This is a genomic window from Neptunomonas sp. ABH4_499, assembly GCF_056160565.1.
In genome coordinates, this window is sequence record NZ_JBSWXK010000001.1 from 1 (window position 1) to 57671 (window position 57671).

The following is a 57671-nucleotide window of genomic DNA, read 5'->3' on the forward strand; positions in this document are numbered from 1 at the left end:
TGTATTTGATCGGGTTATTGGAAAGAAGAGAAATGAACGCACAGAGCCTGAGTTTGGTCCGTGCGTAAAGGGTGTTTTTCAGGGACGACTACTCTATTTTTTTGGCGAATCTAGAGTACCACCAACAGGAAGTTGATCTCTTGTCACCGTTCAACCATAAGTGATGCACTTATTATCTAAATTTTCGGGTCTATAATTTTGAACTACTATGTCCCTTTTAAAAGTAATGATAAAGATTCCCCAACTATAATGCTGCATAAGAACTCAAGAAACATTGATCTAGATGATATAGGTAATCTAAATACCACCGTATTTATTCAAGACGCATTCCCTGAAATAAAAAACAGGCATATTGAGCCTACTGACTTAATGGATCATGTTAACCAATTAGTTATAAATAAAATTCTGTTAGACTATTTTATAGAAAAAGAAGCGAATATCGGTTATGAATCTGCTTGCTTCATAACCAAGGATGATACTTATTATGAAGATTATTGGATCATAGAACCCAAAACAGAAAGAGAAATTATTTCTTTAGAAAAATCAGAATTCACCGTTGATATTATAGATGAGAAATACCCATTTCTAAATGACTACGACTTCACAAAAATAATAAAATCAGATATAAATCTTCAAGATCCTATTTTCACATGCAAATACTTGAATGTAATCTGTATCAATCAAGAAACACTTGAGTTCATTCAAAAAAACAAACTAAAAGGCTTATCATTCTTAGAAATAGAAAAGTACGAAACTTGGAAGACAGTAGAACATCACGCAGACCATATAATCATCTAATGAATATGCATTACTTCATCCCAATAAGATGATAAAACCAAAAGCATCCTGTTTTATAAATTCACAATCTTTCTAGAGATTATGATATGAAATACATTGACAGAAAACCACTAATTTTTTCAAAAAAGCTTTCCCTTAACACAAGAATCAGTAAAAGATAACATTTACTTACTGAATACTATTATAATCGGCTCATGAAAAAAATGAAATACTATGCACCTTTTAAGGATATAAAAACAATATACCCCACACTAAAACCCCATAGGCTTTCAAAAAGTATTGAGAAATACGATATTGAGAACCTTGGCTCAACCATATACTTTGAAGACGGGTTCAAGGATAGATATAACGAGAAAAAATTACCAAGCGACATGATGTTTAATAAAACCGGACTTGTAGTAAACGATTTATTTTATGACTTCCTAACAAGATCAGAAATAGCAATAAATTCAGAAAAAGCTTGTTTTATTGACAAAGAAAACATTTACCACGAAGGTTATTGGTTAGTTGAACCTAAAAATGAAAATAGCGTAATCTCCTTAGAAAATTCAATTTATGAAGAGTCCGAATTTGATGAAGACTTCCCGAACATAAAGACCTATGAATTCAGTAAAATTGTATTAAACACCGAAAAAATACATGATTCTTTTTTCTGGGACCCGCTAATTGAAAATATAATAATTGATGATGAAATATTAAACTTCATAAAAGATCATAAATTAAGAGGATTGAGCTTTCTTGAGTTAGAAAAATACGACATTATAAAAACAATCAATAAAAACAAAGACCATATAACAATCGAATAATTAAGAACTTTCATAAATTCAAAAAAAGATATAACAGGCAAAACTATTAATTCATTACAACAATACACGCAAATTCAGATAATAAGTGCACCACTGATGGTTAAACGCTTACAAAAGATCAATGGCCTGGCTTTAGGCGGCGCTCGTACTTTGCGAGATAAAAAGAACCTTACTCGGCCTTGGATTGAAGTGCTTCAAATAGCGAACGCGCAAGTTTGGTTAAGTCGCTGCCGGCTTGCATCGCCCCTAAAAGGCCTACTATCCCAAAATCATTATTTCTAATAATCTTGACCAACTCATGGATATTCATACCCTTGAGAACTAGATTTTTGAGTGTTTTAAGCTCTGGATGCCCCTCTAAAAGATCATCCAGTTTATTACCCAGCTTATCTAGGCTTAGCGTATCGGCCGATAATAAGTCACTGCTTCGTTCAATGATGGCTGAATCAATTCCGTTTTCAGCCATTGTATTCAACGTCGATTGCCGCTCTGCCAACATGGCTTTTTCTTTGATAACAAACTCACTCAACTTGGCAACCGCCGCAGGACTCGGCGTTGGGGAAGCAGATACATCTTCCATCATTGCACTGGCCATCGCCACGGCAGAGCTAGAGCCACCATTCGAAGGTAAGTACTGAGCTAACAAGGCTTCCGCAGACAGTCCAGAAGTATCACTGAGTTCGGCTTCATTAAAAACCGCACCGCTCATGGACACTCCTGTCACAGGTAATATCATTCCGACCGTATTGGCTAGAGAGCCTGCGCTACCAAAGTTATTAGGGTGAACTTGCCCCTTATAAGGTGCTCTGGAAGTCATCCGCTTATCCTCTGTCCAACTGTCGGATCGTCATTGTGGCTACATCAAGGTTTGAGATCATATTAATGCGCTTGACCACGGTCACGGTAAGCGCTTGCATGTCGATAGCAATCGTATCGGTTACCATCTCTTTCTTGAGAACAGGCCCAGACTCCGTTTCTACCTCGCATAAGAGTGCATCATTTGGAAAATGAAAGCGGATATGCGGGACCTCCTTATGGAGGTTAATCAAATTGACGACTTCGCCTCCCTTTGGGTATGGGATCTGTTGATCAGCTGGTGCGCAATTCCAAAATGCATAATCATGATCCAAAGGCGGCTTTGGCCAGCGATGACTTCGCCATTCATTGTCGTAAGTACCCGCTAAATCCACCCTAGGCTCCCAGATTTTCATAACGGGCGTCAGTGAAACGGCCGGATAATCCACTTGGCCGTCATAAGGGTTTTGGTACGCTTCAATCTGTGGCGCTGAATAAGACTCTGGTTTGGCGTTCTTTAACCATTCTTGATCGGCAAAACCTTTACCTATGGTGTTTCGCGGATCAATTTCGTGGATTTCGTAATTATCATCATCGTCTGGCTCTTCAGGCCAGGTGTTCTCGCCACCGAAGGCATTGGCATAATTAAGCTCAACCGCCCTAACAGGCGAAGGGTCTTCCAAGCGGTATTCCCCGCCCGGCTGACGTATCCATCGTCGTGGGCCTGTTACCTGAACGATTTTTTTCCAATCACCAAAAGCGACTCCGACAGGCCAGCGATCAAGAGCCGCACCCTCTGGCGCGAACGCAATGGCATTGGTTAAAAATAGATCGCATTTGGGTTTAAAAGCGCAAAAATCACTTTCATAGATCAGCGGTGTTTCGTTTGGCTCACCTTCAAACTGATCCGATGTCGTCAGCGGTTGTTGCTCTGAATGGATATTCAAACGGCCCTTGTCATCCGTTTGAGTCATATCGTAGGTAATTTTCAAAGCGATCACATGAAACACATTGCCATCGGGGTCAACGGTTTGAAAATATTGTGATGCAAAAGGGGTGGTGTTCTCTACCGCTGGCACACGCGCCTTCGGTAGAGGGTTGGATAATACAGTATCTGGACGATTCATCGGATGTAAGATCAGTTAATATCGACGCGTTTTGCCTCAAGCTGGATGTGTTTTTCACCCGTAATGCTGAGCTTAACGCCATTCACAAAAATATTACCTTCACTGTCGAGTTTGATCAGCGATTTACCACAGCTGATCTCGATGGTTTCGCCTACATTAATTTTTAAACTCTTACCAACATTCAACGTATCGGATTCACCGATGGTGGTTTTACGAGTAACACCCACCGTATTTTCTTGTGCAGCACCGATCGTATTGGTTTCGTTGACACCAACCGTGTGTACACGCACCATACCGACGGTTTTAATTTCTGCAACACCCGTAGTGTGCATTCGGTTATTACGGATTAAGATTTTTTCATTGTTATCGACGGTTTCGGTGCGGTTGTTGTGCACAAACACCGTTTCATCATGATCAATTTCTTTAACTCGATCGTGTCCGACCCAATGGGACTCATCGTTTTCTACTTCGATGCGCTGATCTTTCTCTGCGTGTAACCAAACTTCTTCTTGCCCTTTTTTGTCTTCAAAGCGCAATGCGTTGGCGTTCGCAGCGGTTCCACCCTTAGAGGAGCGCGTCAATATACCACTTTGGGTTTTATTGGCGGGTAGCTCATACGGCGGCATCTGTTCAGCATTGTAAACACGGCCCGTAATGATCGGTCTGTCTGGGTCACCATCGATAAAGTCAACGATCACTTCTTGCCCGATGCGTGGCAAGAAGATGTTACCCCAGTTTTTCCCAGCCCAGGAGTGCGTGACACGTACCCAGCAGGAACTGTTTTCATCGTAACCACCGTAACGGTCCCAAGGGAACTGCACTTTTACTCGACCGTATTCGTCCGTGTAGATCTCTTCGCCTTCAGGACCAACAACAACCGCATTCTGCGGGCCTTGCATACGAGGCCAGCCAGTGACTTGGGGTGGTCGGTAAATGGTTTCGGACGAGATACAGCGGAAGGTATTGCTGTATTCTTTCTCTTGTTCATCATCGATGGTGTAAGAGTAATCCTGCGCTTTGTGCGCAACAGCCAGTAAGACGTACTCGCCCATTTCACTTGGAGTATCGTCGTGGCGGTCGAGTACAAAAGTATGGCCTGCACTCATGGAGCGACAGCCACTTTCACCGGATACCACATCGTACGCGGCTTCGTCGGACTCAACACGCAAACGCGTCAGCTGTTCGCCAAACGATTTATCTTCGTAGCGGCCAGGATAAACAAAACGTTCAAACTTTCCGACACCAGGCACGACCATGTTTGCTGACGCACTGGCCTGAAGCCGATGGCTCGGTTTTTTAAAGTCGTAATCGCGTTTCGCGTATTTACCGGTCATAAATTGGTAGTTGTGGTACCAATTATGGATGGTGCTCTCGATAAGGGAGCCGGCCGAATAGCTAACACTGCCTTCAAAGCACTCAGAATAACCACCGATGTGGTCACTGATAATTAAGGTATGCTTGCCGTTCTCGTGGGCAAAATAGAAGTAGACCCCCTCCTCTTCGAACAGCCGAGAGAGGAAGTTATAGTCACTTTCTTTGTATTGAACACAGTATTCACGAGATGGGTGCTGACCGACCAATTTAAACTGATAATCGGTAAACCCATTTTCATCAAAGATCTCTTTCGCGATCTCTTGGATGGTTTTGAATTGAAAAATTCGGCAATCGGTTGTCTGGGTTAAAAACCAGAACCAAGGCACAACAGTCGCCGTATAGCGGCGTAAGTTTTGTAGTTGACGCCCATCTTGTCGAAAACTGCGCACATATCCGTTTAAGTAACGGTATTGTTCGGGTAAAAACAGGGAATCATCGTCGGTCGACGCGATTTTAAGCGTGACGTTTTGCCCAACAATATCACTTGGGGAGATATCCGATTGGGTTGAGTACGCTTCAATTTCGATTTCGTACAATGAAGAGATTGCCTCTTCACCATCTAGCCGCGTCAATAAAAGAACATCTTCTCCTAATGGAGTGTCAATCGCTAACAGACGGCTATCTTGAGTAAAATCGACCATAGACTTCCTTGTTTACAATGGGTAACAGTCCTTTTGTTACCGATCAGAACGCAAAACGGCAGCAACCGAAGTTGCTGCCGGACAGTATCGATTACAGACGGATACCTGTAGCGATGTCGTAACCAGCAGGTACGCTGCCTTCTGGCTGGTGCTGCTCGTTCCAAGTAGTGTACTTCATTTCTACTTTAGTGAAGTTCAGGGACAGAGCTTCAACAGGACGGTCACCGTTGCTCATTACGCTGTAAGAGCTGATCAGAGTGTTAGTCAGCGTGTACTCCATGTAGGTTTCGATACCTTGTGGAGTAGTCTGAACCAAGTGGATTTTAGCCGTTTTACCTTGGCCTACGCATGATTCTGCGAAGAACAGAGGAGACGTTTTGTCCATCTTAGTTGTCAGAGTGATTTCGCCAACCACTGGAGTAGTCGATTCACGGTCCTTCCCTTGACCTGGCTTTGTGCTCAGGCTACGAGTAACGTTCCACTCCATTGAGTCACATTCAACCCAGTTTTCGTGACCAGCTGCCGTTACATCACCATCGATACCATCGATTTTCAGATAAATTGCCATGAGATTAAATTTCCTTATGTAGACAAAATTACATCGAGCCTAAGCTCGTCGATTAACTGACCTATGGACTGCCCTTAGGTCAGTGCATTCCCTATCAATGCAAGGTGTCGTTTGCCATGGACTACATCACCACAGGCAAGGAAAAAAAGGCGCTCGAGTTCCACACGATGTGTGAAAGCTAATGGAAGACATCCTTTTCTTACCATTGTCTGGGTTGGCTAAGACGAGTGCTATAATAGGTGAATTCGCTTAGCGAAAAAATCAGAAAAAGTCCTATTTTTTCAATTATTTCTCTTTAAAGAGATTTCCGATCAATCCGCCCTCTGCTCCGCAATCTTTACCGGACGTACAGCTACCACTGTTGATCAAATACTTGTCGAACCAAGAGATCTCTTTACGGTTGAACTGATGATCTTTGTTGTCCGAAATGTTGACGTGGCTAATAAAATAAGCCCCCGCTTGATTCCAGAACATGCGACCACGTTCAAATTCAAACTGCCCCGGTTGATCTCGTTTTTCACAACGGGTCCACCAATTGATTCGGATTTCACCATTTCGTTCCCGAATCTTCCCTGAATCTAGGGTATGGGATGAGCATTCGGCTTCCAACTGCGTGGTTAAAATGGTGTTCATTAACTCGCGAGACTGGCTACGGTCAAACGCGGTTAACACCGGCGGCATATATTCGGTTTGATACGTTTGAAGGCGCATCAAGTAATCGGTTGCTTCAACATTGCTTGAAGGTGCAAACAGGACACTGCCACCTTCTAGGGCAGGATTAACGGTGTGATCAATCACCGAGTATTGATCGGGTACCGCAAAGCGGAAGTTTTCACTTCCGGCTTTATTCTGCGCTGCGACTGCACCTGTTGCTACCAACAAACTGACCGACACCAACGCCGCTTTAAGCGTTGGCATCGCCTGCAAAGCATTAGTTTTCATCCTGCTGACCTCTGATCAGGTTAAAACAAAATTGGCTGTGCTCATCGACATCAATTTCGACACGCGATAAGCCTTGCTCATCCCCCATGGATTCGAGGATACGCATCGAGATTTCTGGTAATAAGCTACGATTGATAATATGAATCGCGTTACGCGCGCCTGTATCGACCTCTTTACAGCGGCTAACAATGGTGTCCACCACGGCATCCGAGAATTCGAACTGGGCTTGATATTGATCGGATAGACGCTGACCCACACGCCCCAACTGCAAGCGAACAATGCCTGCCATGACTTCGTCATGAAGCGGTACAAACGGCACTAAGCGTGCGCGGCCTAAGAAAGCGGGTTTAAAGTGCGTCAACAGCTCATCTTTGACCAAGCCTTCAAGTTGCTCTGGCAACGGTGCGGTATCTGGGTCGGCGCACACACGCGAGATGGTCTCTGTGCCGGCATTAGTGGTCATAATGATCAAAGTATTACGGAAATCGATATCACGACCTTCACCGTCTTTCATGCTGCCTTTATCAAATACTTGATAAAACACATCCTGAACACCCGGGTGCGCTTTTTCCATTTCATCCAGCAGGATCACGCTGTAAGGCTTACGACGAACCGCTTCGGTCAATACACCACCTTCACCGTAACCCACGTATCCTGGAGGCGAGCCCATCAGTAACGAGACTTTGTGCTCCTCTTTAAACTCCGACATGTTGATAACAGTCATATTTTGCTCACCGCCGTACAGTAAGTCCGCCAGCGCCAAAGCCGTTTCGGTTTTACCCACACCACTGCTACCGCAGAACATGAAAACACCGATCGGCTGTTTGGGGTCTTTCAATTTCGCACTGGAGATACGAACACTCTGGCTTACCGCTTCAAGCGCATGATCTTGACCGATGATGCGTTTTTTCAACTCATCCTGAACCGTCAGTACTTTTTGAATCTCGCTAGAAACCATGCGACCGGCCGGAATACCGGTCCAAGAGGCAATAACCTCTGCAACAACTTGGCTATCCACATGAGGACGCACTAACGGGGTTTCGCCTTGTAGGTTTTTAAGTTGATCCAACAATTCGTTTAATTGAGACTTATCCCCATCGCTGTTTTCTTCCTGTAGGGCATTTCGTACCTCGAGGATACGCTCAACCAATGCTTTCTCTTCTTGCCAGCGCTCTTGGATTTCTTCTTTAGAGGCGTTCAGCTCCGCGATACGTGTGCGCAGTTGCTCGATATCCGCTTCGTTAGCGCCGTACAGACCCGCTTCGCGCTCTGCACTGCTGAGTTGTTTTTCGTTCTGATCAATCAGCGCTTGCACATCATCTAGCTGACCAGGAATGTTTCGAAGCTCTAGGTTCACACGCGAGCATGCGGTATCAAGAACAGAGACACACACATCCGGAAGTTGACGCCCCGAGATATAACGTTTAGACATCAATACCGCATCGCGAATCGCTTCATCGAGAATCATCACTTGATGGTGCTTTTCAAACGCCGGTGCAATGGTGCGTAACATGCGCATGGCATTTTCAGGGGTAGGCTCTTCAACTTTTACCACTTGGAAACGACGGGTCAGTGCGGCGTCTTTTTCAAAGTACTTTTTGTACTCGGCCCACGTCGTTGCGGCAATCGTACGTAACTCACCCCGTGCCAGCGCAGGCTTTAAAATATTGGCGGCATCACCTTGGCCACCGGAATTACCAGCACCGATCAGCGTGTGTGCTTCATCGATAAACAAAATAATGGGACGGGAGGATTGTTTAACCTCGTCAATCACACCTTTCAGGCGGTTTTCAAACTCACCACGAACCCCAGCACCGGCTTGCAAAAGCGTCAGATCCAAAATGCGGATATCCACTTCTTTAAGCGTATCGGGCACTTCGCCATCCACGATGCGCTGGGCCAAGCCTTCAACCACGGCGGTTTTACCAACACCCGCTTCACCGGTCAGGATCGGGTTGTTTTGTCGGCGACGGCACAGAATATCGATCATCTGACGGATCTCAGTTTCTCGACCCACCACAGGATCTAGCTTACCGTCGCGTGCCGAAGCGGTCAGATCCAATGTGTACGCATCCAACGCCTCTTGCTGGGACGCAGGTGCCGTCATGTTTGGCTCGCCACCTTCTTCTTCCGCTTCTGTGTTGGGTGCCGTTTGTTCTGGCTGCTCCAACTTAATCAGATTAGGGCCATTGCGAACAAAGTCTTGATCTTCAAAATACGACAGCGCACGAAGGTGCGACATCAACTGAAGGTTCATTGATTCTTCTTTGAACAGTGCCACCAGCAAGGCAATACCAGTAACTTGGCTTTCGCCGTATTCAAGGCTGCTTAACAACCAACCTTTGCGGATCAACTCTACCACATTGGGTGAAAATGAAGGTGCACTGCTGTGGCCTTTGTCGAACGACTCAAAGCGCGACAAGATATCACCTTCCAATTGTTCGGTGCTTACCCCGTATTTTTTGAACGCAGAGCGTACACCCGAGCGCTCTTCTTGCATCAGAGCGAGCACAACGTGCTCAAGCTCGATGGCGAAATGGCGTTGTGATACCGCAATAGAGGCGGCTTTTTCGACAGCCTTACGGGCTACCGGCGAGAGTTTTCCAATCAGTGCTCGGGTATTCATTTAACATCCTCTGTTTTACGAATGACGACAGTCCTGTCTTCCGTTTCTTCAATCGATGATTCAGGCAGATCTTCCTTGCGGATATCCGGCTCTGATTCTCGAACGAAGACTTCCATTTGTTCTGCCAGTTCATTGAACTGACGTTTTGCAAATCCAATTTCGTCGATTCTATCGACATGCAGTCGGGTGTAGTAGTTCCCCACATACAAATTCTGCAGTGCTTGACCTAGCTGATTAAATTGCTGGGTAAAGAAACGGCACAATCCATAAACGACTGCAGTGATGATTAAACACGCCAACACGATGAACAAAGCCAGCGCCCATGCAGTACGTACCCACACATCGGTGACGGACTGGGTAGATAGACCCATCACCACATTACCGATCTCTTTGCCGTTAAATTTAATCGACGAGGTCATGTGGTAGATACGATTGCCCGAGTCATCACGCTGAATTTGGAACAGGTTAAAGTTCTCATCCTGCTCAACTGTTTGTAACTCCAAAGGGGGTCGATAGGTTTCACCAACCGTCTCTGGCTTACTGGAGGCTTTGATCACAGACTCATGATCGGTAACGTACAGGTACTGAATCTGATCGTTATTTGACAGTTTTTCAGCTGTTACCGCCAGCGCGAGGTCATCACCTAACAGCAATGGCTCGTCCACCTGATCTTTGGCTTGCTGAACCAGCATACGACCGTAATTACCCAGTACATTGGATAAGCTGCTGGAAAGATCGTTTAAGGTCAGCGCCAGAAGAATAATTAAAACAGCACTTAGTCCTGTTGCAACAATGGCGGTGTAGCGCCAAGTTGATGTGATCTTCTCTGACCATTTTGGGTCACGAGTGGAGAGTTCAACCGACACCGCTTCAAGCTGCTTGGTTAACTCGTGTGCATTGGGGTAACGGAACGAGGGCTTTTTATGCAACAAACGGCGGATCACTTTCTTAACCGCGTGCGGGCATTTGGACGTCGTGAGATCCACTTCTGATTTTTGAATCAGCTCGACCAGATCCCGAATGCTCGAGGCCTCATACGGCAGCGTGCCAAACACCATCTGATAAAAAAGCACGCCTAATGAGTAGAGGTCGCTTCTAAGGTCCGGTTTGTTACCGGCCAATTGCTCTGGCGACATGTAAAAAGGCGTACCAACGATGGTTTCCCCTTCGCCGGCCTCAGTGTGATCGTGAAGATACGCCACACCAAAGTCCGTTAAACGCACATGACCATTCGGCTCAATCAGGACATTACTCGGTTTAATGTCTCGGTGGACAATGTTTTTGCCGTGCGCGTATTCCAGCGCTTGCGACAACTGAGAAATGATGTCGATGATTTGCTCCAGCGAGATGTCTTCTTGCATTCGCATCCAATCATCGAGGCTTTGGCACTCTACGTACTCCATTACGATAAAGGGTACGGCATCCACATCGCCCACATCAAAAATCTGGACGATGTTTTGGTGATTGAGTTTGCCGGTCACATGGACTTCATTGAGGAAAAACTGAAGACGCTCTTTGTCTTCGACGTATTCTGGCTTAAGTACCTTAATGGCCAGGGTGCGTTGCAGCTTAGGGTCATAAGCCTTGTAGACTTGAGACATGGCCCCTTCACCGATCATTTCCTGTATTTCGTATCGTCCAAGTTGATCCATGGTGACTTCCTGTTAGCGGTTTACTTCATACACTGCATCGGTCACATCACCCGATGCGCCGGTGGCAGATAACCATAACCCCTCGCCCAAACGCATCGCCGGATTGCCTTGCCCTTCTGGCAACTGAAACGCGGGCTTATCCTGACCTTTAAGAGCAACTTGTAAGTCGACGCAATAGTCATGACCGATGTAGAGATGAAGGAGTTCTTTGATGGTTTCAAATTTTGGCTGGCCAGGCTGAAGTGCCTGAAACTCAGAGAGTGAGAGAGGTGCGGTACAGATACGAAAACTGCACGATCCTTCGTATACAGAGCTGCCTATCACGAAATCCATTCCTAAAGTGGCGTTCCTTTGCCCTACAGCGTTTCTTTGGCTTGGATCTAAATCGAACCAACGGCCATAAAATGGTTTTAACTCAACCTCACACTCAAGCGCGCGGCTGATGATCTTACGCAATCCATATGCGTTACGAGGACGCTTACTATAGTATCCTGAGAAATAGAGTGCCAGTGATTCTGTATCGGATTTGATACTTTTTTCCTTGGCTACTTGTAATCCCGTATACCCTTTTAACAGGGTCGTGGCTTGGCTTGGCTTTTTCTCATCCCGAGCAACATGGTTTTCATGTTCGATCACTAAGCGGTTTTTCTGCCAAGCCTTGTACAAGAACCCGATGGTACGCGCGTTAAAGCCATCCAATAAACTACGAAGCGCCGAATCTTTGTCTCGGCTTCGGTCACTTAAAAGCTCGGTGTAGTGCAGTGGCAATACTCCCGATGGACCGGTTAAACCAAAGCAAGCAACGTGCAGTTTATGACGCTTTAAGCCGTGTGACTCTAACGGCTCCATTTTGGTACAAGCGCTGGCCGCAAAGGCTAAGTTTTGCACCACCGAAAAATCTACAAACTCGGTGTGCAATGGCATGTCTGCCGCTAAGGGTGACGATGCGCGACCTTCTTCCCTTAGCGAGGAAAGCTCGGTGTGACGCAGTAGCTGGAAAAAATGGGTATCCGGCAAGGTTTGAGGCGTGATCATAACAACACCTGATCACCACTTCTGGGTGGCCACACTTTCAGTGGGTGATCATCATCCCCCAGAATCACACTGACCTGAACATATGCATTAAGATGCGTGTACAGGGCTAAGAATCGCTCCATCACGGTAGCGAACAAGAAAGGGCTACTGCCGGCAAAGCGGGTTTTATCCAAACCCAATTCAATATGTGTCCCACGGCAGAAGAAAGGCATGCCTCGATCATCACTGATGCGCTGCGTGCCGGTAGAGACGCTTCGAATCTCGACCGCATCCACAATGCTGGAGGATTCACGATGGCGCGTCACATTGTACAAAGACAGGATGGTACGTAACGCATCCGTCCCCTCTTGACCGGCGGTCAAAGAAACATAATTCAGGTTTAAGTGTGACATCAACTGCCAATAAACTTGGTCATCAAGCCGTGGGCGAATCACATCGCTGAACGGAATCTCTAACCGGATACCGCTCACCGCGGACGAACCCGAAGTTAACACCATTCGCGGCTGACTTTGTGTTTGGGACAGGCGCTTAGGTAACTGTCCGTTAAAGCACTTAAGGGCGGTTAATGCGATCACTTCGCCCTGCTGCTCTAAGATCTCGTCAACCGACGTTAAGGTAAGGAAGCTTTGGCTTCGTGTGTTACCAAACTCCATCTCCTCACGGCGCGTGTGCCAGCGAGCATTGGATGGGTGATGCCCACGACGTGAAATGCCGAAAAACGGTGAAATGTATTCGATCTCGTCCTGATCCGTCGAGATCGAAACCGATTCAACTGAGTACACTTCCACATAATCTGGATGCCTAGCATCGGCAACCACGGGGTACTCAAAGTCTGTATCGGTAAGACGCGTTGGCTCGGAGTACTGATCGTACAGGTTAATTAACGGCGTTGCGTTGATCACAAAGTGACCTTCATCGACCGTGGCTTCGATGTCCGGAAGGCTTTTGTCAAAGTAGAGATACAACTCTAACTCATGCTGCTGCAGGCGCTGCTTAGCCGCATCGTCTAACATCAGATCAAAGAACAAGAATTTTTCGGGGTACGCAAAATACTCCGTCAGTAATCGATAGCCGATAAAGGATTGATCCGGATAAGGGATCATCCCTTCATCCTCTTCAAAGCCCACACTCTTTATGGCGATAGCGCCTTCCATGAATACGACTTTACGATCTTTCGAGCTGCTCGCCACGCCCACTTTTACCGTGTGGTTATGAATCAATTCGTACAACGAAAAGCCATAATGACGATTGCCTTTCAGGTAAAAACGTATTTTATTTGGTGCGACCTCTTCCCAGGTGACATCGGTGTTTGTCGTGCGCATCGAAATATGAAGGACCGACTCTAGCTCCGAAATCTGCCCTGGGTTAGGTGCATCGGATGGGTAGCTTCGAAGTCTTGCTTTAGACACATGCGCTGGCAAAACCTCGGTATCGTAAACCGTTTGAAAACGACACGAGAATTGATCATCGACATCGGCCTCGACCTGAGCACCCTTCTTAATGGTTGATCTTGTCGTAAGGTCGTCTTCAGGTTTAAAACTGATGATGGAGTAACTGGGTAAAGGTTTTAAATAGTGTGGATAAATAACATCCATGAGCGTTTGACACAGCTCTGGAAACTCATCATCCAGTTTTTTTCGAATGCGGGCATTCAGGAACGCTACCCCTTGCAGGATGCGCTCGACGTGCGGGTCACGCGCTTGGTCGTCACTGATTTGCAAACGCGCCGCGATTTTTGGGTACTCTTCGGCGAACGCCTCGCCACGACGTTTAAGGTAATTCAGCTCTCGTTGGTAAAAATCAATTAATGCGTTTTTCATCGGACATCATGCTGGAAATTAAACATCTTACGGGCAGGTTCAAACGAGGCACTGATCACCACAGGTTCGGCATCAGAAAAGACACGTAGCTTCGCTTCAATGCGAAACGCCAGCTGATTCGGATCATCCTGCTTATCCAGCAAGGTGACTCGAACACCGCTAAGCCGTGGCTCGTTGATCCGAATCGCATCACTGATTTTACGTCGCAACGCATCGCGGCCACTTAAGGCCGAAATGTTGATGTGCGCAAAATCGGTGACACCATAGGTGAGTAACACCTCGTTATCATGATCAATTTGATCAAAGGGCATTCGGCTACGGTGATTCAATAACTGCTCTAAATCCCGCATCACACTCTCTTTATAAGCGCGATAGCGTGCTGACGGAGAATCGTATCGATCCTCCGCACGGGTCGGCTCATCATCCAGAATCATCTGCATGAAGGACGGCTGAAACGAATCGGTATCCACCATCGCCGATTATGCTCAGTTTGGCTGGATACGCTTGAGCGAAGTTAGCTGCAGCACGGGAATTAACTCCTCGCCCACCAGCAAGCATTTTTGGCCAATACCGGACACCAAACCATCAGCCGAGGTTACCCAATCCGTGGTGCGCCCCATTGCCGCCAGCGCGTCCGTTGCAGGTGTGCGGGCGTAGATGGCCGGAATAAACACATGCATTGGTGCCGCATCTTCAGCTTGCGCGGCGTGTTTGATCACAGCGCGTCGATAGACCAAGTCGATGGGTTTTTCGTAAGGCATAAATTCGATGGAATCGATGTTGTGCCATGCCATCCAGCAGTAACCTTGTTTAGCCGTAAAGACCTCGAAAGCGTATGCGGTCAAGTCGTCTGGTTCGGCCAGCTCACCTTCTACGGTTGTCTCATCGGTTAGAGCAACAAACGGGATTTGTGGACGGTTCGCCAGTAATGACTCAACGCCATCCGAATCCAAAGTACCTTCACGCTGAGCTTGGAAAAGTGCAAAGGATGATGCCAACGCAGGCTCATCTTGCTCAAACATCAATGGCATTTCCGATGGGCTTTGGTAGAAAGCGCGACGCTTGATATCTGCTTTGATCATTTCACTGATCACTTTCAGCGTCATAAACGAAGGGAGATCTTCCTTGCAGTTGTGCTCCATCACATCCAACTGTTTCAGTGCTTTCTCTTGCTCACCAGAAAACAGGTACAGTTGCATCAATAAGCTACGAGCATCATCATTATCCGGAAAATCTCGTACAAACACTTTTGAATGATGTAAGGCTGCTTCTAGGTCACCCTCACGAAACAGATCGCTAATTCCTTTTATGTCCATATCTATCCTGCTACACGACTGGAGACCACTTCAGCACTAAACTGAATAGAAGTCTCGATTGATTCAAGTTGAAAATGGGGTTTTAAGTGGACCGTACACATGTACGATCCACTGGTGCCAGCACGCTCATTTACTTGAACGCGGGCTTCACGTAACGGATATTGAGAGAGCAGTATTTCACTGGCCTCGTCCGTTGACATCACGTAATTCATAATCCAAGTTTGCAAAAAGTTGCGGCACTCCTCCGTGGTGGAGAAAGAACCGACACTGTCGCGAACAATCACCTTCATGTAATGCGCAAACCGTGCGGTACACAGCACGTATTGAAGCATTGCAGAGTAACGCGCATTCGCACGCGCTGCACTGGCTTTATACGCCAACGGGCTTTGGATTGACGCGGCACTGTAGAACACGCCCTTAGCACTGTTCACCGAATAACATACCGGGATAAAACCGTGCTCTGAGAGGCTGCGCTCTAGGCTGTCTGCAATCATCACCTCAGCGGCAAATTGCGCGTGACCATCAATCGGGGATGTGTGCACTTTTAGTCCAGGCACCACACCACCACCGAAATAGCGTTTACCGGTAATTTCAGCCAGCCATCCGGTGTTTGAAAAGCAACGAGCCATCACAACACCCATCGCAAACACCGAACCGATCTTTAAGAAGTCACCTCGCCCCTTTACCCCTTCGCGATACACAAACCCATCGGTTCGGAATCGGTTGGGTCGGTATTGGCGGCGAATGTACAAATACGGCAGAGTGAGCCCGATAAAGCGCGCATCTTCAATACTGCGAAGTGATTTCCACTTAATGAACGACTCTTGTTGGTAAGTTCGGTTTAGATCAATACCGGAGTGCAGCTTGGCAAAGTCATCCAAATCCAACAGTGATGGGTCAGCATTAAATAAGAAAGGGCAAAAGCTTGCCGCGGCCACGGAGGCCAAACCACGGACCACACGTAAGTCATCGACACCCGAGGTTTTGGCGGTTAAGGCCACTGGGTAGTCGCACAGCATGGCACCAAAGGGTTCACCACCTGCCATACCAAATTCAGCGTTGTAAACTTTATGGAAGATCTCACTGTGTTCAATATCGATCGCACGGGTAATATCACGGTGCAATTCGCTCCACGTGATATCCAGTAACCGGACTTTGATCTGCTGTGAGAACGCTAACTCATCGAGCAGATATCGACAGCCACTCCAAGTCGCTTCGAGGGATTGAAACAGAGGATGGTGTAAGACTTCATCTACCTGCGCACGCAACTTTGCATCAATCTGACCTATCAGATGATTAAGGCGCGAGATGATCCGAACTTTGCTGATGCCTTTGTCAAAAAAAGACATACCCAGAACGTCGATCAGGTCGGATACCCAAGCGAAATCTTCGACAGATGTGTCAGAATCCGCTGACAACAGATGGGCTTCCATGATGAATCTTCCTTGATACACAATCAGGGTGGCGAAAGCCACCCTGATGATCAGCGGATTATTTACCGCCCATTTGAGGAATACGTGCAACCATACGCATGGATGCCGTTAACTCCTCCATTTGCAGCCAAGGACGCATCCAAGCAACAACATTGTAAGCACCAGGACGGCCCGGTACTTCTGTTACTTGAACTTTACCCGCACGCAGTGGGTACTTGGCTTTCATGTCCTGACCGGAATCTGGGTTGTCGTTCACGTAGTTAAGAATCCAACGATTCAACCACGCTTCAACATCTTCTGCTTCCATGAAGGAACCGATCTTGTCACGACCCATAACTTTCAAGTAATGCGTGAAACGAGAGGTCGCCATCAAGTAAGGCAGACGTGCTGAAATCGCCGCATTAGCGGTCGCTTCAGGCGTACCGTACTTCGCAGGCTTCTGAGTGGTCTGACCACCGAAGAACACCGCGTAGTCTGTGTTTTTGTAGTGACACAGTGGCAAGAAGCCCATTTTAGACAATTCAGCTTCACGACGGTCGGTAATGCCAATCTCGGTTGGGCATTTAAGGTCCATATCGCCATCATCACTGGTGAATACGTGCGTAGGCAGGTTGTCTACACGACCACCCCCTTCAGCACCACGAATCGCAGTACACCAGCCTGTTGCCGAGAAGGATTCGGTCAGGCGCGCACCCATGACATAGGCGGCGTTCATCCAGCAATAGTCATCGTGATCGCCTTCACGTGCGATGCCTTGCTCGTCGATTGGTGCTTCTTCGTAACCAAACTCATCAACTGGGCTGGTTTGTGAACCGTACGGCAAACGCGCCAAGACACGCGGCATGGTCAAAGAAACAAAGCGGGAGTCTTCCGAATCACGGAAACCACGCCATTTTGAGTATTCTTTTGAATCAAAGATTTTTTCCAAATCTTTCGGACGTGACAGTTCAGTCCAGCTTTCCAGACCAAACAGCTCAGCACCGGCTGCTGCAATAAACGGACAGAAAGCCGCTGCAGAAACGTTCGACATTTTAGACAGAAGCTCAATGTCATCCGCTTGGTTAGTGAACTCGTAGTCACCGATAACCGCGCCAAATGGCTCACCACCTGGTGTACCAAACTCTTCTTCGTAGAGCTTTTTGAACATTTCGCTTTGGTCAAACTCAACCGCACGATCCAGATCTTTGAACAGCTCTTTTTTGCTCAGGTTCATCACTTTCAGTTTCAGTGACGAGCTGGTTGCGCTGTTGTCTGTTAGGTACTTAAGACCGCGCCAAGAACCTTCCAGTTTCAGAAACTCTTCTGAGTGCATGACCGCTGACAACTGCTCGGACATCTTACTGTCCAACATAGCGATGGCTTTGTTGATGGTTTTAGCAATGTTACGGTCCCATACAACCGTGCCTTGCATCGCTTCATCCACCAGAGTTTTAAGAAGGTCTTTAGCAACGTCTGATTCGGTCTGCTTCGTGGCACCAATCACCTGGTCCAATAAGCTGGATTCTTCCAGAACAGTCGTTGTGCTGCTGCCTTGCGCAGCTGTCATAGTGTCAGTCATCCTTGATCACCCTTACTCGCTTTTACCCGAATTCAACTCCTGAGAGAGCTGTTCCATGTCGCCTGTGTTTTGCAGAACTTTTTCCAGCAAGCTTTCTAACTCTTCAGAGCGGTCAGCTTTGGTCAACAGATCACGCAATTTATTACGTGTTTCCATTAAGTTACGCAGTGGCTCGATCTGTTCAACAACACGACCTGGCTCAAAGTCATCCATTGAGCGGAATTGCAGATCAACCGGCAAAGACGTTGTGCCGTCTTGCAGCGTGTTGTCGACTTTAAAGCGCAGACCGGGTGCCATTTTTGACATGACTTCATTCAAGTTATCGCTTTCTACCTGAATAAACTTACGGTCTTTAACGCTTTTAAGTGCTTCGCCAGGGTTGTTACCGGTGAAATCACCCATAACACCCATTACGAAAGGCAGCTCTTTAGAAATCACAGCCCCTTCAGTTTCAACATCGTAAGTGATGTGAACACGAGGTTTACGTACACGTTCCAACTTCTTATGAATGCTTTCGGTACCCATAAGTTATCCCCTTTATTTCCCTATTAGTTGCGTTCGACTCTTAGGCGCTTGGTGAAGAGTCTTTTGATAATCCGATCAAGCGGAAGAACTGATTGCGTGTCGCGTCATCATCGAGCAGTTCGCTCATCAGATCGCCTAAACTCATGCGTCCCCAGCGCTCGATTCGCTCCATCTGATACGACAAAGGCGAATGAGGCTCGGTATCACGAAAGAATGCACGCAAACGAGACACCATGATCAGTGCTTCCTCGCGAGAGGATGGGTAGTAAGCTTCCGCACGGAAGTTAGCTACCTTGGCAGGACCTGAAGGCTTCTGCTCTAAACGGACATCACTCTCGTTCGTTTCAGAAAGTTCAGGTTCTTCGCTCTCGGCGGCACTGGCAGGCTCTTCGAGCAAGTGACTAATTTCCATCAGTGTTGCACTGTTAAGGGCCTCCCAAGCCACTGAAAGAACGTTCTTAATGGCCGACGTGGGCGGTGCATCAAAACCACACTCATCGGCTAAGAATTGATCCAAAGATGCAAAAGCATCGGTACAGGTTTGAATTGCTTTGGTTACATTCTGCACCTCTAAGGTCTCAATGCCAACCATCATTTGTTGCCACTGATCCAGTGGTTTAACGCCGTCATTGATGCGCTTTTGACGCTTCGCTTCATCTTGCACTTGAGCAAGATCGCACGATTTAATGAAGTCCCATGCGGAAAACGCTTCGCCATCGCTGTTCACCAGCAAAGGTGCCATACGAATAGGCATAACCAAAGTGCCTTCGCCATTATCACCGTTTAAACCGGTCAGCGGGAACAGCGTTGCATTGATGCCCTCTTCATCGGGCAATGGGTAGATACTGCCCCAGTAGGTCTGAATCATTCGATCCATCAATACAAGGACATCGGCCAAACCATGGAATCCGTTCAGGCGAACAGATGCTTCGGCAAGCCACGCGAGGACTTCGACGTCTTTGGTTTGTTCAGAAAGGATGCTTAGACATTGCTCTTGGACGCCCTTCCATTCGGACGCTAAGGCATACAGCTCTTCAAGCTCAATCACACGACGTTCTTGGGCTCGAATACCGTTTCTAAGGTCCCGAAGCGCGTAGAACGCTTCGGAATAATCTGGATGCTCCCTAACATCAACACCTGCGGGAGACTCTTCAGAGATAGGTGCTAACAGTTGCTCAAATTCCATTTCGCCACTGACTCTTGGCTACCTAAGGCAGCGTTTATTCAATGTTGCTCAGCTTGTCCAAGAGCTGCTTACAGCGTGCTCTGTAGACTTGTGCTTGTCCATGCGAAGGTTCTGCTCGCAAAACCTTATTAAACTCATCAATTGCCAAGTTGAGTTTTTGATCTTGATAGTATTGTAAGCCGCGTTGGTAAGGCTGATCTACCAAAGTGTCGGTTAATTGTGCCAGAATTTTTCGTCCTTGTGGACTTAAATTCGAACTCTTCTTCAGCAATTGGTACGCTTTAACCGATTGTCCAGCATTATACGCATCAATACCAGCTTGATCTGGTAAGAGTTGGACTTCTGGTTTCGGCTCAGGTTCACTTTCCGGTTCTGCGACCGCTTCGTTTGCTTGTTCGGTTGCTTCGGAGGCTTGATTCAAAACCGTTTCTGCATCTTCGGATACACGTTCTTCTTCAGCTGAAGCAGTATTTCCAGATGTATTGATGTCGGCTTGGGTGGCCTCTACTGAAGTTTCAACCTCTTCAGCTTGGGTCGGTTGAGCCGGTGTAACGTTTTGTGTTGCTACCGCTGATTCATCCTCTTCTTGACGTGTTACGGATACGGCAGGTTTAACTTCGGCCGTGGATGTCGCAGATGTCGCTTGGGTTACTTGCACGGCCGGCGTCACTACGGGTTTCGTTGCACGAGCAGGACGAGTCGGAGTAGCGCGTTTTACGGCCTTTTCAGGTGCCGGCACTTTTAAGATTTGGCCTACTTTCAGATCCCCATTAGGTAGATCATTTAGGCGCATTAAAAAAGGATAGTAGTTACCGGTTCCGTAAACTCGATAAGCGATGCGCTGCAGCGTGTCTCGACGCTTCACGGTGTAAACCGCGGCTTCATCATCCAGCATAAAGCCATTTGCCGCAGCAAAGGTTTCAGGGTCACTGGTTAACTGGCTTATAAGCAAAAGCGCCGTATCATTTCCTGGCAGTTGATACAGCAACTGACCAAGCGCAACTTTAGCCGCTGCATAATCTGCACTTTTAAGAATCGCATTTTCTGCTTTTCGGCGAGCGGTGGATGTACGTGTCGAGTCTTGATTCAGGGTTAGAACCCCTACTGACTCAAGACCTTTGTACTCTTCACCTGGTTCACGCAGGGAATCCGCGTCGCTTGCAATCCCAACTTTGCTTAAGCCACCGACCGAGCGATGGTCCACTTGCTGCTGTAATGCACACCCTTGCATCAACACAGCCAAAGATACTACCCCAGAAAACGCTGCATATTTCATTGCTTACTTCCTGTCCACAATTAGCGCGGTCACATTATCGTTGGCTTGTCGCGCTAACGCCATGTTAATCAAATTCGCTACAGCACGTTCTTTGTCTTCGCTGTAGTACATCACTTTGCCCAAATCCAGCTGCTCCAATTTGTTGGAAAGCCCATCACTGCACAATAAAAACGCATCCTCTGGTTGTACCTCCAACCAAAGCACATCGAGCTCGCATTCGCCCGTAACACCCATCGCACGCGTCAGCATATGACTGGCCGGATGCTCCGATTCATTGGCCACAGGCTCGATCAGGCCTTTTTCCAGCAACGCCTCATATTGCGTGTGATCTCGCGTGATTAATTCAAAAGCCGTATCGCGCATACGATAGAGCCTGGAATCACCAGCCCAAATCACAGCGCCACGATTTTGATCAATCACCAGAACCACCACGGTGGTGCCAATTAAGTCATCGCCATAGAAGCTTTCTGACAACCCCCTTAGGGCTTGGTTCGACTCTTGAAGGACATTTTTGATCGCATCAATACGCGCCTCAAAGCTGTCGTACTCTTCATTGAGAAGACCCTCAAGACTCTGGGTCACTAGATGACTGGCTATGCCGCCCTCTTTATGACCACCCATACCATCCGCGACACACCAAAGGCCGATTTGATCCACCACAACAAAGCTGTCTTGGTTTTCATCTCGCACGGTGCCGACATCCGTCTGGCCGTACCCTTTCCATAGCGACTCTGACATGAATACTTAATACTCCGATCGATTTCCTGTCAGTAAGAGGCGGTAATCCTCACTGCCTGGCATTGCTGTAAAGCTACAAAATGGTTGTTTTAGATCATTCAGATCCATAAAACTCCACCACAGAGTCCCCTCAATCTGATCAATCAACTTAGGAAGCCACTGCTCCAAATCGTGTTTCACCCAACGGGTTGGATTCGGTAACACTTGCCCACTGTGAAGCTCAAAAGTTTCGGATACTTCTGCGATGTGGACTTGCAATTGAGGCAGACTCCAACGCTCTTGAAGCGCTTTAATACCGGCGTTTTCCATCAGCTCAAACAGTGAGTGCGCATCTTCAAAGACCCAGCCTAATCGGGTTTGGTGCGCATCAATTTTGTAGGTTAGAAACAGAGGGAAATAACGACCTACCGCATCGACACTTGGCATCATAATCCCAAGGTAAGCTTGTTCACGCTGTTCGGTTGGCGGCAAAACAAAGCGCCATACAGGCGAAACCAGATACGCCTTCAGCCAATTTTGATCCCCCATCCCACCTTTGGTGTGATAGATCGTCGACTGCATCCAATCGTACAGCAGGGAGCTGATGTCGGCCCCTACACCCACGGAGACAAAATCCGCATGTGAGGGCAGCTTGCCGTAAATCCCGATTTCAAGGCCCGCCATTATTCACACCTCACTTGGCGAAGCTCTGCCATCTGGAATGGGTTGTAAACGCTACCTGCACGCAGCTCCATTGTTAAGCTAAATTCGTTTTTCAACGTGAAGGTCAGCTCGTAACGCTCACGATCCAGACGTTTTACTTTGGCTTTGTCGAACAAGCGGAACAACGCCCAGTCGCCTTGCTCTGTGATCGACTCTTGACCTGCGGTGGTAACGATCACCAAACGAGCCAAACCTCGATCGGAGTTACGACCCAAGTCCGGCCAGCGGAAGCGCTTACCGCTTTGCGGGCCATGTGCATACGTTAATTGCTGTCCGTTAACGAATAAGCTCATACGCAAAATCGATTTATCCATGCGCATCGGCTTAAGCTCGAAACTGATCGCTGGATCACTGGAACCTGTGCGATAGAAGGTATCGCGAATGACGCGACCGTTCTCAAGCTGACGCAGAACCCCATCAGAGAAACCTAAGCTCACGTTATTGGCTTCGTTCCATTTCCAAGGACGGCGCGAGGTATCAATGTAATCGACAACCACATCGTTGAAGTAGTTTTCTAAGATACCGCCCGGACCAAAGTACGCCGACACATCATCAAAGGTCGCCTCACGAGCGCTATTGCGGTTAAACGGATAACGGCCTTCGATCATATTTTTACAATGGCGGGCAACTTCGTTATTCCACTGACGCTCCATGTAGTTTTTCGCATCAGAAGCCGTTTGCAACTTCGCTTTGTTGGATACCTTATCCAACAAAGTTGAGATTGGTTTAGGCTGACGCTGAGCAAGCACGTCCATATCTTGAATTACCGACGCCGCACCATTGCCCTTTAACTCATCCATGGCAGTCTGACCGCGGTTCATCGAGTTATTCATGGCGTTCATGTAGACATACAGCTGGTCCAACATACGCAAGGTTTCTTCGATGGGCGGATCGTGCTCATCATCGCCCTCCACCTGAGCATTCAGGTCCGCAAAGTACTCAACCACCGGGTTTGGACGGTTCAGATCAGGAATCGCATTATTATTGGCAACCTGATCAGGAATGGCTTGATTCGGGTTCACCCCTGTAGCTTGGGTGACTTCAGCAGGTACATTTAAACCAGTTTGATCAGCAACGCCGGCCAGCAATGAGAATGCACGGGCGGAGGTATGCTCACTGATGCTTTTAATCAACGCGATGATGGGAGAATCCTTACGCGACAGTTCACGCAGAATCGACAGGGTTTCACGCGGATTGTTCATCTGCGCAAAGTCCAATGATTCAAGATAGCGCTGCCAGGTCACCAGATAGTCATCCAGATACAAGGCTTCAATCTGATCTTGTAGCTGCTCTGCGCTGACGCCAACCGATTCAAGGCCGTATTCCTGCCCCATGACCCACTCATCACTTAGGAAACGCTCGATCATATCGTCACGTTTTTCGATGAAGTACTCTTGGTAGCCCGCTTTGGTAAAGAAGCCACTGAGCTCGCTGGTGATTGGTTGTCCATTGGTAAACTGGAACAAGTAAGCAGCTTCCGAGCCAACACCATCGACCAAACGATACGGTTTCAGATCATCGTTTTGCATACCTTCCTGCTTTAAGCGGAAGTAGAAACGCTTCGCAGGTGGCAAGGTACTTAACAGAGTACGGACACTTTGCACCAACTCTTCATTCGCCCGAAGAGGCGTCTCTTTGGGCATGTAGTCCAACAAAGCCGAGAGGTGATCTTTTAAGTTCTGATACTCATCCTTACGAATATCGCGCGGCAAAGTGCGCTGCCAATCAGACTCAACCCAATGCGTAACGGCGGCTTTATCAAGACGCGCAGGGTCACTCAGCATCAGATAAATGCGCAAGGTATCGTACAGATACTCGGCATCCGCACGTTGCTCATAAAGAGCGGATTCAACTTGCACCAACAGTCGTGGCAAAAAGGTTTTATAAAGAAGACGCCCATACGCATCGCTGGCTTCTTGGCCTAATTTACGGCCTTGGTACATGCCCATCTGCAACCAATGGTGCTGCTCGTCCGTTGCTTGATCCTCATAGCCGGTTGGCAAGGCACGCACAGTATTCAAAGCTTTCATTGGTGCAAATAGATTTTTCTCGTAACGACTGATGTCGGCGACAACCTCTTCGGCGTTTTTCGTCTCACCCGCCACTTCTTGGATCAAATCTTGATTCTGGAAGTAGCTGTACCCCCAATAACCGGACAGTCCCAAGGCAAACAGCCCGACCGCGCCATAAGCCAAAAGATGCAGTATATAGAGACGGCGCTCCTGCTTGATGTTTGTCCCAGCAAGACCGGATTCTTTAAACATCACCTTGGTAAAAAGGTTATGTAAGAAGTAACCCTTACCTTTACCCGAGCGCTGCGATTGAGACTCGGAACGAAGACCAAAACGCGCGCCCAGTGCGTTTACAACGCGATCCAGTGTCGTGCCATCTTGTGTACCACTGGTAAAATAGACGCCGCGCAGAAGCGGTTGCGTTTCAAAGCGCGTCGGCTTAAAGATCTCTTGCAAGAAAGTCGAAACCGGGTCCTGCAATAAACTGAGCGTACGCGGGAACATATAGATGCGATCCCGACGGTTAATGTCAGTCTCCATCTGCAAGCGATCCACTTCGCGCGATTGGATGCGCTCTTGAAGGGTTTTAAACTCCATCAAGAAGTGCGGAACCACATCTTGCTCTTGATTATCATCTTTATAGGGGAAGGTCATACCCCAGACTTGCGCGCGCTCTTCACGACCAAAATCGTCAAAGTACTCGGTAAAGCCCGGCAAAAGGTCAAATTTGGTCAGCGTAACGTAGACCGGAAAACGGATCTGGAAGGTGTCCTGAAACTCTTGAATACGCTGCTTAATAAACTTCGCGTGGGTGATCAAATCCGACTCAGACATCTTCAATAAGCTGTCTACTGGGAAAGTAATGATCAGACCGTTAACCGGCTTACGGCTACGGAATTTTTTCAGCAAACTCAAGAAGCCTTTCCACTCGACCTCATCCAGTTCGCTTTGATTATTTTGCGTGGTATAGCGACCCGCGGTATCCAGTAATACGGCTTCATCGGTAAACCACCAATCACAGTTACGCGTACCGCCGACACCTTTAACGGACGCCCCTACCGAATCCATCAAAGGGAAGTGAAGGTCTGAATTCAGAAGCGCCGTGGTTTTACCCGATCCGGATGGACCGATGATCACATACCATGGCAGAACGTACAGATAACTGCCCTTTCCACCCTCTTTGGTTTTGACCTTTTTCAGAAGCTTTAGAGCTTCTTCAAACTTGTGCTTGAGCTCGCCGACCTCTTCCTTACCAAGGTCTTCTTTTTTGGTGGCTGGCTCTTGCGTGGCCATTTCGGTGGCCATCTGCTCGTTCTTTTTCCGTGACAGCATGTAGCTTTGGAACTTGTACACCAAAGCCATACCGAACATGGCAAAAATCATGGTGCCACGTGTCATCGCAGAACCGAACGGATCACTTCCGCCCATCTGAATGGCGGGCAATACAAACCAAATCAGCAGCGCAATGGTACCCAGCGCAACAAACCCAAGAATCGTTTTAAGCTTTCCTGCTATGGACGACAAAAGACGCATCAGTTACTCCCTCCATTGGTGCGCCAAACAACATTCGACAGCAGTACAATTTCCACACGTCTGTTTTTAGAACGTCCCTGTGCGGTTGCATTGTCTGCGACGGGCTGAGTATCAGCCTTACCCTCTGAGCTGAAACGGCCGAACTCTTGCGTGTGCTGCTCCAGCATCGCTTTTACCTGATCTGCCCGAGCAACCGATAGGTGCCAGTTGGATGGGAATTTCAGAGTATTGATGGGCTGACTGTCCGAGTGCCCTTCTACAAGTACCTTGCCATCCACTTCAAAAAGCGCCAAGGCAACGCGCTTCAAGAGCGAGTCGTAGCGAGTGTTGATGCGGGCTTGGCCGGAGTCGAACAGGCGATCCCCTTGGATAATGATACGAACGTGACCATTACGCTCATCCACAGCAAGTAAGTTTTCATCAATCTCAGGCTTTAGGAAGGTTTTGAGCTTTTCCAGAGCCGACAAATCAACCACTTTTGGACGGTCAAACGTCGTGGTCGCATCCTGACCTAAGACAGCCAATGCTTGATACGGCGGGTTAGAGGCTTGGTTTAAGCTGTACATCAAACCAAAGAACAGCAACGCCATAAGGCCAGCTAACACAGAGGCAAACACCCACAAAGGCATAAATCGACGAAGCTTACGGTTTGCAACCGTTACCCCGTGCCAATGCGGCGATAGCTGACGTGCTGATTCACCACGTTGAGAGCGAATCAAACGGTACAGCCGAGAGCGAACCTCGGTCAGTTTACCAATGCGATCCGGCTCCACCGCGTATCGACCTTCGAACCCCAAGGTTAAACAGACGTACATTAACTCGAGCAGATCGATGTTAGCCGACGGGTCTTTTTCAAGGTTTTCAAGCATGACGAAGAAGTTTTCGCCGCCCCAAGTTTCCTTGTGAAAGTGGCTCAGCAAACTGCGTGTCCGCCAATCACTTTGTCCACCCCAAGGGGTATTTAAGACCACTTCATCCAGCACGGTACATAGGATGTAGCGCCCGATCATCACGGTACGAGAATCAATCCCTGAACTTCGTGCCGTGATTTCATAGGTTTCGATCTCTTCGACAATTTGTTGACGAAGCAATCCAGCGCTTGGGTTTGAATGGGATTTTTTGATGGTCGGAATCAAGGACAGCAGCTTGAAAGCGGCGTTCTCCAACCGGTTAAATCCGGAACTGATAAATTTGTCAGCATCATCAAAGAGCGCCCCCCAATTGGACGGCTCTTTAACATCCGATGCCGGAGCAATGTCTGCTCCAGAGGGTTTACCACCTGGAGTCGGTATAATGACCGTGCGGTCGCCTTTAAAATCCATTTTTGCGAACTTCCATTACTGCAGACAGGTGTTTATTTAATGGCCCACAATTCCAGCTGTATCCCTGGGAACTGACTGCCAATATGCAGAGCCAATCCTTTAGATTGACTGATGACCTGCCACCACTGTCCTTGTGTGTCCAATTCAAAATATACGGCACCGTTGTAATACGGTACTTGACGAGGTGCCACCGGAAGCGGTTCCAGCTTCACGCCTGGCAACTGACGGTTAACCAAGTTATTGATCTGATCAATCGGACCAATTTTCGCCTGCACAGGCAATAAGCGGCGTAGATCCTCACGCGGCATATCGGCCCGAACCGACAAGACAAACAAAGCGCCGGCTTCCACTTCTGGAATGAAGCCCACTCGAATGCCAAAGTTTTTCTCATCCAAGTCAATGCGAACAGCGCTTTGATCCAACATGGTGCTCAGCGGCTGCTGAAGCATGATCTCAAGCGATTCAAAAGTAGCTTGAAGATCATCGTGTTTATACACAGAGCGCTCGTTGATCCGTTTATCAGGATGCGTAAAGGTTGCCAGCTCACCCGCAAACTGCATCAAGGTAAGGTAGGCGGTTTCTGGGTGGATCGATTCTGTGACCAAGTAATGATCCAAGACCGGCTCGTAGCGATTTAACAACTGAAGCATTAAGAAATCAGCCATCTCAACCGACCCGCCGCTTGAAGCGGATTTTAATCGATCCGCCAACGCTTGAGCACGAATGCGTGTTAAGCCATGAATTTCCCGTACGATGCGATTTAAGCCATCGGTGCGAATCAGATTCAGAGAAGGCGGTACAAAGCGATTATCAAGCTCGATGGTTCGGTTTTTAATCACCGACACACGCGCAATCGGAATGGCCGAAAACTGATGGTGGTGCTGACGCTCGGTTAATACCGATACTTTTTTACCGGCCACCTCAAGGTTAGCAAGCGCACTGGAGCCTGCGACCACGTCAGGTACCTCGATGGTGTCGATACGGTAACGCGCATTAGGGTCAGCATGCCCAGCTCGGTCCAATTCTTTAGCACCGGCACGCCACAAAGGCAATCCCAAGTAAACCAAACCACCTTCGTCTTCAACACTTAAGGTAACCGGTTCTGGGATCGGGTCTTCACCCGGCATATCGATTGCTGTGCCATCTGGCAAAATAGCGCGACAACGGCGGATGACAAAATTACCCAATCTAAGCGCCGATTCGTCGATCTCTAGCTCAGATATACCCCAACCATAGGTGTTAAGTTGCTCCTGCTGCTGATGCAGAGCCCCTTCAATGTAACGATCTTGCTGCTGGAAATGCTGAGGACGAATAAACATCCCCTCCAGCCATGCGACTTTGTTATGCCAGCTCATACTGTTTATTCACCATCCGCCAGCAACACTCGACTGGTTAACGCCACGGTCTGCAGCGACATAACCCGTTGAGAGGAGATCATTTTTTTCAAGAAGCCACGCGAGTCACGGACTTGAACGCTCGCTTTCCACTCAGCGTTGTCGATGTCGCGATAAGCGGCAATCACGGCAATGTATTGAGTCTCGGGGTTCAAATCGGTTTTCAGCTCTTCAATCTGACTAGGGCTCATGATGAAAATGCGTGTATCAAGCAAACTCGAGCCCAGAGGCTCTTCGTTATAGAGCGTAAAGAAATCGCTTTGCTCGAACTCCGTGAGTGATTTGAGCTGATAGATGCGAATTTCCAGTGGCGAAGCCACACCGCTGGTGTCCGGGTTAATATCGTGTGCCGCTTCAATCACCATCTCTAACTTGATGGGTTGATCTTCATCTTCGCTGAATGGATTTACCGAGGAGCACCCCGCCAGTACCAACATCAATCCGGCTAACAGTGCTTTGTAAAAACGCGCTCTCATTTTAGATTCCTTAATTGATCCTCGTAGGCTTTACCAAACTCTGCTGAGAATAAGTCTTGGAACTCATCTTCCATCATCGTGCAGATATCTTCGTAGAAGTCTCGATACTCCAACCAATAGTCGGTTTTGCTGCGACCTAAAATCCCCTTCTGGTGACGCGGTCTGCGATCAAACTTCCCTTCAAGATGCTCCGGCTCAAAACGCTTTAACAAATGAGCAAACGCTGCCTGGATACCTGACATCATCGCTAACTGGTGGGCTTGAATGTCTTTAAAGCCCTCTTCAACCGAACGAGACGCCGACATGTAAGCAGACGAGTCAGCAAACATCATAATTTTGAGCGCTTCGGTACCCGATGGTGAGAATTTCAATGGGTTGTTATCGGTTGGGCGAATCATCGTCTGCTGAAGACGAAACTCACTTTTTACCAAGCTACGCGTCGCCAGTGTCTCAACAATCCCTTGCGAGAAATGCTGAATCATTTGACCAAACTCTTTGGCCACGGCCGCTTTGTCACGACCATCCAACAGATTAGCTGGCACTCCCGCTTCTTGAAGCATCAAGTCAAACAGATCCGATGATGCAGGCGTCTGAGTAGACGAGCTTACGGGAGCACTCGAGTGCACAGGCTCTGGAGACACTTCAGGCTGAAGCTGAGCCTGAGGTACTGACTTAACTTCCGCTTTGGGTGCCGACACAACGGCCGCTGCCACCGCAGGAATTACCTTTTCCGAAACCGGTTCAGGAAGATCACCCAGAAGCGCGCCAGTAACATCCATTCTTTGTGGCTTGATCTCTTCTCGGGATTCAATGGGTTGACCCAACGCTAAATCAGCGTTTTCAGAAGATTCAACCTCTTGTGCCATCTCTGGTGCTGTACTGAGCATCTCATCCATTGAGGGAGTTGATGGCTCATCAGCCTGAGGCTCTGTGGGCGCTTCATCAACAGCACTGGATGAGGCTTTCGCATCATCGACGAAGTCTGGATTTAGAAGATCCGCCATGCCAGGCTGAGATTTTGGCGAAGGCGCTTCACTGGCTTCTGTTTTCTGATCCAGTAGGGCGTGTGCAATATCAACAATGGTCGGCTTACGCTCTACTGTCGCTTCATGGGCGGCTTCGGACTCAGCTACAACTGCGTTTTGTGCGATGGCCTCTTGCGCTTGATGAACATCAGCTTCAGGTACGTAAATTTCATCCGGGCTTGGCTGCAACAGCGCTTCTGACTCATCAACGTCTGGTTCTTGCGCTTTCTCAAGCTCGCTTAGGCGGGACATCTCTTGTGCCAAAGCATCAGAGACGGCGCTTGACGCTTCGGTCGACTCAGGCGCTTTTGAAGACGCGCTAGGCGTCGCTACAGAAGCGGCTTCCATGTCCATCCAGTTATCCGGAATGGCATTGGTTGAAGCCGCTGCAGTAGGCTTCACAAACGCTTGATCATTAAGGTCTGCTTCTGGTTCTTCAATAGGCTGTGGTGCCGCCGGTGGTGTGAAATGATCCTTTTCTGGCGACGCCGGTTTTAGAAGCTCACTGATGTCTGCAGGGGAAGCCTTTTCTTCAGCAGCAGGCGTTTTACCCATAAGATCATCAAAACTGACAGGTGCTTCATTTGCACCCATCTCTTTGGCACCCAGAACCGAATCCAGAGGACGCTCAGATTCTTGGTCAGGCGCAATGGTTTGGATAATATCGGCAAACTCTGGCTGATCGTCTTTTTCAGAGTCCGGGGTCAAGAGTGCATCGATATCTTGATCGGAGGCAGCCATCGCCACCGCCGATTTTAGATCCACTCGGAAAACATATTCACCCATCGAAAGTCGATCGGAGTTTTTAAGAATCGCCGTACGACCACGACCAATAGGCTCATCTGCGCCGTTCACATACACACCATTTGTGCTGATGTCGGTCAGATGGTATTCGTTGTTCTTGCGATGGATTACGCAGTGTTTACTTGAAATGTGCAGTTTAGGGTCTGGTAGTACGCACGAATTATCGCCGCCACGCCCTAGAGAAAAGATATCCGAATCAACGCTAACGGCATCAACACCCTGCAATAGGTGCTGACCGTTCATCACGGTAAGCTTCAAGTCCATTTGTACTACGTCCTGTTGTAACGATTCTATCCAAGAATTCAGGGATGCTATAGTAAATCACCTGTGAGGCGATTTAAAGCAAATCATTTACATTCGTCTGCAAATGCAAACATTATCATTTAAACAGCCTTTTAAAACGGCTTTTAAACCAAGCGCTTACACACCTAAATGTAAGCACTTGGTAACACTCATTTCTGATTTTGGATCATTCCAAGCGCATGAGGCGTGGTTTCTTCGTTAATCTGATCACCAAACCATGTAAGAGTTTCGTGTAACGATACCACCTCACCCACAATGATCAATGCTGGTGCTTCCAATTGTGCAATAACTTGCTTCTCGACGATGGTTTCCAGTGTCCCCGTCAGCACCTTCTGATCAGCAGCCGTTCCTTTAGACACAATCGCTATCGGCGTTTCAGGCGGCTTCCCATGCTCCATCAAACCTTCGACTAGAACAGGCATAGTGTGAAGCCCCATATAGAAGACCACGGTCTGATTTGGATGAACCAATTCTGCGAAACGCAGCGCTTCTTTTCGGTTTTTTAATTGCCCAGTGACAAATTTGACCGATTGAGCGTAATTGCGATGCGTTAACGGAATACCCGCATAAGTCGAGCACGCACTGGCCGCCGTAATGCCCGGTACGACCTGGAACGGAATCCCGTGCGCTTTTAGCTCTTCAAGCTCCTCTCCACCGCGACCAAAAATAAACGGATCTCCGCCTTTCAGACGGACAACACGCTTACCTTTTTTGGCGTGCTCAACCAACAGCTGGTTGATTCCCTCTTGAGGGACAGCATGGTTATCGCGGCGTTTACCGACGTAAATCAGATCCGCATCGCGACGACACAAATCTAAGACCTGATCCGACACAAGGTTATCGTAGAAAACCACATCAGCCTGCTGCATCAATCGAAGCGCTTTAAAGGTTAAAAGCTCTGGATCACCGGGCCCTGCGCCAACAAGGTAGACCTCGCCCGAACGATAACCCGTATTCCCCGCCGCAATCTCCTGCTCCAGCTGCTTTTCGGCCTCATCGTAACGCCCTAAAAAGACCTTTTCGGCCACTTGGCCCTCAATGATCCGCTCCCAAAAGCGGCGGCGATCATTTAAACCGGTAAAACGGGCTTTGACTTGATCACGAAAGCGCCCCACCAAAGCACCAAGACGGCTGTAGCCGGTCGGAATGAGCGTTTCTAAGCGAGCCCGCAGCAAGCGCGCCAGCACCGGGGATTCGCCACCGGAGGAGATACCGATCACAATGGGAGAGCGATCAACAATGGCCGGGAAAATAAAGGTACACAAATGCGGCGTATCAACCACATTAATCGGCACCTGACGCGTCGTTGCATCATAATGAATGCGCTCGTGAAGCACATTATCGTCAGTAGCAGCAATGACTAGGCACTTTTCTTCCAAGTGTGATGGATAATAGTCACCAATGATGATCTGATCTTTAGGGCTTGTCAGCATCTGACGCAGTTCGTCTACCACTTCGTGGGATACTACGGTTAGGTTCACGCCTGCACGCTTCAGTAATCGCGCCTTGCGAACCGCTACTTCACCACCACCGACAAGCAACGCCTGCTGTGACTTAAGATCAAAGAAAAGAGGAAGGTAATCCACATGAAGCCCTCAATGAGTGTCATAAGCCTACGATACCACAGATCGTTTAACCCACACTCATCGAAGGCTTATTTGAACACTCAACTACAGATTAGAGTTGTGTATGCAGGCCGCACTCGCGCGTTTCCAGCGCTTTTGTCGGATCAAAGTAATCGTGCTCGTTAGGCAGGTCGAATTCTTTAAGGTACGCCTCAAGATCCGCCTCGCTCCAATCAAACAATGGCGCCACTTTGATGATGCCGTCTTTGCTGCTGGACACGATATCCAGTGACTGACGAAACTCGGTTTGATCCTTACGGATCGCATTCAACCAAAGATCCGGCTTAAGCTCAGACAGCGCACGCTGAAACGGCTCCAGCTTCACTTGACGCGTAAACTCTTCGTGCAAAGGATCATCCACATCAGGAATCCCTTTCATCAGAACATTACGACGCGCAGCCGTTTCACGAGGGATGTACACCTCTACGTTCAGATTTAAACCCTGAATCACTTTTTCAGCAAAGCGGTACGTCGCCGAGGTGTTATAGCCCGAATCCACCCACAGCACTTTAATGTCCGGCTTAACTTGCGCGGCCATGTGCAAGATGACCGCTTCGTATGGACGGAAATTCGTCGTAACCAGTGGGTTTTCCGCATGCTCAATCGCCCAAGCAACGATCTCTTGCGCTGATTTACCCTGTAACTCTGCATTAGCAGCAGCGATATCGATGTTCATTTGACTCTCCTTTGCAGAGCACTCTGCAAATTGGGAACGCCCGCCGCTCAGCGACGGAAGATCGGACGCGGGTCCGCAGCGGTTCCTTGATAATTGACGGTGATCTCTTCAAACGCCTTTAAAGAATCATCACTGAAATTTTCGTCGTTCAGCTCAAAAGCATTAAAGCCACAGCTTTGCATGTAACCTAAGCGGTCTCGACCCACATCACCGACGGCACGAATCTCGCCTTCAAAGCCAGCACGCGCTACTTTGCGAGCAATACTGAAACCACGACCGTCACGGAAAACAGGAAACTCCACCGCAACAACCGCAAGGCTTGGCAACAGTGCAAGCAAGGCGTCTACATCATCGTCACCATTAACCAGCACACCAAGATCACCTTCACGACCCTCAAGATCAGCTTGATTTTCCAGCACGTACGTCAGTGGCAGAATCACATCACCGCTTGCAGGAACAGTCGCATCGCCATTTTCAAGCGCTTCACGGTTTAGGGTTGTAAAGCAATCCTCTGCAACCACAGATCGATTAATGAGCAGGGGCATAAACTCTCTCCTTAAACGGTGCGATACCCAAACGCTGAACAGTGTCAGCAAAGGTTTCTTCTTCTTGGCGATTTTCGACATACACAGACAAGATCGTTTTCAACGTGTTAGAGACATCGTCCGCCGCAACCGCTTTACCCAAGACTTTACCCAGACGCGCATCTTCTTTTGAAGATCCGCCGAGTGTGATTTGGTACCAATCTTCGCCTTTCTTATCGACACCCAAGATACCGATGTCCGCTACGTGGTGGTGACCACAAGCGTTGATACAACCAGACATATTCAGGCGGATATTGCCCAAATCGTACAGATGATCCAGATCATCAAAAGCCGTGTTGATCTGCTCAGCAATGTTGATCGTTTTCGCATTGGCCAGAGCACAGAAGTCGAAACCTGGACAGCAGATCATGTCAGTCAACGTACCTACGTTGGCACGCGCCAATTCGTTATTGGCCAGCACTTGCCACAAGGCGTACAAATCCGCTTGCTTAACATCACCCAACACTAGGTTTTGGTGGTGTGTTGAGCGAATCTCACCAAAGCTGTACTGATCCGCAAGATCAGCCACCAAGTCCATTTGCGCATCGGTAATATCACCAGGCGCTTTCAAAAGCGGCTTCAGTGACACCACAACCGCACGATAACCCGCTACTTTGTGCGCAACCGTGTTGTGTTCAAACCACGCTTTAAAGGCCGCATCGGATGCAAGCTTCTCATCCAGACTGGTATCGTTAGCCGCTTGTGCGTCGTAATCCGGTGAGGTAAAGAAGGATTGAGCACGGGCAAACTCTTCGTTGGTCAGCGTTAAAACGCCATCTTTGCCGTTTTCTTCCCACTCTTTTTCAACCAGAGCGGAGAAAGCCTCAACACCCATGGCATCAACCAAAATCTTGATACGCGCTTTGTATTTGTTGTCACGACGACCGTTCAGGTTGTAGACACGCAAAATGGCATCAAGGTAGGACAGAAGGTGCTCTTTCGGCAGGAACGAGCGCACAACTTTACCGATAAACGGCGTACGGCCCAGACCACCACCGACCAGCACTTCAAAACCGATCTCGCCTGCATCGTTCTTAACGATGTGCAGACCGATGTCGTGTACCTGCGAAGCCGCACGGTCTTCAGGACCGCCGGTGACGGCAATTTTGAACTTACGCGGCAGGTAGGCAAATTCAGGGTGCAAGGTCGACCACTGACGAATGATTTCACAGTAAGGACGCGGGTCTTCAAGCTCTTGAGCATTGATGCCGGCGTATTCGTCCGTTGTGGTATTACGGATACAGTTACCCGATGTTTGAATCGCGTGCATCTGAACTTCAGCAAGCTCTGCCAGAATGTCCGGTACTTCTTCCAGTTTCGGCCAGTTGTACTGAATGTTGGTACGCGTTGTGAAGTGACCGTAACCACGGTCGTACTTGCGCGCAATGTGCGCCAACTTGCGCATCTGAGTTGATGACATCAAACCGTACGGCACGGCCACACGCAACATAGGCGCGTGACGCTGAACGTACAGACCGTTCATCAGACGCAAAGCCAGAAAATCATCATCTGACAGCTCGCCCGCTAAGAAACGTCGTGTCTGATCGCGGAACTGCTCGACTCGTTCCTCAACCAGCTTCTGATCGACTTCGTTATATTGGTACATTATCCACCCATTCAGCAGTCAAACTGCCATTGATTCTTGATAATTAGCGTTAATTTTAATAATTGAATCAGCCTGCCAACACAAAGCGCAGGCCGATTGCGAAAAGGAGTGACCCCATGATTGGCTGCATCACTTTTGGTGACAAACGCGCGCCCAAGTGACTGCCAATAAACACGCCCGGCAATGAACCGATCAACAGATAGGCCAGAAGCGTTAAATCAACACTGCCCATACTGTAATGACCCGCACCTGCAATACCGGTTAACACAACCGCGTGAAAGAGATCCGTACCCACCACAGACTTCATGCTCATGCGCGGATACAAGGTAATCAATAAAGCCGTACCCAGTGCCCCAGCCCCTACCGAGGATAAGGTCACCAGAGCCCCCAGCACCAAGCCCATCGCCCACGTCACAAATGGACGCACTTTACGGGCGGTTGCGACCCAAGGACGCCCCTCCATCGCTAATACCTTGTCACGGATGCGGTTACGTAAAAACACCGCCACCGAGGTGAGAATCAGCGAGAAACCCAGCGTTAAGTTCATCAGATGCTCAATCTGAGAAATATCCGCCAGATTATTAAGATAGGCCAAGGTCAATAAACTGCCCGGGATACTACCGAGCAGCATTAAAATTACAACCCTCCAAGCGACCAACTTTTTGCGAGCGTAGGCTAAAACACCACCGCTTTTCGTAACGGCCGCATAGATCAGATCGGTACTGACCGCGACGATCGGGTTAATACCAAAGCCCACAATCAAGATAGGCGTCATTAGCGCACCGCCACCGATACCGGTAAGACCGACCACAAAACCTACAAAGAGGCCTGCTAAGCTGTACGCTATTTCCATGATTTCTAGACACTCACACTCGATCATCCCGAAGGGGATAAATTCAGCGTGCATCATACCAGCATGCAATATAACTAGAAATAATAGTTTTTCATTTTGTTAGAACCGTTAGAACTAAGCAATAAAGCGCTATAGACTCTCCACTTTTTATAACCTAGAGATATAAACAGATTTCCATTTATTCCTTTTATTGCACATAGCACTTTGACATAATGCGCTGCATTCTGCAGATGCCCTAAGCGTCTGCCACCGATTTGGACGTTACAGACGGTCGCCAAAGACCGCACAACATTTTCGATTAATTTCATAGGCAGAACTGATGAGCGCACTTTCCGAACGCCGGTTAACCCATTTAAAGCAGCTAGAAGCTGAAAGCATTCAGATCATCCGCGAAGTAGCAGCAGAGTTTGAAAACCCTGTCATGCTGTACTCCGTTGGTAAAGATTCTGCCGTTATGCTGCACCTAGCGCGCAAAGCCTTCTTCCCTGGTAAACCACCGTTCCCATTGATGCACGTCGACACCACCTGGAAGTTCAAAGAGATGATCAGCTTCCGTGACAAAATGGCCGACGAAGCGGGCATGGACCTGATTGTGCACATCAACCAAGAAGGTGCTGAAATGGGTGTAGGCCCATTCACACACGGGTCTTCTAAGCACACCGACATCATGAAGACTCAGGCACTGAAGCAGGCGCTGGATAAGTACAAGTTTGACGCCGCTTTTGGTGGTGCGCGTCGTGACGAAGAGAAATCCCGCGCGAAAGAGCGCGTATTCTCGTTCCGTGACCAAAACCACCGTTGGGACCCTAAAAACCAACGTCCAGAACTGTGGAACATCTTTAATACGCGTGTGGATCAAGGTGAAAGCATTCGTGTATTCCCATTGTCTAACTGGACTGAGCTGGACATCTGGCAATACATCTACCTAGAGAGCATCCCAATCGTACCTCTGTACTACGCTGCAGAGCGCCCAGTTGTAGAGCGCGATGGCATGTTGATCATGGTGGATGACGAGCGTATGCCTCTGAAAGAAGGCGAGACGCCAATGATGAAACAAGTGCGCTTCCGTACCTTGGGTTGCTACCCACTGACCGGCGCTGTTGAGTCAGAAGCGGCCACTCTGCCAGAGATCATTCAAGAGATGCTGCTGACCACAACATCAGAGCGTCAAGGCCGCGCGATCGATCACGACTCAGCGGGTTCTATGGAGAAGAAGAAAATGGAAGGGTACTTCTAACCCTTATTTGAACTGCACAAAACACCGTGCCCATTTTCACTGAGTATTAAAGAGATTACTTATTATGAGTCACCAATCTGATCTGATTTCTAGCGATATCCTTGAATATCTAAAGCAACACGAAAACAAAGAACTGCTGCGCTTTTTGACCTGCGGTAGCGTTGACGACGGCAAGTCCACCTTGATCGGCCGTTTGCTGCACGACTCTAAAATGATCTATGAAGATCAGCTAGCCGCCCTGCAAAGCGACAATGCGCGTGTCGGTAACGCAGGCGAAGAGTTAGACCTCGCCCTGCTGGTGGACGGCCTGCAAGCTGAGCGTGAACAAGGCATCACCATTGATGTGGCTTACCGCTACTTCTCAACCGACAAGCGTAAATTCATCATCGCTGACACCCCAGGGCATGAGCAGTACACGCGTAATATGGCCACCGGTGCCTCTACGTGCGACCTTGCCATCATCCTGATCGATGCGCGTCATGGCGTACAGGTACAAACTAAGCGTCACAGCTTCATCGTGTCGCAACTGGGTCTTAAGCACACCATCATCGCCGTTAACAAAATGGACTTGGTGGACTTTAGCGAAGAGCGCTTTGAACAGATCAAAGCCGACTACCTTGAGTTTGCTAAATCGTTGGATCTGCCAAACGTGCAGTTCGTACCGCTGTCAGCCCTAAAAGGCGACAACGTAGTAAGCCTGTCCCCATCAATGGATTGGTACAAAGGCCAGCCACTGATGCAAATTCTGGAGACAGTCCCTGTCACCAACACGTACAACTTTGATGAGCTGCGCTTCCCTGTTCAGTACGTTAACCGCCCTAACCTCGACTTCCGCGGTTACTGCGGTACGCTGACCTCCGGTGTGGTTCGCAAAGGCGATCAAGTGACCGTTCTGCCGTCTGGTAAGTCATCTAAAGTAAAATCCATCGTCACATTCGATGGTGAAATCGACGAAGCGTTTCCACCGATGTCGATCACTCTGACTCTGGAAGATGAGATCGATATCTCACGTGGCGATATCTTGGTTCACAGCGACAAAGTCCCATCAACCACCAAGCGTTTCGATGCGTCTTTGGTGTGGATGTCCGAGAACAACCTGATCCAAGGTAAAGATTACGAGATCAAATTCCTGACCTCGCGCGTACCGGGTGCGGTTACTGCGATTCGCCACCAAATTGATGTGAACACGCTGGAAACATCACCGGCTGCGAAACTCAGCTTGAATGAAATCGCACGTTGCGAATTCACACTGCAGCGCCCAATCATCGCGGATAACTACAAAGCGTTCCGCGGCACAGGCTCCTTCATCGTTGTTGATCGTCTTACCAACGCCACCATGGGTGCCGGTATGATCATCGAAACAGCGGAACAACAAAGTGTTTCTCTGTTTGATCAAAGCCAAGTATCCAGCGATGAGCGTGCTGCACGCTTTGGCCAAAAAGCGGCCATCATCAAAGTAACTGGCGAAGAAGCCGAGACACTGGCGTACTCTTTGGAGAAAGCCCTGTTTGATCAAGGCCGTGCGGTTGTTGCGCTCAACGCTGAAAATGCCGATGCGGCGGACGCCCTGAAAGCTGCAGGCTTGGTCGTTATCACGACAGCGAACATCGCCTCTGACGTCGAACTCACAACAGGCGGCAATGTCTCTGTTGAAGGCGTACAAAAAGCGATTCGCGATTTACAAGAGCAAGATCTGGTATAATTTTGCGCCGCGGGTTTCGGCCCGCGCCAATACCAGCCTCCCTACTTACAAAGCCAAGGCTCTTTTTAGCAGCATTGGCTTTGTTAATTAGGGCCGCTAGCCCATTGGGTTTAGCATTATAAAAAACAGCCATGTGGCAAGAATAAGCGAGCAAGGCGAAGATAAATTCGCCAAAAAACCGTGAAGCAAACGAAATGACGGATTTTTTACTGATAATAGTCAGCACCGTTCTGGTGAACAACTTTGTTCTGGTTCAGTTTCTAGGACTGTGCCCCTTCATGGGCGTGTCCAATAAGCTAGAAACGGCGATGGGCATGTCTTTGGCCACCACCTTTGTATTGACACTATCGTCTGTTTGCAGCTACCTGGCCTACACCTATTTATTGCAACCGTTTGACCTTGGTTACTTGCGCACCATCACCTTTATTTTGGTGATCGCCGTTGTGGTTCAGTTTACGGAAATGGTCGTTAAGAAGACCAGCCCGCTTTTGTACAAGGTTTTAGGCATATTCCTACCTTTGATCACCACAAACTGCGCGGTTCTTGGGGTTGCCTTGTTGAACATCAAAAAGCAAAACGGCTTCATCGAATCCATTTTCTACGGATTCGGTGCGGCGGTTGGCTTCTCGCTGGCGTTGATCCTATTTTCCGCCATTCGTGAACGTGTTGCTGTGGCCGATGTGCCCGCCCCTTTTCGTGGCGCTGCGGTCGGCATGGTAACCGCAGGCCTGATGTCGCTCGCCTTTATGGGCTTCTCCGGTCTGGTATCGTTTTAAAGGATTGAGCTGATGAGTACTGTTGTCATTGCCATATTGGTATTGCTTGGTCTGGCCATTGTTTTCGGTTTGATTCTTGGCTTTGCCGCCGTGCGCTTTCGTGTCGAAGGCAACCCAATTGTCGAACAGATCGACGAGCTACTGCCACAAACACAATGCGGCCAATGTGGTTACCCAGGCTGCCGCCCGTACGCCGAAGCCATCGCTGGCGGCGATGCGATTAACAAGTGCCCTCCTGGTGGACAAAGCACCATTGAAGCCTTGGCGGATCTTCTTGATGTCGAAGCGATCCCGCTGGATGCCGAGCACGGTGAAGAGCAAGTTAAAAAGGTAGCTTACATCCGCGAGGATGAGTGCATCGGTTGCACAAAATGCCTTCAAGCCTGCCCTGTTGATGCCATTTTAGGTGCAGCGAAGCAGATGCACACGGTGATTACGACCGAGTGCACAGGTTGCGACCTGTGTGTGGAACCTTGCCCTGTAGATTGTATTGATATGCTGCCTATTCCGACCACTTTGAACTCTTGGAAATGGGAACAACCCGTGCCTGGCATTAGCTTGATCGCCACTGACACCGGTCGCGGTTCTGAACAAAGAGGCGCGGCATAATGGGTAAGATTTTCGCGTTCCACGGCGGTATACACCCACCAGAGAACAAAAAGCAATCAACACGCACGCCCATCCGTACGGCGCCGATCCCGGCGGTGTTAACCGTGCCGTTGCAGCAGCACATTGGTGCTCCGGCAAAGGCAACCGTACAACCTGGTCAACAGGTTCTTAAAGGCCAAGTGATTGCTTTAGCGCAAGGTCGCATCAGTGCATCGGTACATGCGCCTACTAGCGGCACCGTGATCGAAATCGGCCCAAAGCCGGTTCCGCACGCCTCGGGATTAGAAGCCCCTTGTGTTGTGATCAAAAGCGATGGTCAGGACACTTGGATTGAGCATAAAGGGTTGGAGGACTACACCGCCCTTAAGAAAAACGAGCTGATCGACTTTATCCGTCACCACGGCATATCAGGCATGGGCGGCGCAGGCTTCCCGACCGATGTAAAGCTGCACCTTGGCGATGATCATATTGTAAACACCTTGATCATCAATGCGGCTGAGTGTGAGCCTTACATTACAGCCGATGATATGTTGATGCGCGAGCGCGCCGAGCAGATCGTAGGCGGTATCGAGATCATCAACCACCTGATCCGCCCAAGCCACATCATCATTGGCATAGAGGATAACAAATCCCATGCCATACGTGAGCTTGAAGCCGCCACCAAGCAATCCAAGGTCGCGATGGATGTGGCCGTTGTGCCAACCAAGTACCCATCAGGTGGCGAGAAGCAACTGATTAAACTGCTGACCGATGTGGAAGTACCGAGCGGCAAACTCCCAGCGGACGTCGGCATTGTGTGCCAAAACGTCGGTACTGCCGCGGCCATCCACCAAGCCGTACATGAAGGCAAGCCGTTGATCTCCCGTATTGTTACGGTAACCGGCGAAGGTGTGGCGAAGCCCCAGAACTTTGAAGCGCTCATTGGCACCCCATTTGAGACGCTGTTAAAGGCCGCAGATGTTCAACCATCGATGAACCGTTTGGTTGTTGGTGGCCCCATGATGGGCTACACCATTGATGATGCATCGATTCCGGTGGTTAAGACCTCCAACTGCATCATCGCAGCCACTCACGATGAGATGCCTCCGGCGCCGCCTGCATTGGCTTGCATCCGTTGCGGCATGTGCGAACAGGTCTGCCCGGCCGAACTGTTACCACAGCAACTTCATTGGTTTGCGAAAAGTCGTGAATTTGATAAGGCCAAACACCACAATCTCTTTGATTGCATCGAGTGTGGCGCTTGCTCGTACGTCTGCCCAAGTAACATTCCGTTGGTGCAGTACTATCGCTTTGCAAAATCCGAGATTCGCGAGGAAGAAGCCGAGCAGCGCAAAGCTGAACAAGCGCGTATGCGTTTTGAAGCACGACAAGCCCGTCAGCAACGCGAAAAAGACGAGAAAGAAGCACGTCGTCGCGAGCGCGCAGAGCAAGCGGCCAAAAACCAAGCCGCTAAAGCCAAAAAAGCCGCTGCGCCTAGCAGCGACAAAGCCGCCAGCAAAACGGATGCACCGGCTGCTGATGTGAAAAAGCTGAAAACCGATGCGGCCATTGCTCGCACCAAGCTGAAGAAAGCGCAAACGGCACTGGCAAAAGCTCAGGAAGAAGGCCAAACCGATCTTGCCGCTTTGGAAACAGCCATTACTGAAGCACAAGCGGCTGCAGATAAAGCCAACCAAGCATTGGAAGCGGCCGAAAAAGGCAGCGCGAGTGCAAAACCAGCTAACGCACAGCCGGATCTTAAGCAGCTTAAGACACAAGCCGCCGTTGCCCGCACCAAGCTTAAAAAGGCACAACAAGCGCTGAAGATGGCCGAAGAGAAAGGCCTCGATGGCGTTGACGAGATGCGCACAACCGTCACTGAGCTGACCGCTAAAGCAGAAGCGGCACAAAGTGCTTTTGAAGCCGCCGAATCCGGTGGTTCTAGCAGTGCAGCCGGCGGGAATCCTAAGCAGGATGGCTTAAAAGAGGATATGGAAAAAGCGCTAAAAACCTACGAAAAATCGAAGAAAGCGCTTGAAACAGCCATTGCCAACGCAAGCCCTGCTGCGGAAAAAATGAAAGCCGGTGTCGAGAAGCTTAAAGGCAAATACGAAGCCGCCAAAGCCGAGTATGACAAAGCCGCCGCTGAATCGGGCTCTGAAAGCAGCAATAGCGCTGATCAGAGCGCAGAAGCGCCCGTGGACCTTAAGGCACTGAAGCAGTCAGTCTCGATTATGCGGACCAAGCTCAAAAAGGCCGAGAAAGCTTTGGAAGAGGCAGAACCTTCTTCGGACGATGCGAAAGCCGCCCAAGACGAAGTGGAGCGTTTACGCACCGCGCACGATGACGCCAAAGCCGCTTTTGACAAAGCCGAGTCAGCAAAGGTAGAAGCCGCAAAAGCCAACGGTGTGGATCTTAAACAATTGAAGATCGATGCCGCCATGGCCCGCGCCGCTGTAACCAAGCTTGAGCGCGCCATTAAAAAACAACAAGAAGAGAGCCCCGATGCGGACATCTCTGAGCTGCAGAGTGATCTTGCAGCCGCTCAGGCAAATGCTGAGCAACTTAGCCAAACGTTAAGCCAATATGAATAGGACCGTTTAATCTCATGGCGTTGATTCGAGTCAGTTCACCCCATCTTCACAAACCTGCCAGCACATCCGACGTGATGCGTTTGGTGGTGCTGGCAACCTTGCCGGGCGTGTGTGCGATGACGTTCTTTTTTGGCTTTGGCACCCTGATTAACTTGGTTCTGGCCACAGGTTTAGCACTGGCGTTTGAAGCCGCGTGTATCAAACTTCGCAAACGCCCTGTTCGTTTTTACCTAACCGACTATTCAGCGGTTGTGACAGCTATCTTGCTGGCGCTTTCCCTGCCGCCATTTGCTCCTTGGTGGCTGACTACCGTTGCGGTCTTTGTGGCGATTGTGATTGCCAAACAGATGTATGGCGGCATGGGACAAAACCCCTTTAACCCAGCCATGATTGCGTATGCTTTGGTGCTGATCTCCTTCCCGGTTGAAATGACCCGCTGGAGCGCCCCATTTGTTTTGCACGGCGAGGGTTGGAATGTCTTAAGCTTTACCGACACACTAAGCCTTATCTTTGGTGGTTGGGATAACACCGCCGATGCCTTTACCTCAGCAACCCCTTTGGATGTGATGCGCCACCGTGGCGGCGAAACGACTCAAGAGGTCTGGCGTAGCTCCGCAGTTTTGGCCAACATCGGTGCTTGGCACGCCGTCAGTGCGGCCTATGTGATGGGTGGTATCTTCCTGTTGTACAAGAAGATCTTCACTTGGCACACCCCGCTCTCCATGCTGGCGTCCTTGTTTGTATGCTCGCTGGTGTTTTATGTGATCTCGCCAGACACATACGCCGACCCTATCTTCCACCTTACCGTGGGCGCCACCATGCTGGGTGCGTTTTTTATTGCCACCGACCCGGTATCCGCGGCCACCAGTAACATAGGTAAAATCTGGTACGGTGTGGGCATTGGCGCTTTGGTGTTTGTGATCCGTACTTGGGGTAACTACCCAGATGCCGTTGCTTTTAGCGTCTTGATCATGAACCTTGCCGCGCCGTTTATCGACCAGTACACCCAGCCTCGTACCTATGGCCACAAAAAGGCCAAGCGCGGTATTAAGGAGTAAACGATGGAATTACTAACGTCGTTAAAGAAGAACACCCTTGGTATCTCGATCTTTGCGGTGGTGACCGCAGGGCTAATCGCGATCACGCAAGTAATGACCGCTGATCAGATCGCCGAGAACAAGCGCAATGAAGAGTCCCGAGCCCTTCATGAAATCGTGCCTGAAGGAGCAACGGATACAGACCTTGTCAGCAGCAAGATGACCATCAGCGCTCCGGAGCTGGGTTACCAGACCGCTTCCGTGTATCAAGCCATCAACAATGGCAAAGTAGATACGGTTATTTTGCCGGTGATCACACCGGAGGGATATTCTGGAAATATCTCGCTTATTGTCGGCGTGAATGCTGATTCAACCGTTGCGGGCGTCCGGGTTTTAGCCCACCAAGAAACACCCGGGCTTGGCGATAAAATTGATCTGAAAAAATCGGATTGGATCACCACATTTGATGGAAAAACGTTAAGTGGCCCTGTAGATCAAAGCTGGGCCGTCAAAAAAGACGGCGGCGAGTTTGATCAGTTTACCGGCGCTACCATCACACCGCGTGCCGTAGTAGGTGCGGTTGGGATGGCGATCCGTTTTTTTGATTTGCACAAAGAGGAGTTGCTGACGCCTGTCACGACGACGTCGGCCCCGAAGGAGGCCTCACAATGAGCATTAATTACCGCAAAATAACGACCGACGGTTTATGGACCAACAACCCAGCCCTCGTGCAGCTGTTGGGTCTGTGCCCTCTTTTAGCGGTAACCGCATCAGTGGTTAACTCGTTAAGTCTGGGCATTGCCAGTATTTTGGTACTGACTGGCTCCAACCTGACCGTCTCTTTGTTCCGGAAGTTTGTACCGGAAGCCGTGCGCTTACCGGTGTTTGTAATGATCATTGCCTCTTTCGTAACGGCCACAGAGCTGCTTATGCAGGCGTTAACCTATGAGCTGTATCTGATTCTGGGGATCTTTATCCCATTGATCGTGACCAACTGTGTGATCATGGGCCGCGCCGATGCGTTTGCCTCAAAAAACCCAGTTAAAGCCTCGCTGCTGGATGGCTTTATGATGGGTCTTGGTTTTACCGTGGTCTTGGTCATCCTCGGCGGTCTTCGCGAGGCACTCGGATCTGGTACCTTATTTGCTGATATGCACCTGCTGTTTGGCCCGATAGCCGAACACTGGAAGATCACCCTGATCGACGATTACAAAGGCTTCTTGTTCGCCATTTTGCCGCCAGGCGCCTTTGTCGGCATGGGCTTGTTGATCGCGCTTAAAAACGTCATTGATGACAAAATCAAAGAGCGTGAGAAAAAGCAGCAAGTGATTATTTCCGATAAACCCGCTGAAAGTCGTCGTGTGCGCGTCACCGGCAACATTAGCTGAGTTATGTATTGAATTTGCAGCGCTTTTTTTTATACTGTCCTGTAGATCCCTACAGGACAGAGGCCCCCTGCTTTGAAAGAAGCCATCCCCGTTGTTATCTGTGACGACTCCTCTTTAGCGCGAAACCAAATGGCTCGCTCGTTAAAGGGTTGGAACGTCGACATTACCTTTGCTCAGCATGGTCTTGAAGCGATTGAGGCGATTCAAGATGGCAAGGGACACTTGATGTTCCTCGACTTGAACATGCCGATCATGGATGGCTACCAAACGCTTGAGCGGATTCAACGCGATGACCTCCAAACCCTTGTTTTGGTTGTGTCGGGCGACATTCAACCGGACGCTGCCGCGAAAGTGAAAGAACTGGGTGCGCTTGATTTCATCAAGAAGCCGATCAATTCCGATGTACTGCGCGATATCCTGTACCGCTATGGTCTGCTTCACGAGCTGACCTCTGACCAAGAGCCTGCGCCTGTCTCGGCCTGCGATGTCGCGGTTGATCTTCAAGCCTACTATCAAGAGATTGCGAACGTTGCCATGGGCCGTGCGGGTGACCGCTTGGCGCGTTTACTGAATGTCTTTGTCCAATTGCCAATCCCACGGGTGCGACTGATCTCGATCAGTGAACTTGAGATGACGTTGCAGACTCACATTCAACGTGAGCACAGCGCAACGGTTAGCCAAGGGTTTGTCGGCGCCGGTATCGCCGGTGAGTCATTACTGATGTTCACCGAATCCAGCATTCACGATATGGCTAAGCTGATGCAGGTTGAAGGGGATTTAACTGAGGCCGCCGAGCGCGAAACCTTGATTGACTTGTCCAACATCCTAAGCGGTGCGTTTATGAACAGCCTCGCCACCCAACTGGATGTAAACTTCAGTCAGAACTCACCAGTCATCATCGGACTGAATGGTCATCTACCCGATCTGAAGACCGATCACCCTGCTTGGGATAAAACACTGTCGATTGAAATCAGTTATCGCATCAGTGAAATGAACATTACTTGCGATCTTCTGTTACTCTTTACAGAAGATTCTTTATCAGCTTTGAATGAGCGCGCACGGTTTTACGAATGAACATGAGCGAACCCTCGGATATCTTAGATCTCCACCTGCAGTTGGGGTTACTACAGACACTGGATGTCGGCCTTGTGGTCGTTGATCGCGATTACAACATCAAGCTCTGGAACGTGTTCATGGAGAACCACTCTGGGATTCGATACCTAGACCTGCAAGATCAACAGCTCTTTGAAGCCTTCCCGGAGCTGCCAACCCAGTGGTTCAAGCACAAGGTGGACTCGGTTTTCTTGCTGAAAAACCGATCCTTCATCACTTGGGAACAACGCCCTTACCTGTTTCAGTTTAAGAGCTACCGCCCAATCACAGGTGAAGCTGCGTACATGTATCAGAACGTCACCCTGATACCGCTGACCTCACCCTCCGGTGAAACCAACCACATTGGCATTCTGATTTACGATGTCACCGATACCGCCGTCAGCAGCCGCGCGCTCGAGTCGGCTAACCAAAAACTGCGCGTATTAAGCGAAACCGACCCACTGACGGGCTTGTATAACCGTGGTTTCTGGGAAGCACGCCTCAAAGAGGAGTTTGCTCGCTTTTCTCGCTCGCAAGCGCCTTCCAGCTTAATCATGCTGGACATCGATTTCTTTAAGAAGATTAACGACCAATACGGCCATTTGGCTGGCGACGTCGTCCTTAAAAACATCTCTTTGATTCTGACCGAAGCAACCCGGGCGACCGACTTTGTCGGCCGATATGGCGGCGAAGAGTTTGGCATCTTATTAACGGACACCCGAGCCTCCCAAGCGAAGGTTGTTATTAATCGCATTCAAGAGCGTATCCGCGCGACACTTGTGGATGCCGATGGCCATAAGATTCGCTATTCGATCAGCTTAGGACTGACCGAAATCCACCCTATGTTCCAGAGCCATGAGCAGTGGATTAAACTGGCCGATGAAGCACTGTACCAATCCAAAGAGAACGGTCGTAACCGCATGACCATGCTGAGTCCGGATTAACCGGCCGCTGACCGCTTCTTAAATGCCTCTTGCCGCGTTTTTGTTTACACTAAGGGCTAATGACATAGAACCTTATAAAAACGCGGTATGAACCAACAAAAACGCTTTGAGATTTTTAGCCGCTGGCAAGCGGACAACCCCCACCCTACCACCGAGCTTGAATACACCAACCCCTTTGAGTTGCTGATCGCCGTTATCTTATCGGCACAAGCAACGGATGTTGGCGTTAATAAAGCCACGCGCAAGCTGTACCCTGTTGCGAATACGCCAGAGGCGATCTTAGCTTTAGGCGTTGACGGATTAAAAGAGTACATCAAAACCATTGGACTCTTTAACAGCAAAGCCGAGAATGTGATTAAAACCTGTCAGATGCTGGTGGAGCTTCACAACTCCGAAGTCCCAGAAACCCGTGAGGCGCTGGAAGCCCTTCCCGGTGTTGGACGCAAAACCGCTAACGTTGTCCTCAACACGGCGTTTGGACAGCCTACTATGGCGGTAGATACTCATATCTTTCGAGTCTCCAACCGAACTGGCATCGCGCCCGGCAAAAACGTATTGGAAGTGGAAAAGAAGCTTCTGCGTTTTGTGCCCAAACCGTTTTTAGTGGATGCCCATCATTGGCTCATTTTGCATGGTCGCTATGTATGCACAGCCAGAAAGCCAAAATGCGGCAGTTGTATGATTGAAGATTTGTGTGATTTTAAGGATAAAACAGAGCCTGTTTAATACTTTATGACAGTTTGTACACTTTTCCCCACTTTCTGTGGATAACTTAGTGGAAAAGTTTTTAACAGATGCCTCTATCCCCCATAATACGGGCATCTTAGTTAAATTGTCCAAATTTCAACCAACACCAAAAAAACAAATAAAATCAATAATCTATATTATTCAATAGGTTTTTTTGCGTTTTTGGTGTTGATTTTTGTTGCGCTAACGATCTTATCATTTTCATGTGGACGAAACACTCACCATGCACACAAATGAGGCATTGAAAAGTGTTTTATTGCTCAAAAATAGGGCTAAATTGGCTTGACTTTAGTAAGTTATACACCGGTGCATAACTCCGCTGCGCCTGTGTACAAGCATGGTTTGCATCATTAACAGGATGACCCCAAACAGGACGATATTTCGATGTAATGGTGTTAGAACAGAAAAGGAGCAGAAAGGAGTCGTGAGATCGGATAAGCAACCCTGCTTGGGTTACTCATCCGGCAGTTCGATCTCGATGTGGGATTTTGGAACGCAGCAGCAAGTCAGGATCTCATCGTCATTAAGATCAACCAAACTGTCTTGGACGTATTCGACTTCACCGTCGAGTAAACGCACCTTACAACAGCCGCAGTAACCACCACGGCAGTTGTATTGCGCAGGTATCTCCTGCGCTTCTAACGAGTCCAGCAGCGTAGGCTCATATTGATAATAAAAGGTATGAAAATGATTTACTTTGATCCGAGGGATGGACATACCTGTCACCTAGAGGTCGAAATCGTCGAAATCGCCATCTTCCACTTCGTTATCAATCTGCCCCACCAAGTACGAGCTGATCTCGGACTCTTGCGGCGCCACCTGAACGTTATCGCTCGATAACCACGCATTCATCCACGGCAGCGGATTTTGACGTGATGGGAACAACTCAGGGAAGCCTAATGCCTTGATACGTACGTTGGTGATGTACTCAACGTAATCGCTCAGGATTTTAGCGTTCAAACCGATGATGGAGCCTTCGCTGAATAAGTAGTGCGCCCAATCCTTCTCCTGCTGCGCCGCTTCTTCAAAGATGCGGATCGCCTCATCACGGCATTCGGCTGCAATCTCTTTAAACTCCGGGTCATCAGCGCCGGATGCCAGCAGGTTTAACATGTGCTGAGTACCGGTTAAGTGCAACGCCTCGTCACGTGCAATCAGCTTAATGACCTTCGCATTACCTTCCATGATGGCGCGCTCTGCAAATGCAAAGGAGCACGCAAAACTCACATAGAAACGGATCGCTTCTAACACGTTCACCGATACCAAGGTGAGGTACAGCTTTTTCTTAAGGTTACGAAGTGTCGCATCAAACTGCTGACCATCAATCGTGTGCACACCCACACCATGCAAGGTGTAAACCGTTGTCAGCTCGATCAGCTCGTCATACAGACGCGTCACGGACTCCGCACGCTTGATGATCTCGGGGTTGGTCACAATCTTATCGAACACTTCAGACGGCTCGGTCACGATGTTACGAATGATGTGAGTGTAAGAGCGGCTGTGAATCGTTTCACTGAACGCCCAAGTCTCAAACCAAGTCTCAAGCTCTGGTAAAGATACGATCGGTAAGAACGCAACGTTAGGCGATCGACCTTGCACCGAATCCAACAAAGTTTGGTATTTTAGATTGCTCAAGAAAATGTGCTTCTCGTGCTCCGGCATGTTCATGAAGTCTTTACGATCTTTACTTAGATCCACTTCTTCTGGTCGCCAGAAAAACGACAGTTGCTTCTCGATCAGCTTCTCGAAAATAGGGTACTTCTGCTTATCGTATCGCGCTACGTTAACACTGTTACCAAAAAACATCGGCTCAAGCGTAGCGTCATGAGTGGATGGTTTAAACGTTGAATAAGACATGATGCGTCAACAATCTAATCAAAATGATCGAGTTGGACGAGTCAGGGAGCATTCACCCGACCCGTCATTGTATTACGTATAGAAGATACGAACCGATTACAGTTTGCAGGCACCGCCTTCACAACCGGAATCCGATTGCTCGTCTTTAGCACCGTCGCGTGTGTTGTGGTAATACAGCGTTTTTAGGCCGTACTTATACGCGGTAAGAAGATCTTTCAGCAGTTGCTTCATAGGCACTTTATCGCCCGGGAACTGCGTAGGATCGTAGTTAGTGTTGGCCGAGATCGCTTGGTCAACAAACTTCTGCATGATACCCACCAATTGCAGGTAACCTTCGTTGCTCGGGATGCTCCAAAGCAACTCGTACTCATTTTTCAATGACGTGTACTCAGGCACCACTTGCTTCATGATGCCATCTTTACTGGCTTTCACCGATACGAAACCACGTGGTGGCTCGATACCATTGGTTGAGTTCGTGATCTGAGAAGAGGTTTCACACGGCATCAACGCGGTCAATGTACTGTTACGCAGACCAAACTCGCGAATATCTTCGCGCAGAGTTTCCCAGAAATAGTGCAAAGGCTCTGCACAGTACTCGTCTACTTCACGCTTGTACGTATCGATAGGCAGCAGGCCTTTCGAGTACGTCGTCTCGTTAAACAATGGGCAAGGGCCCTGCTCTTTTGCCAGCTGGTTCGATGCTTTCAGCAAGAAGAACTGAATCGCTTCAAAGGTTTTATGCACCAAGCTGTTCGCAGAGCCATCGGAGTAACGCACACCATTCTTCGCCAGGTAGTAAGCAAAGTTGGTCACACCCACACCCAGCGTACGGCGGTTCATGGTCGCATTGCGCGCTGCAGCGATTGGGTAGTCTTGGTAATCAAGCAGACTGTCGAGCGCACGAACGATCAAGTCCGCTAGGTTTTCAAGCTCGTCCAGATTGTCCAAAGCACCTAAGTTAAACGCCGACAGCGTACATAGTGCGATTTCCCCGTTCGGGTCGTTCACATCTTCCATTGGCTTGGTCGGCAGCGCGATCTCAAGGCACAAGTTAGACTGTTTTACCGGTGCAACGGCAGGGTCAAATGGGCTGTGAGTGTTACAGTGGTCGACGTTTTGGATGTAGATACGGCCTGTAGAAGCACGCTCAGAAGCCATCAAACCGAACAGTTCAACCGCCTTGATGGTTTTCTTACGGATGCTCGCATCTTGCTCGTATTGTACGTACAGACGCTCGAACTCGTCTTGATCCGCAAAGAAAGCATCGTATAGACCCGGCACTTCGTGTGGGCTGAACAGAGTGATATCACCACCCTTGATCAGGCGCTGGTACATCAACTTGTTGATCTGTACGCCGTAGTCCAAGTGACGAACACGGTTCTCTTCAACACCACGGTTGTTTTTCAGAACCAGCAGTGATTCCACTTCCAAGTGCCAAATAGGATAGAACAGAGTGGCCGCGCCGCCGCGCACACCGCCCTGTGAGCAGGACTTAACCGCTGTTTGGAAGTGCTTATAAAACGGGATACAACCTGTGTGGAACGCTTCGCCGTTGCGAATCGGGCTACCAATCGCACGAATACGGCCCGCGTTAATACCGATACCGGCACGCTGCGATACGTATTTAACGATGGAGCTTGCCGTCGCGTTGATGGAGTCCAGACTATCGCCGCACTCGATCAATACACAAGAGCTAAACTGACGCGTTGGTGTACGAACACCGGCCATGATCGGAGTGGGCAACGACAGCTTAAATAATGAGGTCGCGTCGTAGAAACGCTTAACGTAGTCCAAACGCGTGTCTTTCGGGTAAGACGCAAACAAACACGCCGCTACCAGCATGTACAGAACCTGCGGGCTTTCGTAGATGTCGCCTGTCACACGGTTTTGAACCAGATACTTCCCTTCCAGCTGCTTAACCGCGGCATAGGAGAAGTTCATATCGCGCGAGTGTTCAAGGTAGCTGTTTAGCTCGTCAAACTCTTCGCGGGTGTAATCTTCGATAAGGTGCTTGTCGTAACGGCCAGTTTCGACCATGCCAGATACGTGATCGAACAGGTGTGGCGGTTCGAAGTTACCGTATGCACGCTTGCGCAGGTGGAAGATCGCCAAGCGCGCTGCCAAATATTGGTAGTCTGGCGCCTCTTCGGAGATCAAATCCGCAGCGGATTTGATCAGTGTTTCATGGATGTCGGAAGTTTTGATGCCTTCGTAAAACTGGATGTGGGCCTTTAACTCGATTTCCGAGGGAGATACATTGTCCAACCCCTCAGCAGCCCAGATCAACACTCGATGAATTTTTTCGAGGTCAATCAATTCTCGGTGACCATCCCGTTTCGTTACCATCAAATTTTGCTGCATAGCGATGTTCTTCCGCTCCGTGTTGTAGTAAGTCGCTCGTTGTCAATAAAAAGCGCTTGAAAACAGGTAAAAAAACCAAGGTAAGCCGGCTGTCGTTAACGAACGATTCAGTCCCAATCAAGTTGTGGTCGAAATTCAACCAACCCACAATATCTTGTACAGCCAGAAACTTCAGGCACTAAATATAGAGATAACTAGCTGTATTTCAACTCTTGATTTTCACCCATAACTATGCCGGATTTCGGCCGCTTTTGAGATCGATTCTCAGCCAGCCCAGTGCTCATGGGCCACTGAGGGTTTTAGCGTCCAGTAGGGGCAATTATTAAGAATTTTTTTCACTTTTGAGAAAATTAAAATTCATTCCATTCATAGGAAAAAAACCGAAAAAAATGCGTCAAAAACCATTTACAGGGCGATGCGTAAGGGCTATTATTTGCGCCCTCTTCTGGTGAGGTTCCCGAGTGGCCAAAGGGATCAGACTGTAAATCTGACGCGCAAGCTTCGGTGGTTCGAATCCACCCCTCACCACCATTTTTAAGCAGCTCTGCTTAACTCTTTACCCAACACTGATCTCAGAACACACCTCATCTCTTTATCCGATGTGTCGTTTCGATTCGTCTGCGTTATTTGCTTTCGATGATTGAAGCGGTTTCGTAGCTGCCCGGCTGGAAATAGCGAAGCACCGCTTGCTTACGGTAGTCCGACGGTGTCATCCCTTTTAAGGTGTAGAAGCGTCGATTAAAGTTCGCGATGTTGTTAAAGCCCACTTGGAAGCAGATATCGGTAATCGACTCATTGGTGCCCACCAGCCGCTCACACGCACGGTTGATGCGAAGGTTGTTCACAAACTCGATAAAACGAATGCCCGTACTGCGCTTAAAGAACTTCGAGAAATAGGTCGGCTTCATACCCACCTCTTGAGCGACATCTTCAAGCGTGATGCCCGCTTGGTAATGCGCCATGATGTAGTTGACCGCAACGTTCACCCGATCGATCGCGGTTTCATCGAGCATCGGGTCAAATGAGGTCGAAGACAGCAAGCGATAATCGGTTTCGCGCGCTAGGCGCTCCAAAATTTGAAACAGAATCACCAAACGCGAAAACCCAGTAGTACGAGCTGCGGTTCTAAACAATGGCTCTACCGAGCGGGCGACGGCCTCTGTGAACATAATCCCGACACTGGCGCGTTTTAACAGCTCGTCCAACATCGATATTTCGGGGATCACGCTTTTGCAGTTTTGGATAAAGTCCCCCGAAAACTGCAGCAGCATATCCCGAAGCGGCGCGGGTTGATCCTCATCAAGACGGCTGATCCAATTGTGCGGAAGGTGCGGCCCTGTCAGCACCAAGTGCATCGGCGAGAAGTTTCCGATGTAATCCCCGACAAACATCTTGCCGGATGTGGCAACGATTAAATGTAACTCATACTCTTTATGGCAATGCCAACGGATCAGCGGCGAGTCTGCGCCGTGTTGCAGATAACGAACCGAACCATCAAAGCTGGTATCGGACAGCTCCAACTCCAGCTTGAATGAGGTATCGGGCGTTAGATCGGTACGCTTGTTCATCGTCGCCCCCCTTTTCTTATTAGAATCAGTTTAACGCATTCGGGTACTGCGTGCGCAGTTGATCCAGATATCGCTGGTACGCCTGCTCATATTCTTGGTTCGCCACCAAAGATGGAACTGCAGACTTAGCCGGGTTTAAGTGGACGAATTGATCACACAGATCATTTAACGAAGTCGCCTGGCCTTGTGCATGCTGATCACACCACACCGCCTGTATCGCCGCCCCAAGCGCGGCCGCTTCTTCGGTTTCGGGGCACACCACTTTAGCATTGCACAGGTCCGCCATCAGCTGACGCCAAAAGGCGCTTTTCGAACCACCACCGATTAAGCAAATGGTTTCAGCGCTGATGCCACCCTCGCCTAAGCGGTCCAGACCATAGCGTAAGGTATAAGACACCCCTTCGATGGCCGCCCGACACAGGTTTTCGGGGGTCATGTTTTGTGGGTTGATCCCCGTAAGGTTGCCTGTTGCGTTCGGCAAAGCGGGCACACGCTCGCCGCTTAAAAACGGCAACATGGTGATGCCAGAGGCTCCAATCGAGCTTGCTTTGATGGCACGATCAAAGGCATCTAAGTCATAGCCAAATAAGCCCCGCACCTGATTCACCACGCCTGTTAAGTTCATGGTACAGATCAAGGGCAACCAACCGTTGGTCGATGAGCAAAACGGCGCAACCGCTGAGTGCATAGGCTTGGGCGCTTCACTTGAGTAAGCGTATAAGGTGCCAGACGTCCCCAAGCTCATGGTCACCTTGCCATCACAAATGTTACCGGTGCCAATCGCGCCCATCATGTTATCGCCACCACCGGATGAGACGATCACATCCGAGCCTAACCCCAATTGTTTTGCTACATCCGCTTGTACAAAACCGGCACTGGCTTCGGCCTCAATCAGCGGCGGCAATGCATCGGCTAAGGAGGCGGCATCAAAGTGATCAAACACAGCGGTCTGCCAAGTGCGCGCACGCACATCAAAAAAACCGGTGCCCGATGCATCGCCTTTTTCAGCGACAAGCTCACCGGTGAGCCAGTAGTTCAGGTAATCGTGCGGCAACAAGATATGCGCAATCTTGGCAAAGCTCTCGGGGTCGTGCTGTTTAAGCCAAACCAGCTTAGAGACGGTGTAACCGGTGGCAATCGGTAACCCCAACAGCTCAATCGAGCCTTGCTCACCGCCGAGTTGCTCCAGCAACCAAGCGTTTTCTGGGGCCGTCTCGGTATCACACCAAAGCTTGGCGGGGCGAATTACGTCGCCTTTGGCACCCAAAACCACTAAACCGTGCTGCTGACCCGAGACCCCGATACCGCGAATCTCTTTGGGGTTGCAGCCAGACTGCGCAACGCACTGCTCAAACGCACGGATAAAAGCTGACACCCAATCGCTCGGGTGCTGTTCGCGACGGCCGTTCGCATCGCTGATTAACTCATGCGGTGCATACCCCTCCCCCACAACATGCGCTTTGTGGGTATCGAGTAATACCACTTTGGTGCCTTGGGTGCCGCAATCCACTCCGATGTACATAACACGCCCCTCTTGATGGCCTTACAGGCGCTCGCTGATGCGTGTTTGGATCAGGATCTCTAGGCGTTCTTGATCCGCCTCGAACCCCCGAATCCCTTCCGCTAATTTTTCGGTGGCCATCGCATTGCCATTCATCGCTAAGCGAAAAGCCGATTCGGTCAGCGGTGCTTTTAACGCCTCGCCGCCACTGTGATCAAACGGTGTGATCGACTCCGTGTGTTCACTGAGCGCTTCCAACAACGCGGGGCTAATAGTTAGGCGATCACAGCCCGCTAGCGCGATGATCTCTCCGGCATTACGGAAGCTTGCCCCCATCACCACCGTTGGGTAGTTTTGCGCTTTAAAATACCGCTGAATGCGCTGAACCGATTCAACGCCCGGCTCATCTTTAGGGGCGGACTGCACACCGGGGTTCGCGGCTTTGTACCAATCCAAAATGCGACCCACAAACGGGGAGATCAAAAACACATCCGCTTCGGCACAGGCTTGTGCCTGCTCAAAGGCAAAGATCAAGGTAAGGTTGCAGTTGATCCCTTCTCGCTCTAGAACTTCCGCGGCGCGAATGCCTTCCCATGTGGCGGCAAGTTTAATCAGGACTCGCTCTTTAGAGATGCCCGCCGCTTCATAGAGCTGGATCAAGGTACGGGCCTTCACGATGCTCGCTTGCGTATCAAACGAGAGTCTTGCGTCCACTTCAGTCGAAACTCGCCCTGGGACCAGCTCTAAAATCTGGCACCCCATCGCGACGATGAGCGCATCGCACACCGCTTCGAGGCGATCACTATCGGATAAACACTGCTTATTGATGCGATCAATCACCTGATCCAGCACGGTGTCGTACTGGCCAGACTGCACGGCTTTTAAAATAAGTGACGGGTTGGTGGTGGCATCTTCCGGACGGAAACGACGCATCGCTTCTAACTCGCCGGTATCGGCAACCACGGTGCTGTACTGCTTTAATTGTTCGAGTGTGTTCATTGTGTTTAATCCTGACTAGGCTTTCGTCAGTGATAACCCTTTGGTCGATAGATGATTTAATGAAACCAACAAACTGGCATCGCGTCGGTGTGCGATGCTAAAGGCTTCTGGGGTTGGGTGTTTGCGCTCTGGCACCGCAATCACGGTGG

48 protein-coding genes and 1 tRNA gene (1 of these 49 running past the window's edge) are annotated in these 57671 nt (G+C 49.2%); 14 read left to right on the forward strand and 35 right to left on the reverse strand.

Annotated features, from left to right (window positions below):
• The first annotated feature begins 198 nt into the window (after positions 1-198).
• A complete protein-coding gene (locus ACXAF9_RS00005) occupies positions 199-798 on the forward strand; it encodes a hypothetical protein (RefSeq protein ID WP_475069163.1) in 600 nt (199 codons plus the stop codon).
• A 203-nt stretch (positions 799-1001) separates the two neighbouring features.
• Positions 1002-1604: an imm11 family protein gene (locus ACXAF9_RS00010; protein ID WP_475069164.1), complete on the forward strand. Its 603-nt coding sequence runs from the start codon at positions 1002-1004 to the stop codon at positions 1602-1604.
• Positions 1605-1773: 169 nt separating this feature from the next.
• Here the strand turns inward: ACXAF9_RS00010 and ACXAF9_RS00015 are convergent, their stop codons facing one another.
• The 28 genes from ACXAF9_RS00015 to ACXAF9_RS00150 all read right to left on the reverse strand — a co-directional run bounded on the left by ACXAF9_RS00015 (position 1774) and on the right by ACXAF9_RS00150 (position 37188).
• Entirely contained in the window at positions 1774-2421 is a 648-nt protein-coding gene (locus tag ACXAF9_RS00015; RefSeq protein WP_475069165.1) for a hypothetical protein, read from the reverse strand.
• Positions 2422-2425: 4 nt separating this feature from the next.
• A complete protein-coding gene (locus tag ACXAF9_RS00020; RefSeq protein WP_475069166.1) occupies positions 2426-3526 on the reverse strand; it encodes a DUF2169 family type VI secretion system accessory protein in 1101 nt (366 codons plus the stop codon).
• A gap of 11 nt (positions 3527-3537) precedes the next feature.
• Positions 3538-5541 (reverse strand): type VI secretion system Vgr family protein, encoded by a 2004-nt coding sequence (locus ACXAF9_RS00025; RefSeq protein ID WP_475069168.1) that lies wholly within the window; start codon positions 5539-5541, stop codon positions 3538-3540.
• Positions 5542-5632: 91 nt separating this feature from the next.
• Complete coding sequence (locus tag ACXAF9_RS00030; RefSeq protein ID WP_475069169.1) at positions 5633-6109, reverse strand: Hcp family type VI secretion system effector; 477 nt, start codon at positions 6107-6109, stop codon at positions 5633-5635.
• A gap of 285 nt (positions 6110-6394) precedes the next feature.
• On the reverse strand, positions 6395-7051 hold the full coding sequence (locus tag ACXAF9_RS00035; RefSeq protein ID WP_475069171.1) for a hypothetical protein: 657 nt from the start codon (positions 7049-7051) through the stop codon (positions 6395-6397).
• A complete protein-coding gene (gene tssH / locus ACXAF9_RS00040; RefSeq protein WP_475069172.1) occupies positions 7041-9677 on the reverse strand; it encodes a type VI secretion system ATPase TssH in 2637 nt (878 codons plus the stop codon). Before tssH ends, ACXAF9_RS00035 begins: the two co-directional genes overlap by 11 nt.
• Positions 9674-11329, reverse strand: coding sequence for a protein kinase domain-containing protein (locus ACXAF9_RS00045; protein ID WP_475069174.1), 1656 nt, complete (start codon positions 11327-11329; stop codon positions 9674-9676). Before ACXAF9_RS00045 ends, tssH begins: the two co-directional genes overlap by 4 nt.
• Positions 11330-11341: 12 nt before the next feature.
• Positions 11342-12364 (reverse strand): type VI secretion system baseplate subunit TssG, encoded by a 1023-nt coding sequence (tssG, locus tag ACXAF9_RS00050; RefSeq protein WP_475069175.1) that lies wholly within the window; start codon positions 12362-12364, stop codon positions 11342-11344.
• Positions 12361-14184, reverse strand: coding sequence for a type VI secretion system baseplate subunit TssF (gene tssF / locus ACXAF9_RS00055; RefSeq protein ID WP_475069176.1), 1824 nt, complete (start codon positions 14182-14184; stop codon positions 12361-12363). The genes tssG and tssF overlap by 4 nt, the downstream gene beginning before the upstream one ends.
• Positions 14181-14657: a type VI secretion system baseplate subunit TssE gene (gene tssE, locus ACXAF9_RS00060; protein WP_475069178.1), complete on the reverse strand. Its 477-nt coding sequence runs from the start codon at positions 14655-14657 to the stop codon at positions 14181-14183. The genes tssF and tssE overlap by 4 nt, the downstream gene beginning before the upstream one ends.
• 12 nt (positions 14658-14669) lie before the next feature.
• Positions 14670-15500, reverse strand: a complete 831-nt coding sequence (locus ACXAF9_RS00065) for a type VI secretion system accessory protein TagJ (protein ID WP_475069179.1) — start codon at positions 15498-15500, stop codon at positions 14670-14672.
• Between the two features lie 2 nt (positions 15501-15502).
• Positions 15503-16933, reverse strand: a complete 1431-nt coding sequence (gene tssC / locus ACXAF9_RS00070) for a type VI secretion system contractile sheath large subunit (RefSeq protein WP_475069180.1) — start codon at positions 16931-16933, stop codon at positions 15503-15505.
• Positions 16934-16991: 58 nt separating this feature from the next.
• Positions 16992-18479, reverse strand: a complete 1488-nt coding sequence (tssC, locus tag ACXAF9_RS00075; protein ID WP_475069182.1) for a type VI secretion system contractile sheath large subunit — start codon at positions 18477-18479, stop codon at positions 16992-16994.
• A gap of 24 nt (positions 18480-18503) precedes the next feature.
• A complete protein-coding gene (gene tssB / locus ACXAF9_RS00080; RefSeq protein ID WP_475069183.1) occupies positions 18504-19016 on the reverse strand; it encodes a type VI secretion system contractile sheath small subunit in 513 nt (170 codons plus the stop codon).
• A gap of 40 nt (positions 19017-19056) precedes the next feature.
• Complete coding sequence (gene tssA, locus ACXAF9_RS00085) at positions 19057-20202, reverse strand: type VI secretion system protein TssA (RefSeq protein ID WP_475069184.1); 1146 nt, start codon at positions 20200-20202, stop codon at positions 19057-19059.
• A 34-nt stretch (positions 20203-20236) separates the two neighbouring features.
• On the reverse strand, positions 20237-21478 hold the full coding sequence (locus ACXAF9_RS00090; protein WP_475069186.1) for a LysM peptidoglycan-binding domain-containing protein: 1242 nt from the start codon (positions 21476-21478) through the stop codon (positions 20237-20239).
• 3 nt (positions 21479-21481) lie between these two features.
• Positions 21482-22216: a PP2C family protein-serine/threonine phosphatase gene (locus ACXAF9_RS00095; RefSeq protein WP_475069187.1), complete on the reverse strand. Its 735-nt coding sequence runs from the start codon at positions 22214-22216 to the stop codon at positions 21482-21484.
• A 6-nt stretch (positions 22217-22222) separates the two neighbouring features.
• The gene (gene tagF, locus ACXAF9_RS00100) at positions 22223-22879 is read right to left on the reverse strand and encodes a type VI secretion system-associated protein TagF (RefSeq protein ID WP_475069188.1); all 657 of its coding nucleotides are present in this window, start codon (positions 22877-22879) and stop codon (positions 22223-22225) included.
• Complete coding sequence (gene tssM, locus ACXAF9_RS00105; RefSeq protein WP_475069189.1) at positions 22879-26463, reverse strand: type VI secretion system membrane subunit TssM; 3585 nt, start codon at positions 26461-26463, stop codon at positions 22879-22881. The genes tagF and tssM overlap by 1 nt, the downstream gene beginning before the upstream one ends.
• Positions 26463-27785 carry a type IVB secretion system protein IcmH/DotU gene (gene icmH, locus ACXAF9_RS00110; protein WP_475069191.1) on the reverse strand — a complete coding sequence of 441 codons (1323 nt, stop codon included), beginning with the start codon at positions 27783-27785 and terminating at the stop codon, positions 26463-26465. The genes tssM and icmH overlap by 1 nt, the downstream gene beginning before the upstream one ends.
• A 32-nt stretch (positions 27786-27817) precedes the next feature.
• Positions 27818-29140, reverse strand: a complete 1323-nt coding sequence (gene tssK, locus ACXAF9_RS00115; protein WP_475069193.1) for a type VI secretion system baseplate subunit TssK — start codon at positions 29138-29140, stop codon at positions 27818-27820.
• Positions 29141-29145: 5 nt separating this feature from the next.
• Entirely contained in the window at positions 29146-29655 is a 510-nt protein-coding gene (gene tssJ, locus ACXAF9_RS00120; protein ID WP_475069195.1) for a type VI secretion system lipoprotein TssJ, read from the reverse strand.
• Positions 29652-31748, reverse strand: a complete 2097-nt coding sequence (tagH, locus tag ACXAF9_RS00125) for a type VI secretion system-associated FHA domain protein TagH (protein ID WP_475069196.1) — start codon at positions 31746-31748, stop codon at positions 29652-29654. Before tagH ends, tssJ begins: the two co-directional genes overlap by 4 nt.
• 188 nt (positions 31749-31936) lie before the next feature.
• Positions 31937-33373 carry a siroheme synthase CysG gene (cysG, locus tag ACXAF9_RS00130; protein WP_475069197.1) on the reverse strand — a complete coding sequence of 479 codons (1437 nt, stop codon included), beginning with the start codon at positions 33371-33373 and terminating at the stop codon, positions 31937-31939.
• A 91-nt stretch (positions 33374-33464) separates the two neighbouring features.
• Positions 33465-34088 (reverse strand): phosphoadenosine phosphosulfate reductase domain-containing protein, encoded by a 624-nt coding sequence (locus ACXAF9_RS00135; protein ID WP_475069198.1) that lies wholly within the window; start codon positions 34086-34088, stop codon positions 33465-33467.
• A gap of 47 nt (positions 34089-34135) precedes the next feature.
• On the reverse strand, positions 34136-34633 hold the full coding sequence (locus ACXAF9_RS00140; protein WP_475069199.1) for a DUF934 domain-containing protein: 498 nt from the start codon (positions 34631-34633) through the stop codon (positions 34136-34138).
• Positions 34617-36278, reverse strand: coding sequence for a nitrite/sulfite reductase (locus tag ACXAF9_RS00145; protein ID WP_475069200.1), 1662 nt, complete (start codon positions 36276-36278; stop codon positions 34617-34619). The genes ACXAF9_RS00140 and ACXAF9_RS00145 overlap by 17 nt, the downstream gene beginning before the upstream one ends.
• Positions 36279-36345: 67 nt before the next feature.
• Positions 36346-37188, reverse strand: a complete 843-nt coding sequence (locus ACXAF9_RS00150) for a sulfite exporter TauE/SafE family protein (RefSeq protein ID WP_475069201.1) — start codon at positions 37186-37188, stop codon at positions 36346-36348.
• 262 nt (positions 37189-37450) lie between these two features.
• Here ACXAF9_RS00150 and cysD point away from each other — a divergent pair, with 262 nt between their 5' ends.
• The 11 genes from cysD to nth all read left to right on the forward strand — a co-directional run bounded on the left by cysD (position 37451) and on the right by nth (position 49215).
• Positions 37451-38368, forward strand: a complete 918-nt coding sequence (gene cysD / locus ACXAF9_RS00155) for a sulfate adenylyltransferase subunit CysD (RefSeq protein WP_475069202.1) — start codon at positions 37451-37453, stop codon at positions 38366-38368.
• Positions 38369-38432: 64 nt separating this feature from the next.
• Positions 38433-40070, forward strand: coding sequence for a sulfate adenylyltransferase subunit CysN (gene cysN, locus ACXAF9_RS00160; protein WP_475069203.1), 1638 nt, complete (start codon positions 38433-38435; stop codon positions 40068-40070).
• Positions 40071-40264: 194 nt separating this feature from the next.
• Complete coding sequence (gene rsxA / locus ACXAF9_RS00165) at positions 40265-40846, forward strand: electron transport complex subunit RsxA (RefSeq protein ID WP_475069204.1); 582 nt, start codon at positions 40265-40267, stop codon at positions 40844-40846.
• A gap of 12 nt (positions 40847-40858) precedes the next feature.
• Entirely contained in the window at positions 40859-41455 is a 597-nt protein-coding gene (gene rsxB, locus ACXAF9_RS00170; protein WP_475069205.1) for an electron transport complex subunit RsxB, read from the forward strand.
• Positions 41455-44028, forward strand: a complete 2574-nt coding sequence (gene rsxC / locus ACXAF9_RS00175) for an electron transport complex subunit RsxC (protein ID WP_475069206.1) — start codon at positions 41455-41457, stop codon at positions 44026-44028. Before rsxB ends, rsxC begins: the two co-directional genes overlap by 1 nt.
• A 14-nt stretch (positions 44029-44042) precedes the next feature.
• Positions 44043-45086 carry an electron transport complex subunit RsxD gene (rsxD, locus tag ACXAF9_RS00180; protein WP_475069207.1) on the forward strand — a complete coding sequence of 348 codons (1044 nt, stop codon included), beginning with the start codon at positions 44043-44045 and terminating at the stop codon, positions 45084-45086.
• Positions 45087-45089: 3 nt separating this feature from the next.
• Positions 45090-45737, forward strand: coding sequence for an electron transport complex subunit RsxG (gene rsxG, locus ACXAF9_RS00185; RefSeq protein ID WP_475069208.1), 648 nt, complete (start codon positions 45090-45092; stop codon positions 45735-45737).
• Entirely contained in the window at positions 45734-46453 is a 720-nt protein-coding gene (locus ACXAF9_RS00190) for an electron transport complex subunit E (protein ID WP_475069209.1), read from the forward strand. The genes rsxG and ACXAF9_RS00190 overlap by 4 nt, the downstream gene beginning before the upstream one ends.
• A gap of 72 nt (positions 46454-46525) precedes the next feature.
• Positions 46526-47527, forward strand: coding sequence for a response regulator (locus tag ACXAF9_RS00195; protein ID WP_475069210.1), 1002 nt, complete (start codon positions 46526-46528; stop codon positions 47525-47527).
• A gap of 2 nt (positions 47528-47529) precedes the next feature.
• Entirely contained in the window at positions 47530-48489 is a 960-nt protein-coding gene (locus tag ACXAF9_RS00200; RefSeq protein ID WP_475069211.1) for a GGDEF domain-containing protein, read from the forward strand.
• Between the two features lie 87 nt (positions 48490-48576).
• On the forward strand, positions 48577-49215 hold the full coding sequence (nth, locus tag ACXAF9_RS00205) for an endonuclease III (RefSeq protein WP_475069212.1): 639 nt from the start codon (positions 48577-48579) through the stop codon (positions 49213-49215).
• A gap of 474 nt (positions 49216-49689) precedes the next feature.
• On the opposite strand, the gene yfaE is transcribed toward nth, so the two are convergent.
• The 3 genes from yfaE to nrdA form a co-directional block, all read right to left on the reverse strand.
• Entirely contained in the window at positions 49690-49953 is a 264-nt protein-coding gene (gene yfaE, locus ACXAF9_RS00210) for a class I ribonucleotide reductase maintenance protein YfaE (protein ID WP_475069213.1), read from the reverse strand.
• 9 nt (positions 49954-49962) lie between these two features.
• Positions 49963-51093 (reverse strand): class Ia ribonucleoside-diphosphate reductase subunit beta, encoded by a 1131-nt coding sequence (gene nrdB / locus ACXAF9_RS00215; RefSeq protein WP_475069214.1) that lies wholly within the window; start codon positions 51091-51093, stop codon positions 49963-49965.
• A gap of 96 nt (positions 51094-51189) precedes the next feature.
• Positions 51190-53454, reverse strand: a complete 2265-nt coding sequence (gene nrdA / locus ACXAF9_RS00220) for a class 1a ribonucleoside-diphosphate reductase subunit alpha (RefSeq protein ID WP_475069215.1) — start codon at positions 53452-53454, stop codon at positions 51190-51192.
• A 447-nt stretch (positions 53455-53901) separates the two neighbouring features.
• Here nrdA and ACXAF9_RS00225 point away from each other — a divergent pair.
• A tRNA-Tyr gene (locus tag ACXAF9_RS00225) sits at positions 53902-53985 on the forward strand.
• Positions 53986-54077: 92 nt separating this feature from the next.
• Here the strand turns inward: ACXAF9_RS00225 and ACXAF9_RS00230 are convergent.
• The 4 genes in view from ACXAF9_RS00230 to ACXAF9_RS00245 are tightly spaced (at most 25 nt apart) and all read right to left on the reverse strand, a layout consistent with a single transcriptional unit that may run on beyond the window.
• Complete coding sequence (locus ACXAF9_RS00230; protein ID WP_475069216.1) at positions 54078-55022, reverse strand: AraC family transcriptional regulator; 945 nt, start codon at positions 55020-55022, stop codon at positions 54078-54080.
• A 25-nt stretch (positions 55023-55047) separates the two neighbouring features.
• Positions 55048-56544: a xylulokinase gene (gene xylB, locus ACXAF9_RS00235; protein ID WP_475069217.1), complete on the reverse strand. Its 1497-nt coding sequence runs from the start codon at positions 56542-56544 to the stop codon at positions 55048-55050.
• A gap of 21 nt (positions 56545-56565) precedes the next feature.
• On the reverse strand, positions 56566-57522 hold the full coding sequence (tal, locus tag ACXAF9_RS00240) for a transaldolase (RefSeq protein WP_475069218.1): 957 nt from the start codon (positions 57520-57522) through the stop codon (positions 56566-56568).
• Positions 57523-57537: 15 nt separating this feature from the next.
• A protein-coding gene (locus tag ACXAF9_RS00245; protein WP_475069219.1) for an HAD family hydrolase crosses the window boundary here: on the reverse strand, positions 57538-57671 show its 3' portion. The gene runs 541 nt beyond the window's last position; the window shows 134 of its 675 coding nt (coding positions 542-675); the start codon falls outside the window, past its right edge — the gene reads right to left on this strand; its stop codon occupies positions 57538-57540.

Bases quoted from the DNA above. Each gene is read 5' to 3' on its own strand.
- ACXAF9_RS00140 (WP_475069199.1), bottom strand. From the start codon at position 34,633: ATGCCCCTGCTCATTAATCGATCTGTGGTTGCAGAGGATTGCTTTACA.
- ACXAF9_RS00015 (WP_475069165.1), bottom strand. From the start codon at position 2,421: ATGACTTCCAGAGCACCTTATAAGGGGCAAGTTCACCCTAATAACTTT.
- ACXAF9_RS00200 (WP_475069211.1), top strand. From the start codon at position 47,530: ATGAGCGAACCCTCGGATATCTTAGATCTCCACCTGCAGTTGGGGTTA.
- ACXAF9_RS00095 (WP_475069187.1), bottom strand. From the start codon at position 22,216: ATGTCAGAGTCGCTATGGAAAGGGTACGGCCAGACGGATGTCGGCACC.
- ACXAF9_RS00045 (WP_475069174.1), bottom strand. From the start codon at position 11,329: ATGGATCAACTTGGACGATACGAAATACAGGAAATGATCGGTGAAGGG.
- ACXAF9_RS00035 (WP_475069171.1), bottom strand. From the start codon at position 7,051: ATGAAAACTAATGCTTTGCAGGCGATGCCAACGCTTAAAGCGGCGTTG.
- ACXAF9_RS00230 (WP_475069216.1), bottom strand. From the start codon at position 55,022: ATGAACAAGCGTACCGATCTAACGCCCGATACCTCATTCAAGCTGGAG.
- tssE (WP_475069178.1), bottom strand. From the start codon at position 14,657: ATGGTGGATACCGATTCGTTTCAGCCGTCCTTCATGCAGATGATTCTG.
- ACXAF9_RS00090 (WP_475069186.1), bottom strand. From the start codon at position 21,478: ATGAAATATGCAGCGTTTTCTGGGGTAGTATCTTTGGCTGTGTTGATG.
- nrdA (WP_475069215.1), bottom strand. From the start codon at position 53,454: ATGCAGCAAAATTTGATGGTAACGAAACGGGATGGTCACCGAGAATTG.
- tssB (WP_475069183.1), bottom strand. From the start codon at position 19,016: ATGGGTACCGAAAGCATTCATAAGAAGTTGGAACGTGTACGTAAACCT.
- ACXAF9_RS00145 (WP_475069200.1), bottom strand. From the start codon at position 36,278: ATGTACCAATATAACGAAGTCGATCAGAAGCTGGTTGAGGAACGAGTC.
- ACXAF9_RS00010 (WP_475069164.1), top strand. From the start codon at position 1,002: ATGAAATACTATGCACCTTTTAAGGATATAAAAACAATATACCCCACA.
- tagF (WP_475069188.1), bottom strand. From the start codon at position 22,879: ATGGCGGGCCTTGAAATCGGGATTTACGGCAAGCTGCCCTCACATGCG.
- ACXAF9_RS00025 (WP_475069168.1), bottom strand. From the start codon at position 5,541: ATGGTCGATTTTACTCAAGATAGCCGTCTGTTAGCGATTGACACTCCA.
- tssA (WP_475069184.1), bottom strand. From the start codon at position 20,202: ATGGAATTTGAGCAACTGTTAGCACCTATCTCTGAAGAGTCTCCCGCA.
- ACXAF9_RS00020 (WP_475069166.1), bottom strand. From the start codon at position 3,526: ATGAATCGTCCAGATACTGTATTATCCAACCCTCTACCGAAGGCGCGT.
- nth (WP_475069212.1), top strand. From the start codon at position 48,577: ATGAACCAACAAAAACGCTTTGAGATTTTTAGCCGCTGGCAAGCGGAC.
- ACXAF9_RS00135 (WP_475069198.1), bottom strand. From the start codon at position 34,088: ATGAACATCGATATCGCTGCTGCTAATGCAGAGTTACAGGGTAAATCA.
- tssF (WP_475069176.1), bottom strand. From the start codon at position 14,184: ATGAAAAACGCATTAATTGATTTTTACCAACGAGAGCTGAATTACCTT.
- ACXAF9_RS00065 (WP_475069179.1), bottom strand. From the start codon at position 15,500: ATGGACATAAAAGGAATTAGCGATCTGTTTCGTGAGGGTGACCTAGAA.
- tssC (WP_475069180.1), bottom strand. From the start codon at position 16,933: ATGGAAGCCCATCTGTTGTCAGCGGATTCTGACACATCTGTCGAAGAT.
- tssK (WP_475069193.1), bottom strand. From the start codon at position 29,140: ATGAGCTGGCATAACAAAGTCGCATGGCTGGAGGGGATGTTTATTCGT.
- rsxA (WP_475069204.1), top strand. From the start codon at position 40,265: ATGACGGATTTTTTACTGATAATAGTCAGCACCGTTCTGGTGAACAAC.
- tssG (WP_475069175.1), bottom strand. From the start codon at position 12,364: ATGATCACGCCTCAAACCTTGCCGGATACCCATTTTTTCCAGCTACTG.
- cysD (WP_475069202.1), top strand. From the start codon at position 37,451: ATGAGCGCACTTTCCGAACGCCGGTTAACCCATTTAAAGCAGCTAGAA.
- nrdB (WP_475069214.1), bottom strand. From the start codon at position 51,093: ATGTCTTATTCAACGTTTAAACCATCCACTCATGACGCTACGCTTGAG.
- tagH (WP_475069196.1), bottom strand. From the start codon at position 31,748: ATGGACTTGAAGCTTACCGTGATGAACGGTCAGCACCTATTGCAGGGT.
- tssM (WP_475069189.1), bottom strand. From the start codon at position 26,463: ATGCGTCTTTTGTCGTCCATAGCAGGAAAGCTTAAAACGATTCTTGGG.
- rsxD (WP_475069207.1), top strand. From the start codon at position 44,043: ATGGCGTTGATTCGAGTCAGTTCACCCCATCTTCACAAACCTGCCAGC.
- xylB (WP_475069217.1), bottom strand. From the start codon at position 56,544: ATGTACATCGGAGTGGATTGCGGCACCCAAGGCACCAAAGTGGTATTA.
- rsxC (WP_475069206.1), top strand. From the start codon at position 41,455: ATGGGTAAGATTTTCGCGTTCCACGGCGGTATACACCCACCAGAGAAC.
- yfaE (WP_475069213.1), bottom strand. From the start codon at position 49,953: ATGTCCATCCCTCGGATCAAAGTAAATCATTTTCATACCTTTTATTAT.
- tal (WP_475069218.1), bottom strand. From the start codon at position 57,522: ATGAACACACTCGAACAATTAAAGCAGTACAGCACCGTGGTTGCCGAT.
- tssC (WP_475069182.1), bottom strand. From the start codon at position 18,479: ATGACAGCTGCGCAAGGCAGCAGCACAACGACTGTTCTGGAAGAATCC.
- rsxG (WP_475069208.1), top strand. From the start codon at position 45,090: ATGGAATTACTAACGTCGTTAAAGAAGAACACCCTTGGTATCTCGATC.
- icmH (WP_475069191.1), bottom strand. From the start codon at position 27,785: ATGGATTTTAAAGGCGACCGCACGGTCATTATACCGACTCCAGGTGGT.
- tssH (WP_475069172.1), bottom strand. From the start codon at position 9,677: ATGAATACCCGAGCACTGATTGGAAAACTCTCGCCGGTAGCCCGTAAG.
- ACXAF9_RS00190 (WP_475069209.1), top strand. From the start codon at position 45,734: ATGAGCATTAATTACCGCAAAATAACGACCGACGGTTTATGGACCAAC.
- rsxB (WP_475069205.1), top strand. From the start codon at position 40,859: ATGAGTACTGTTGTCATTGCCATATTGGTATTGCTTGGTCTGGCCATT.
- ACXAF9_RS00150 (WP_475069201.1), bottom strand. From the start codon at position 37,188: ATGATGCACGCTGAATTTATCCCCTTCGGGATGATCGAGTGTGAGTGT.
- ACXAF9_RS00030 (WP_475069169.1), bottom strand. From the start codon at position 6,109: ATGGCAATTTATCTGAAAATCGATGGTATCGATGGTGATGTAACGGCA.
- tssJ (WP_475069195.1), bottom strand. From the start codon at position 29,655: ATGAGAGCGCGTTTTTACAAAGCACTGTTAGCCGGATTGATGTTGGTA.
- cysN (WP_475069203.1), top strand. From the start codon at position 38,433: ATGAGTCACCAATCTGATCTGATTTCTAGCGATATCCTTGAATATCTA.